Raw genomic sequence first — 57,671 nt, 5'->3', positions numbered from 1 at the left:
CTACATGACCAGCTTGTATTTGTTCCACTTTCATTACCTGCCAATGCTTCTATATTCTCCAAAGCCAAATCTGACAATTCTTCTTTATTTTGTGCATTATAAGCTGTAATACCGGCTACCACAGCTAAAGCAGCCGCAAAAGCAATTTTTAAAATCGTATTTTTCATAAAATAATTTGTTGTTTGTTATTCGTTTCTTTGGTTTACTTTTCTCTTACAAAGCTGCAAATCCCCGATTTGCGAATAAAGATAAAAACTATTGAGAAACGAAACAAACTTATCGGAAATATTTTTACGATGTCCTCTTTTAAAGGACAAGAAAGGAAGCGACCAGAATAGCAATACACTAATTTTAAGCACTTTACACCCATGCAAAGAAGTTGAAAAACCTTAGCGGTAGCGCAGGGCAGTCTTCCGAATAGAATTGGTCAACTCTACCGCATGGACTGACCAACACTAACGGTAACGTTTTGAGGGTATTTTAAATGGTTGGCAAAGCAGTTGGGTTCAGATAAAAAAAGCGTGCAGGCTTGGGGATTTCTCCGACAAGTCTGCACGCAACCAAATGTAATGAAACTAAGTCTAACTATCAGTCGATTTCTTCATCGGCTTCGTAACCGCCCATTTCGCGGATGGCGTTTTTCAGCATCACGTATTGCTGGAACAGGTGGTTTACGGGGATTTCGTTTTCGGTATAATCGTGCATCGGGCTCTTGAGGAAGAAGCTCAAGAAACGCTGGATGCCATAACGTCCGGCGCGAGCAGCCAAATCGCTCAACAAAACAAGGTCGAGACACAGCGGAGCTGCCAAAATAGAGTCGCGGCAAAGGAAGTTAATCTTAATCTGCATCGGGTATCCCATCCAGCCGAAGATGTCGATGTTATCCCACCCCTCTTTGTTATCGTTACGCGGCGGATAGTAGTTGATACGTACCTTGTGATAGTAATCAGTATAAAGGTCAGGCTGATTTTCGGGCACCAAAATAGACTCCAACGTAGAAAGTTTGCTTACCTCTTTGGTATGGAAGTTGGCAGGTTCGTCGAGCACCAAGCCGTCGCGGTTACCCAAGATATTGGTAGAGAACCATCCCGACAAACCTAAGCAGCGTGTCCCGATAATCGGTGCGAAACCCGATTTAACCAAAGTCTGTCCGGTTTTGAAGTCTTTGCCGGCAATCGGCATTTGGGTCTTTTCAGCCATTTCCCACATCGCCGGAATGTCAACTGTGGTATTAGGCGCACCCATAATGAAAGGAGCACCTTCGGCAAGTGCGGCATAAGCGTAACACATAGACGGAGCCACATGCTCGCGGTCGTCGTTCTTCATAGCCTGTTCAAGGGCAGCCAGCGTGCCGTGTACCTCTTCGCACACCGGAACATAAATTTCGGTAGAAGCCGCCCAAAGCACTACGATACGGCTGCATCCGTTTGCTTCCTTGAAGTTGCGGATGTCTTGGCGAAGCTGTTCCACCATCTCCCAGCGCGTAGCACAGTCTTTCACATTGTTTCCATCCAAACGTTTTGCATAGTTGTGGTCGAAAGCCGCTTTCATCGGAACAATCTTTTCCAGTTCGTCTTTAACCGGATTGATGTCTTTTTCTTTCAGCACCTCGCAGTTGATGGCAGATTCGTAAGCATTGGCAGGATATACATCCCATGCACCAAACACGATGTCGCTCAACTGAGCCATCGGAACGATGTCGCCATAATGCAAGTATTTCTTTTCAGCTCCCCTTCCTACGCGGATTTTATCGTATTGGGTCATCGAACCCACCGGTTTTGCCAGTCCTTTACGAACCATTAACACTCCAGTTATAAAGGTTGTGGCCACAGCGCCCAGCCCCACGCACAATACGCCCAGCTTTCCGTCAGCCGGTTTTACATTCATGTTTTTCATTTCTAAATTCCTTTTTTCCTTTTTATAAACAATATTTTTTGCTTTATAGACAAAACAAGTGCCCAAAGTTACGGTTTTGTTTAAATAAAACCACTTTTCGGGGAGCATTTTATTTGTATATCGGTAAATATGTGCCATAAAATCAGAGAAAAGGAACATTTGTTTAATTTCCAAGAAAAGAAGAACATAAGAAAAATATATGTATCTTTGCGCCCGAATCTTAGAACAGTAAGAAAGATGAATGATATTTGTTGCATAGGACATATCACTTTAGACAAAATCGTAACCCCGAAACAAACCACTTACCTGCCGGGAGGTACGTCTTATTATTTTTCACATGGTATGCGCCATCTGAAAGACACTCGAAACTACAAGCTCATCACAGCGCTTGCACCCAGCGAATACAAAGCAGTAGAAGACATGCGCAAAGAAGGCATCCGGGTAAAGGTATTGCCCAGCCGGAAAACCGTTTATTTTGAAAATACGTACGGAGAAAACCAAGATAACCGCACGCAGCGAGTGCTTGCCAAAGCCGATCCGTTTACGGTAGACGAGCTGAAAGACGAAAAAGCTCACATCTTTCATTTGGGCAGCCTGCTGTCGGACGATTTCTCGCTGGACGTAGTAAAGATGCTTTCCGACAAAGGAATCCTTGCCGTTGATGCACAAGGCTATCTTCGCGAGGTGAGAGGTGAAAAAGTTTACCCCATTGATTGGAAAGACAAAAAAGAAGCGCTGAAGTACATCGACATTTTGAAAGTAAACGAACACGAAGCCGAGGTATTGACGGGTTTCAAAGACCCGAAACAGGCTGCGCTGCAACTGGCTGCTTGGGGCGTAAAAGAAGTGTTGCTTACGTTAGGCAGCCTCGGTTCGCTGATTTACGCTGAAGGGAAGTTCCACAAGATTCCTGCCTACCCTCCCCATGAGGTAGTAGACGCAACGGGATGTGGCGACACGTATGTATTGGGATACTTATATATGCGTAACAAAGGGGCATCGTATGAAGAAGCCGGATGTTTCGCCGCTGCCATGTCAACCATCAAGCTCGAAAAGTCGGGACCGTTCTCCGGCACGGAAGAAGATGTCTGGAAAATAATCCACACAAGCAACCTGCATCCGCAAACTTTATAACGAAAATAAAGACAGAAAACAGATGTTATTCGGGAAAAAGGTATAACTTTGTCTGTATGAAACTCTAAAATTTGACGACTATGTACACAATACAGACAAACCCTTCGGGAACCCGAAGCATGGAAATCTCGGAAACACATCTGGAAACAATTGATAAATATGCGCTCTTTCAAGGATTAATAGACAGCAACGGAATCGTAGACGAGAGCGTACTCGACAAACTGAAGCTGAACGTCCGTTCGCTGATTGCTTCGATGGAAGAAAACAGCAAAGACTTGCTCGACCTCTGCATCGATGTGATTTATCATAATAACATGAAAGCCTTCGGGCTGCATCAGCTCATTTTGCTTTACATCAACTGGAAACGTGATAAAGAAACAGAATAACCTGACTGATTGGTTGCCTACAACCAAAAAAGAAGTAGAATTAAGAGGATGGGACGAACTGGATGTCGTTCTGTTCAGTGGCGATGCTTATGTAGACCATCCGTCGTTCGGGGCGGCTGTCATCGGGCGTATGCTGGAGGCGCAGGGGCTGAAAGTGGCGATTGTTCCCCAACCGAATTGGCGCGATGACTTGCGCGATTTCAAGAAATTGGGTCGCCCGCGCCTGTTTTTCGGTGTATCTGCCGGATGCATGGACAGCATGGTAAACAAATATACGGCAAACAAACGGCTCCGCAGCGAGGATGCTTATACTCCCGATGGGCGTCATGACATGCGTCCGGAGTATCCCACCATCGTTTATTCCCAGATATTAAAAAGACTTTTTCCCGATGTCCCCGTCATCATAGGGGGCATCGAGGCTTCTTTACGCCGGCTGACGCATTATGATTACTGGCAAGACAAGGTGCGTCCGTCTATTTTATTGGAATCGGGAGCCGATTTGCTGATTTACGGCATGGGCGAGAAACCGATTACGGAACTTTGCCGGCGCATGAAGATTTCGGCTGACATTCCTCACGACATCCCGCAGACTGCTTACCTGACCCGGCGCAATGAAACGATTTCCGCCACCGGGGGGTGGGAAGACTTGACGTTGTTCTCGCACGAGGAATGCCTGAAAGACAAGCGCAAGCAGGCGCAAAACTTCCGTCACATTGAAGAAGAATCAAACAAATATGCGGCGGCACGTATCCTGCAAACCGTTGAGGGACGTACCGTGGTGGTTAATCCGCCCTATCCGCCCATGACACAAGGCGAACTTGACCGTTCGTTCGACCTTCCTTATACGCGACTTCCTCATCCCAAATACAAAGGGAAACGGATTCCTGCCTACGAGATGATTAAATTCTCGGTCAACATTCACCGCGGATGTTTCGGAGGATGCGCGTTCTGCACCATTTCTGCCCATCAAGGCAAGTTCATCGTAAGCCGAAGCAAAGAGAGTATCTTGCGCGAGGTGAAGGCTATTACCGAAATGCCCGACTTCAAGGGATACCTAAGCGACCTCGGCGGGCCGTCTGCCAACATGTATCGCATGGGTGGAAAAGACGAAACGCTTTGCCGGCGGTGCAAGCGTCCGTCGTGCATTCATCCCAAAGTGTGTCCGAATCTGAATACCGACCATCGCCCGCTGTTGGATATTTATCGGGCGGTCGATGCCTTGCCGGGTATCAAGAAGAGCTTCATCGGGAGCGGAGTGCGTTACGACCTGTTGCTTCACGAGAGCAAAGACGAGGCGACGAACCGCGCCGCAGCCGAGTACACGCGAGAGCTTATCGTGCGCCACGTGAGCGGACGGCTGAAAGTGGCTCCCGAACACACCAGCGACCGCGTGCTTTACCTGATGCGCAAGCCTCCGTTCGAGCAGTTCTACCGGTTCAAACGCATCTTCGACACGCTGAACCGTGAACTGAACCTTCGCCAGCAGATTATCCCTTACTTTATCAGCAGCCACCCCGGATGTACCGAAGAGGACATGGCAGAACTGGCGGCTATCACTAAAAAGTTGGATTTCCATTTAGAGCAGGTTCAAGACTTCACTCCCACGCCGATGACCGTTGCCACCGAAGCTTGGTATACAGGTTTTCACCCTTACACCCTTGAACCGGTTTATTCTGCCAAGACCCAACGAGAGAAATTAGCCCAACGCATGTTTTTCTTCTGGTATAAACCCGAAGAACGGCGGAATATTATCAATGAGCTTAAACGCATGGGCAGAAACGACCTTATCGACAAACTTTACAAAAGATAACTGACCGGATTCAGAGCCTGCTATACAGCTGTTATGCAGGCTCTAAATCCGATTTTAAACTTTCCCCCTCAAGCCCGGATTCCCGGTCTGTACACCTCTAAAAACATTACGGTTAGAAATTTAATTTCTTGCGGAAGGATTCATCGTTTCTATTCGGAAGACTTACGGGGCTTTCGGGTAGAATTTTCCAGCTTTCAGACGAGGTATAAAACACGCCCTAATTCCCCTGTATGCTTGCCACGGAACTTCTCCCTTCCTTGCGTAAAAGAGGTCAAAATTCCGCCGCATTCTTACCTCCCTGCCTCAAGTTACGCCCGATGTTCTGTTTATATTTGTTAAATCATGCAGACACGTGCAGTATATTCGTTAAGAAACCATTTATTTAGCACAGAAATACTGAAAAACATTTAGAAACCAAAAAATTAATTGAATATGAAGAAAATGAAATGGGCGGCAATGTTTGCCGCAGCTGTGGCGATGTTGGGATTTACCTCTTGCTTGAATAGCGATGACGATAACTCTAACTATCCGGGATATGAGTATGTACAAATAACCAGCTCAATCGGTTATTATTCTTTCCGCAACGCCAGCGGATATACCCTTACCCCGACCAATCAGGGAGATTTATCGAAAGTCAATTTTGGAAGCGCACGGTATGCAGTGATGAGCTACCAGTATAATCCGGATTCGATAAATAATGTAACCCACACAGTAGACATCACTGTTACAGGATTAGCTCCGGTAGAAACGTACCGTAATCTTTACAACGAAAGTGAAGTAACCAGTTTCGCCAACGCTCCGTTCTATGCCGTAGGTGTAGACTCTTATGCAGCTCCTTACTTCGATAAGAACACGCTTTTCATTTTAGCCGCATACTATGCCAAACTTGATTCAGACGGCGACCTTGACGAAGCGAGCACCAACCATACATTCGGTCTTTACTATGATGCAAATGCTGAACCGGAAGCGATGTATTCAGACGACTTGGTAATGACGCTGTATCACCACGTAACCGATACAAACCTTAACAAAGAGCGTACGCAATTTACCAGCAAATATCTGCATTTCGACATCAGCAGCGCCGTTGCCGCTTACCAAAGCAAAAACGGTGAATTGCCCGACCAGATTGTAATCAAATACAAAACTCCGGATACTTCAATGGGAGGAACCGACTATGAAAAGCTGTTGGATTATGCCAATGCAAAGGATGCTACCAACCCGCTGCAAATACCTTACCAACGATATTTCGCTGAAGACAGCAACAGCAGTACGAATAACTAATGCTTAATTTATAATAAACAAAAAGGAGACATGCCGATAATGTCTCCTTTTTTTATACATTTGCGTTTCGTTCTAACCAAAGAATGAAGAAAAGATGAATTATAAAGAGTTATTCCATAAAATACTGGGTTTGCTTTCTGCTCCGGGAAAGGCGTGGGAGGAAATTTGTACTGAGAACGAAAGAAACAACATACTGACCGGATTTGTCTACCCTCTCATCGGAGTTTGCGGGCTGGCAGAATTTGCAGGAACATTCATCGAACGAGGCATCTCGCCCGATGTGTTCCAGTATGCCTTACAGAGTTGTTGCGCCGTAGCCGTGGCTTTATTCGGCGGTTTTTTCCTTGCCTCCTACCTGCTTGAACGGATGGGACAACGATGGTTCGGCTTGTCGTGCTCCCGCGAAAGGATGCAAGCCTTTACGGGTTACTCGATGGTAGTTATCTTCGTACTCGATACCATTTGCCCGTTTTTCCCGATAGCCATATTACGCTGGCTGTTACAGTTATATACGCTTTTCATTGTTTTTGAAGGCGCACGCCGCTATCTGGACGTCAAAGACACCAAACTCACGTCGTACACCCTCGTGGCTACCATACTCATCTTGCTGTCGCCGGCATTGATTGAATTTATATTTAATAAACTCTCTGTTATTTTGAACTGATGAAAACTACCGCTAACAATAATATCAATATAAAAAACAAACGAGCGTCTTTCGACTATGAATTTATTGATACATACACTGCCGGAATCGTACTCACCGGAACGGAAATCAAATCCATCCGTCAGGGTAAGGCGAGTTTGGTAGATACGTATTGTTTCTTCTCAAGAGGCGAACTGTGGGTGAAAAACATGCACATCGCCGAATATTTTTACGGTTCGTACAACAATCATGCTGCACGGCGTGACCGCAAGCTGCTGCTTACCAAAAAAGAACTGCGCAAACTGGAACGCACATCAGACGAACCGGGATTTACCATCGTACCCGTACGCATGTACATCAACGAAAAAGGATTGGCGAAAGTTGTTATCGCATTAGCGAAAGGTAAGAAGCAATACGATAAACGACAAACGCTGAAGGAAAAAGAAGATAAGCGCATGATGGACAGAATGTTTAAAAGATAATGCTGCAAACGGCATTAATGTGTTTTTCTTCCTTTAACTTTTCCTATACTCAACTCTTCGAACCATGACAATACAACAACTGACAGACCAACGCATCCTCATCCTTGACGGAGCGATGGGGACAATGATTCAACGGTATCGCCTTTCGGAAACAGACTTTCGCGGAGAACGTTTTAAAGACATCGCGGGGCAACTGAAAGGATGCAACGACTTACTCAACCTGACGCGCCCCGATGTTATCGAAGATATTCACCGGAAATATCTGGAAGCGGGCGCAGACATCATCGAAACCAATACATTCAACGCCACTTCCATCTCGATGGCGGATTACCACATACAGGAGTATTGCCGCGAAATCAACCTTGCGGGTGCTGAACTGGCACGACGCATGGCGGACAGATATGCCACACCGGAAAAACCGCGGTTTGTAGCCGGCTCGGTAGGACCGACCAACAAAACCTGTTCCATGAGTCCCGATGTAAACAATCCCGCTTTCCGTGCCCTCACGTTCGACGAATTGCAGGATGCTTATTGCGAACAGATGGAAGCGCTCTTACAGGGAGGCGTAGACGCACTGCTGATAGAAACGATTTTCGATACGCTAAATGCCAAAGCAGCTATCCGTGCCGCTGAACTTTCGATGGCGAAAACCGGACGCCGCGTGCCGCTGATGCTGTCGGTCACCGTATCGGACGTGGCAGGGAGAACCCTATCCGGACAGACGCTTGACGCATTCCTCGCTTCGGTTCAACATGCAGACATTTTCTCGATAGGGCTGAACTGCTCATTCGGAGCCAAACAATTAAAACCTTTCTTGGAACAGTTGGCTAAGCGTGCGCCCTACCGCATCAGTGCCTACCCGAATGCCGGACTTCCCAACAGCCTCGGCGAATATGACCAGACGCCGGAAGAGATGGCAGACGAGGTGAAAGAATACATTGATGAAGGGCTGGTAAACATCATAGGCGGATGTTGCGGAACTACCGAAGCATATATCGCCAAGTTCTGCGAGCTGGCGAAGGGAAAGAAACCGCACGTTCCGGCCGAATGTCCGCAGTATCTGTGGCTGTCGGGACTGGAGTTGTTAGAAGTATCGCCCGAAATAAACTTCGTAAACGTGGGCGAACGTTGTAACGTAGCGGGTTCGCGCAAGTTTCTGCGACTGATAAACGAGAAGAAGTACGAAGAAGCCTTGTCTATCGCCCGCAAACAGGTGGAGGACGGAGCGCAGATTATCGACGTAAACATGGACGACGGACTGCTGGACGCTGCCGAAGAGATGACAACTTTTCTTAATCTCGTTGCCTCGGAACCGGAGATAGCCCGCGTGCCGATCATGATTGACTCCTCGAAGTGGGACGTTATTCTTGCCGGATTAAAATGTACGCAGGGGAAAAGCATTGTCAATTCCATCTCGCTGAAAGAGGGGGAAGAGGCATTTATCAACCACGCCCGCACGGTAAAACAATACGGAGCGGCGGTTATCGTCATGGCATTCGACGAGAAGGGTCAGGCAGACACATTCGAACGGAAAATCGAAGTCTGCGAGCGTGCATACCGTATCCTGACCGAACGGGTGGGATTCAAGCCGCAAGACATCATATTCGACCCCAACGTACTTGCCGTTGCCACGGGTATGGAAGAACATAACAATTATGCCGTCGACTTTATAAAAGCTACCGGCTGGATTCGGCGCAACCTGCCGGGTGCCCATGTCAGCGGCGGGGTAAGCAACCTTTCTTTCTCGTTCCGGGGGAACAATTACATCCGTGAAGCGATGCACGCCGTATTCCTTTACCACGCCATCCGCGAAGGCATGGACATGGGCATCGTAAACCCCGGTACATCGGTGCTTTACACAGACATTCCCGCCGACATCTTGGAACGCATTGAGGATGTGATTCTAAACCGCCGGCCCGACGCAGCCGAGCGACTGATTGAGACTGCCGAAATGTTGAAAAGCCAAAACGAAGCCTCAACCGGAAAAACGTCCGACACCACACCTGCTGCCGGACAGACAGTGGAAGAGCGTTTGCAATACGCATTGGTCAAGGGTATAGGCGACCATCTGGAAGAAGATTTGCACGAAGCACTACAAACTTATCCCAACGCCGTAAGCATTATCGAAGGACCGCTGATGGCGGGCATGAATTACGTGGGCGAGCTGTTCGGGTCGGGAAAAATGTTCCTGCCGCAAGTGGTAAAAACCGCACGCACCATGAAGAAGGCGGTTGCCATCCTTCAGCCTTACATCGAAGCCGAAAAACAGGAGGGGACAAAAAGTGCCGGAAAGGTATTGGTGGCAACGGTGAAGGGCGACGTACACGACATCGGAAAGAACATTGTTTCGGTAGTCATGGCATGTAACGGTTACGAGATTATCGACCTCGGTGTGATGGTGCCCGCCGAAAAGATTGTAGAGACGGCTATCAAAGAGAAAGTAGACATTGTAGGACTGAGCGGACTGATTACGCCTTCGCTGGAAGAGATGGTTCACGTGGTAACGGAATTGCAACGCGCCGGGCTTGACATTCCGGTGATGATAGGCGGCGCCACTACCTCGAAGCTTCACACGGCATTGAAAATATCGCCCGTCTACCATGCGCCCGTGGTTTATATGAAAGATGCTTCGCAAAACGCTTTAGTGGCGGCAAAGCTGTTAAATCCCGACCAGCGCAATGCGTTTACCGAAGAGTTGGAAAAAGAATACCAAGAGCTGCGCGAAAAGAACCGTACGCGCACGGTGAAAACGGTTTCGCTGAAGGAAGCGCAAGAAAACAAACTCAATTTATGGGACTAAACGCAAGCGGTAGAACAGTTGGCTTCTACCCATAGAAACAGGCAACTCTATGGGAAGGAATTGACCGCTCTACCGCATGAAATTAAGAGGGCATAAAAAGAATCCCGAAGCGTGTTCGAATGTTGCTTGAACCGCTTCGGGATTTCTTTTATAATCAATCGGTCAGGAAGCTGTATACTCCCTCGCCGTTATTTCTTGGTCACCACTTCGAAGATTTCGGCTGTACCTTCAAGGCTCAGCGAAACAACCTTGTCGCTTGCTATTTCTACCTTTGCGAAGGCGGTGTTGAGCATGGTTTCCGAAACCACTTTGCCGTCTTTATCCAACTGTTTGCAGGTTATGGGAGCTGACAGTTTGTTCATCAACAGTACGTAACCTTTCACGCCTTGAGAAACTTCAAACGTCAGCGTACCTTTGCTCAGGTAAGAGGTTTCCAGATTCTGGTCGAATGCAAACACCGCTTTGGCGGGTTCCTCTGCCTTGACTGCGAATCCCAAATTATCGGGAGTAAGCGGATTTACCTCGAACGAACGTACGGAAGCGTAGTTCTTACGGTCGGAATCCAAACGGAGCAAGCGGATGTAACGCGCTTTCACAGCATCGCCCTTCCAGTTGATGTCGTACTGTTTGGTCAGTTCTTCGGTAAGCGGTTTCCATGTCTTTCCATCGGCCGAATACTGCACCACAGCGTGGTCGAAATAATCCACATCATCTACCGAGTTTCTACCCTGTATAATCGTAACCGCATTTACATCGCGTACGTCTCTCAAGTCTACGCCAATCCAGTCGTTCGGCTTCTGACCGATACCCGAAGTATAATGAGTATTCAGATCATTATCAAGCATCAGTTTGCTGAGCACGGTTGTCGAGTTGCTGAACGAGCCGATTCCCTTATACTGTTTCGGAGTTTCGCCCGTCAGTTTTTTGAGGAATCCGAACGCCATGTCATCCATGATGTTCAGGTAGAAAGGTTGCAGCTTCAGCGTACCCGACTTGTGTTCTTCGAATGCCTTGCGGTCATCGGCATCCATCAGGTTCTGAACGTATTTGTTCCAGAAACCGGCATCGTCGTTACCGGCACGGTAAATGCGTGCCAGCTCTATCGCCTGCTTGCCGCGCGTACCTAATTTGCCGAACTCTACCAGCCACGGACGTAACTCGCCTTTCAGCAAGTTATTGGAACATCCCTGCTCCATCTGTGCAGGCACTTTCTCGATGCGTTCAAATTCGTCTTCCAAAGCCTGAGCCGCTTGGTCTGACCAATCAGCCAACCGGAAAGTTTTCGTTTCCCACGATTCATCGCGGCGGTATCCCGTTTCCGTGTCACACGAGTGGATGGCAAAAGTCCGGTACGCTTCGCGTGCGTCGGGAGCCAGCTCGCCAAGTCCTCTTTCCCAGTTATCTATCGGGTTATAGGCAGCCACGTTCCACGTATAGTCTGCCACGCCATACAACGCAAGTTTCGATGCTTCACCATGCTCCATCGGGTTACTTACCACACCGCACGTTTCTTTGTCGGTAAGCGAAGTATCCAGTCCGTACACCGGTCCTTGAAGAAGGAAATTGCGTGCATAGTCGGTTACAGGATAGTTCCACCAATAGTAAGCCGGACGCTTGATACGTGAATCCACAAATTCCAATGTCTCCGGAGTCAGGTCGCTACAAACCACATCACCCGTCCAGAACACTTTGATTTCCGGATTCATCGTATTACCGTAAATGGCAAGACTGCCTTTCGGCGTGGGGTTTGCCCACAACTTAGAGTAGTCGGTAGGACAAACGGTAAGCGGACTAACGTCTCCTTTTTCTTTCACGAACTCATCGGTCAGGCGGTTCAGCAACTCGGTTTGCTTGTAAGGATTGGTTCCCTCGCCTGAAATGTCATCAAAGAAAATAGCAAAATGACGCACGCCCAAGTCGTACATCAGATTAAACTTATTGACCAGATTGTTATAGTCTTCTTCGTTCCACTTGATGTCCTGTCCCGGATGGATTGCCCAAACAAAATCCACATAATTACGGTTACAAGCCTCTATCAGCTCTTTGATGTTTTGAGCTTCTTTTTCAGGATAAGGCAGACGCCAGTTCGGACAACTGTGATACGGGTCATCTTTCGGTCCGTAAAGGTAAGTGTTCATTTTAAACTTGCCGTAGAAATCAATCAGCGACAGACGCACGGCGTGCGACCACGGCGTACCGTAAAATCCTTCTACCACTCCGCGGTTGGGCAAGTCGGGATAATCATTGATATCCATATACGGCAACTCACCGTCTTTCACTGCCGGGCTTTCCAACAACTGGCGAAGAGTTTGAATACCATAAAAAGCTCCCCGCTCGTCGTAACCAACGATGGTAACACCTTTTTTGTCGATACGCAGCATGTATGCGCCCGACACTTCTTTCACTCCAGCCTTTGCAGCAGCTTTGCCGCCGAAATCAACATTCAGCTTAACGCCTTTCTTGTCGAGGGTAGTAAAGCCAAAGGCATTGGCAAACTTATTCTGCTTGTCTTTCAAAGCAAACCCTTCAGAAACGTTCCATACATTGGCTCTGTCGACCGTCATCCGGTGCGGCATCGGATTGACAATGAGACCCTGATGGTCTAATTTCTTACCCGTGACCGGCAAAACGTTCTGCACTTCCGATCGCTGAGACGACAGGTCAAACTCCGCCTCTTGAGCTGCCAAAGTGCCACACGCCATCGCGCAAGCAACCGCAGCTATCATCGATTTGTTACGACTTAAATACATACTCCCAAAATTTAAATATACACTAAATTTATAATTTACTTAATCTTTTCCCGAATCTTGCTAAGATAGGCGTGCATCCCCTCAGCATCTTTCCGGCTGATAATATCCAGCAGTTCGTTAAGCTCTGTGCGGATGCCTTCTACCTGTTCGGGGGTATGCGGGTTAAACAATATCTCTTGCAACAAGTAATCGTCTTCACTCAACACGCCTTTGGCTATGTCCATGTGACGCTTGAAAGTAGTACCCGGAGCGTCCTGATGCTTCATTACGGCAGCGAAGACAAAGGTAGACACGAAAGGAATGGAAAGCGAGTATGCCACCGTTTCGTCGTGTTCCTTAAACGTGTATTCAAAGATATTTAATCCCAAACGCTGATAGAGGTCTTTGAAAAAGATTTTCCCTAAATGGTCGCCTTCTTTAATGATGATGGCGTTTTCGGTACTCAGCTTATCAAGATTGGCAAACGTAGGGCCGAACATCGGGTGGGTAGACACGTAACGGAAGCCGCACGTATCGTAAAATTCCTTTAATCCGGTTTTAACCGAAGCTATATCGCTGATGATACAGTCTTTCGGAAGAACCGGAAGTACCTGATGAAAAGCATCGAGCGTATATTTCACTGTGGCGGCGTTAATCACCAGTTCCGGTTTAAACTCAGCGATTTCTTCCAACGAAGTAAACCGATAGCAGTTATACATAAACCGCAAGCGTTGGGGATTTACATCGTAAACAGCCGTTTCGTGCTCGAAACTCAATATGTCGGTAAAGAAGGAACCCATTTTTCCGGCTCCCAATATCAATATTCGCATTTATTCTTGATTTATATATTTATGGTTTATTTGTTAATGATTTCCATTTGCTGACGAACACTTTCTTCGTGAATCAGTTCAAAGACTTGCTTTACAAAATTAGCATCCATGCCACACAACGAACCTTGCGCACCGCGCTTGTCTAATATTTCATTGTAACGTCCAGTTTGAAGGATGGTCATGTTATGTTCTTTCTTGAAAGTACCGATTTCGCGGCATACACGCATACGTTTTGCAAGCACTTCCATCAGGTCGTTATCACATTCGTCTATCTGCCGGCGCAGTTCGTTCAGGTTTTCGGTAGACTGGTGCTCGCTGCGGATAACCAACAGGTTTAAGATGTAATCTAATACGTCGGGAGTAACCTGCTGAGAAGCGTCACTCCATGCTCCGTCGGGGTTACAATGAGATTCTACAATCAATCCGTCAAATCCCAAGTCCATAGCCTGCTGGCAAAGCGGAGCAATCAGTTCACGTTTTCCTCCGATGTGGCTGGGGTCGCACAATATCGGCAGATTCGGGATGCGGCGGCGCAATTCTATCGGAATATGCCATTGCGGAAGGTTACGGTATATTTTCTTGTCGTAAGACGAGAATCCGCGATGAATGGCTCCAATACGTTTCAGTCCGGCATTATTGATACGTTCCAATGCTCCAATCCACAGTTCCAAATCAGGGTTCACGGGATTCTTTATCAATATAGGAATGTCTACGCCTTTCAGTGCATCGGCTATTTCCTGTACGGCAAAGGGGTTTGCAGTAGTACGCGCACCTATCCACAACAGGTCGATACCTGCTTTCAGACATTCGTACACGTGTTTGGCAGTGGCAACCTCTGTGGTAACATACATACCGGTTTCTTTCTTCACTTCTTTCAGCCAAGCCAATCCCTCTACGCCGATCCCTTCGAAACCTCCCGGTTTTGTACGGGGTTTCCAGATTCCGGCACGGAATATTTTGATACCTTTGTCTGCCAACTGCTTGGCGGTAGACATCACTTGTTCTTCAGTTTCGGCGCTGCAAGGTCCTGCTATTACCAACGGACGTTCTTTAGATACGCCTTCCAGTTCGATAGGTTGTAAATCAAGTTCCATATCTTTAAAGTTTTTAAGTATTCACATTCAGAGGACAAAACTTTCGTCAGTCCATAATCTTTTTAATACGGTTCAATGCCTCTGCCAGCTTATCTTCCTTTGCACAGAGCGAGATGCGGATGTAGCGTTTTCCGTTGCTGCCGAAAATAAATCCCGGCGTAATGAAAACGCGAGCCTCATGCAAAACTTTTTCTGTAAGTTCTTCTACATCGGCATAGCTGTCGGGAATGCGTCCCCACAAGAACATGCCCACCTGTTCGGGGTCGAACGTACAACCCAACGTGGTCATGATTTCTTCTGCCAGCCGGCGACGGCGACTGTACACTTCGTAGTTTGCTTCTTCATGCCACTCGGCACTGTTATGGTAGGCTTGGGCAGCAGCCAACTGCATGGGGCGGAATGTACCGGAGTCAATATTGCTCTTTATCTTCAATATCCATTGTACGAAGGTGGCATTGGTAGCCAGAAGCCCTACACGCCAACCGGGCATATTGTGGCTCTTACTCATTGAGTTAAACTCGATACAACATTCTTTTGCTCCCGGAACATTCAGAATACTAATCGGCTTGCGGTTCAGGATAAAGCTGTACGGATTATCGTTGACAATAACGATGCTATGACGGCGGGCAAAATCCACCAAACGCTCGTAAAGCTCCATCGTAGCATTGGCTCCCGTAGGCATATTCGGATAGTTGGTCCACATGATTTTCACGCGGCTCAAATCCATACGCTCCAGTTCCTCAAAGTCCGGTTGCCAGTGATTGTCTTCACGCAGGTTATAGTTCACTATCTCACTGCCTAAAATTTTGTTTAGCGAGGTATAGGTAGGATATCCCGGATTAGGAACCAATACTTGGTCGCCGGGATTTACCAGTGCCAGTGTCACGTGAAGTATTCCTTCCTTCGAACCGATAAGCGGTTGGATTTCCGTAGCCGGGTCAAGGTCTACATCGTACCAGCGTTTATACCAGTCTGCCATCGCTTTGCGCAGTTCGGGTATCCCCACCGTGGGCTGATACCCGTGGGCGTCGGGCTTACGGGCATTTTCACACAATACATCGATGGTTTCGGGCGAAGGCGGCAGGTCGGGACTTCCGATACCCAGACTGATCACGTCTTTACCTTCGGCATTCATCTTTGCCACTTCTTTCAGCTTGCGGCTGAAATAATATTCGCTTACGCTTGCCAAACGGTCGGCAGGCTGTATATTATATGGTTGATTCTCCTTCTGCATATTCTCCTAATATTTTAAGTGCTTTAGTCAATGGGGTTACGGCGTCGATAGACTGTTTATAGCGCAAATAGTCGTTAAACATCACATCGACGTAAAACATATATTCCCATTCGCGTCCGATGATGGGCAACGACTGGATTTTGGTCAGGTTTATTTTATAGAACGAAAAGATAGACAATACTTGCGACAAACTGCCTTCGCTGTGAGGTAATGAAAATACGATATTCGCCTTGTTTACCTTCGAACGGTCTTTCAGTTCGTCTGCCAGCCACGGGTCACAAATCACCAGAAAACGGGTAAAATTATGCTTGTTTGTCTCAATGCCTTCCTGCAAAATTTTCATGCCATACAGTTGGGCAGCATATTTCGAACAAATGGCAGCATGTCCTTTCAGTCCTTTCTCTTTTATATCACGTGCGCTTGCTGCAGTATCTTCGGTTTCTACCACCTTCAACTGCGGATGGTGTTGCAAGAAGTCACGACATTGCGCCAACGCCACCGGGTGGGAATTCACCTCGGTCAGTGTCCCCCACTCTTCACCGGGCAAACACATAATGCTGTGACTGATACGGAGTTTATGCTCTCCGATAATCGTTGCACCACTTTCGCGCAACAATTCATAATTATGGAGCAGGCTTCCTGCAATGGTATTTTCGATGGCTATCAAACCCAATACGTTACTGTCTTTGCGCATCTGTTCGAACACCTCCTCGAACGTATTACAACAAATCAGCTCTATTTCTTCGTCTTTGAAATATTTATGGGCTGCAATGTCGTGATACGAACCCGGAACGCCTTGTATCGCTACTCTCTTCATTTTCATAATGCTTTCTTAACGTTAAAAAAAAGTCCCGCTTTCTTACGGAAGCGGGACTTTGAAATCTATCTATCGTATTACAATTTTATTCAATTATACACGCACAAACTCCCGCTTCACTTCATTGCTAAAGTAAAAGTAATAAAAGGAAAAGAAGAAGTAAGTCGCAATTATTTTCATTGTTGTTATTTTGTTATGGTTTACGTTGCAAAAGTAATAATTTTCTTGAACAAACAAATATTTTGCAAACTTTTTCTCATATTTTTTTTCGACTCAAACAGACTTCTTCTTTTTTGTATTACCTTTATCCTTCGATTTACGTCCGTACAGACGTATGTTCCATCAATCCGGAAGTGAGAAATAAATCCGACAATTCAATAAACCAATAATTACTGATTTTACAATGAAGTATAATTTCGATGAAGTGATAAACCGAGCCGGAACAAGCGCAGAAAAAGTAGACGGCATGAAAGAGATTTGGGGACGGACGGACTTGATACCGCTCTGGGTGGCAGACATGGATTTTGCCACGCCGCCGTATGTCATCAACGCCATCCGCAAACGTTGCGAACATCCTATTTTAGGTTATACCGCCAAACCTGAAAGTTATTACCGGGCGATTACCGACTGGGTAAAGCGACGTTACGGCATGGAAATTGAAACGAAACACCTGAACTATGTGCCGGGTATCGTACCGGGGCTGGGCATGGCGCTGAACTGTTTCACCCGCCCGGAAGAGAAGGTCATGATTATGCCTCCGGTGTATCATCCTTTCGCGTGGTTAGTAAAACGGAACAACCGCCGTTTGGTGGAATGCCCGCTGCAACTTACCGACGGTCATTACCGTATGGACTTAGAGGCTTTCCGCCGCAACATCGAGGGGGTGCGTGTATTCATCCTCTGTAATCCGCATAATCCCGGAGGAGTGGTATGGACGGAAGAAGAACTGAACGCCGTAGCCGACATTTGTGCCGAGCATCACGTGATTGTGTTCTCCGACGAAATCCATGCCGACCTAACGCTTCCTCCTTACCGGCATCGTCCGTTCGCCATGATTTCGGAACGCGCCAGAAACAATTCGGTTACGTTCATGGCTCCCAGCAAGGCGTTCAACATGCCGGGGATGGCGGCTTCGCATACCATTATATATAACGACAGTCTGCGCCGGCAGTTCCGTACTTATTTGGATGCGGGCGAGCTGGATATGGGGCACGTATTGGCATATCCGGCAGTAGAAGCGGCTTACACACAGGGCGAAGAGTGGTTGGAGCAGTGTCTGGCATACATTCAGGGAAACATTGATTACATCGACAATTTCCTCAAGACGCATACGCCGAAGATAAAGGCTATGCGTCCGCAGGCTTCTTATTTAGTATGGTTAGACTGCCGCGAATTGGGATTGACGCACGACGAACTGAATGATTTCTTCGTTTCGAAGGCCGGATTGGCACTGAACGACGGGGAGATGTTCGGCAAGGAAGGGGCTGGCTTCATGCGGCTGAACGCAGGTTGCCCGCGCTCGGTGCTGGAGCAGGCGATGAAGCAACTCCGAACAGCTTACGAAGGCTTGGATTCTTGATCAGTACATACGCAGGCACGCCAGAAAGCGTGCCTGTATTGTTTCTGTTTATTTAAGTGCAAAAACGATTGGGATAGTATACTTACAACGTACCTCTTTCCCCTTGTCTTTACCCGGAGTCCATTTAGGCATTTCCCGAATAACCCGCATGGCTTCGTTGTCTAAAGTTTCATTCACGCTGCGAAGCACCTTTATGTTGCTCACCGCTCCGTCTTTCTCTATAACAAATTGCAGGACAACCCGTCCTTGCCATGCGTTTTTCATGGCTTCCTCCGGATAACTGACATTTTTCGATATGAATTCTAACAGAGCTTTATATCCGCCGGGAAATTCCGGCATTACTTCTGCCACCTCCAGTATGTCCTCTTCCGCTGAAGATGCTTCCGGTATAGCCTGCCCTTCCCCTACTTCAGCCACAGACACTGTCACGTTGGAAGATTCCGAAGGTACAGGTTGCTCTTTACCCGGCTCAGCCTCAACCGCAACTTTTTCCGGATTTTCCTGAACAGCCTCATCTGCCGGCTTGGTTTCGGAAGTACACGATACGTTTCCGGCTACCAGCAGGGCGAAAGTCGGGAGGGCGAACAGCACATACTTCAGATGCGCCGCGCCGTTGGTTTGCTTTTTGTTCATCATGATAATACGTTCTTTAAGGTGAGTGAAATTGAAATGATTCGACAATCCGATTTCAGGAAAACTGCATACCGCCTGTAACAGATGGTATTGATAATGGCGGGGAGCAACGCCCGACGCAATGACGCTGCGGTCGGCAAGGTACTCCAGATTGCGGCGCACCTCCTGCCTTACTAACCACGCGAAAGGATTCCACCAACAAATAGCGGTCAGCGCCTCCATCAGCAGGATATCTACCGAATGCCATTGGCGGACGTGTGCCAACTCGTGTGTCAGTACTTCTTTTACTTCATCGGGCTTCACCGAGTCTTTGCAGACGAATATCCATCCAAAGAAAGAAAACGCACCGGAAGGCTCTTGCAGGTAACGCACCCGCACCCCTTCCAGAACCCCTGAGGGGCTTATTCGGGCAAGCCGGAAAAGGCTGATTAACTGGATTAAAATTCTACCGCAAAGACACACCATTCCTACCCATAGGACGAGGAAACACAAGCGGTAGAATCCTACCGTTCTTCCCATAGAGTTCAGAGGAGTTACCAACACCTCCGGCAGAGCCAGTGTTTCGTAGTAATCTGCCACCCGGGTAACTGCCGTCTGCCCCTGCATCCAGTCGCTCATACCCACCCACGGGAGCAGGAAAGAAAGTACAGGTAACAAGAGCAACACTACCCTGCGCCACACCAAAAAGGTATCGCGGCAGCAGAACAATTTATAAAACGCATAAAACAGCGCTATGCCTGCATTTACTTGGAGCAGATAGATAAACTCAGTAGCCATATCGGGTGTAAATTAGTACGGTTATTTTTCTTTTCCTTTCTCTATCAGGTTGATGATTTCTTTCAAATCGTCGACCGATACTTTCTGTTCTTTGGCGAAAAAAGAAACCATTTCTTTATACGAATCGGCGAAATAATTCTGCACGAAAGTGCCTACCGATGTTTTTTTATACTCGCTCTGAAGAACCAGCGGGGTGTACTGGTATGTATTTCCATACCGCTTTGCTTCCACAAAGCCTTTCCGCTTCAGGTTGTTGACAATAGACGCTACCGTTGTATAAGGCGGACGGGGTTCGGCATATTGATTTACTATATCTTTTATAAAACATGCCCCTATCCGCCAGATGTAGCGCATTACTTCTTCTTCTTGTATTGTTAATCGTTCCATGCTATATATAAGTTAATTACGAACTTTTCGCAAATCTACGATTTTTTCGTAATAAAACAAATCTTTTTATGTGAAATAATATAATCATCTGCCTTTAACGCAAAAAAACACGGCTGATACAGGCAGTGCGGCTTTGTTTGTACCGCATCTGTCCGTATCAACCGTGTTACTATATAATTGAACGAGATGTCTTACCCGACGGAATTATTTATATTCATCCCAACCTTTGATGGCGATATCGTCAATCGTCATGGTGCAGAACGCATTGATAAACGCACTGGCAAGACGGGCGTTGGTTATCAAAGGAATATTCAAGTCGATGGCTGCACGGCGAATCTTGTAACCGTTATCCAGCTCTCCTGCCGACAAGTCGCGCGGGATGTTCACCACCATGTCTATCTCTTTGTTATGCAACATTTCCAACGCTTGCGGATGACCTTCTTCGCTGGGCCAGAACACGCGCGTATTTTCCACGCCGTTTTCGGTCAGGAATTTAGACGTACCGCCCGTAGCGAAAATGTTATACCCTTTAGCCTTCAATGCTTGAGCCGCTTGCAGCATATCCACTTTCTGCTTGGGCGCACCGGTAGACATGAGAATGTTTTTCTGCGGGATGCGGTAACCGACAGACAACATGGCTTTCAGAACAGCGCATGAGGTGTCTTCGCCGATACATCCTACCTCGCCTGTCGAAGCCATATCCACGCCCAAAACCGGGTCGGCTTTCTGCAAACGGTTGAATGAGAACTGGCTGGCTTTGATTCCCACGTAATCCAATTCGAACAAGTTCTTTTCGGGCTTCTCTACCGGAATACCCAGCATCACTTTCGTGGCAAGCTCGATGAAGTTTATCTTCAGCACTTTGCTTACGAACGGGAATGAACGGCTGGCACGCAAGTTACACTCAATAACCTTGATGTCGTTTTCACGGGCAAGGAACTGGATATTGAACGGTCCGGAGATGTTCAGTTCTTTGGCTATCTGACGGGAAATACGCTTGATGCGGCGCACCGTTTCAACATACAGCTTTTGGGGCGGGAACTGGATGGTTGCGTCTCCGGAATGTACGCCGGCAAACTCGATATGCTCGGAAATTGCGTATGCCACGATTTCGCCGTTTTGAGCCACTGCGTCCATTTCCACTTCCTTTGCATGTTCGATAAACTGGCTCACCACAACCGGGTGTTTCTTCGATACGTTGGCTGCCAACTGAAGGAAACGTTCCAGCTCTTCTTGGTTGGAGCATACATTCATAGCCGCTCCCGACAACACGTACGACGGACGAACCAGCACAGGGAATCCTACCTTTTCGATAAAGGCATTGATATCTTCCATCGAAGTCAACGCGCTCCATTCAGGCTGGTCGACACCGATACGGTCGAGCATTGCCGAGAACTTGTCACGGTCTTCCGCATTGTCGATGCTCTTGGCAGACGTACCGAGGATGTTTACTTTCTGAGCATCCAGACGAAGAGCAAGGTTGTTCGGAATCTGACCACCCGTAGAAACGATTACGCCATGCGGGTTCTCCAAGTCGAGGATATCCATCACACGCTCGAAAGTCAGCTCGTCGAAGTACAGACGGTCGCACATATCGTAGTCCGTAGAAACGGTTTCGGGGTTGTAGTTAATCATAACCGAGCGGTATCCTTCCTTACGGATGGTGTTCAGCGCCTGCACGCCGCACCAGTCGAATTCTACCGACGAACCGATGCGATAAGCTCCCGAACCCAGTACCACAATACTCTTATGATCGCCTAAATAATGAACATCGTTAGCCACGCCGCTGTAAGTAAGATACAGATAGTTTGTCTGTGCCGGATATTCCGCAGCCAGCGTATCAATCTGTTTCACCACCGGAACAATGCCTACGCTCTTGCGGTAACGACGCACCTCAAGAATGCCGTCTTCCATATCGCCTTGATAACCTATCGCACGGGCTACTTGGAAATCGGAGAATCCCTGACGTTTTGCTTTATACAGCAGGTCTTGCGGGAGCTGGGCAATTTGGTTGTGATTGTTTCCCCAATCGTTCAGCTCTTTTGAAGTCTGCATGATGTTTTCCAACTTATAGAGGAACCACTTGTCAATCTTGGTCAACTCGTGAATCTGGTCAACGGTATATCCCGCACGCATAGCCTTTGAGATTACAAAGATACGTTTGTCGGTCGGCTCGCGCAACGCCTTGTCGATGTCAGCGATAACCAGTTCTTTGTTCTCTACAAAGCCGTGCATTCCCTGACCAATCATGCGCAAACCTTTCTGAATGGCTTCTTCAAACGTGCGTCCGATAGCCATCACCTCGCCCACAGACTTCATACTTGAACCCAATTCGCGGTCTACGCCGTGGAATTTACCCAAGTCCCAACGCGGAATCTTACAAACCACGTAGTCTAATGCCGGTTCGAAGAATGCCGAAGTGGTCTTAGTAACCGAGTTCTTCAGGTCGAACAGTCCGTAACCCAAACCTAACTTCGCAGCCACGAATGCCAACGGATAACCCGTGGCTTTAGAAGCAAGCGCAGACGAACGAGACAGACGTGCGTTGACTTCGATTACGCGGTAATCTTCTGATTCGGGGTCGAAAGCATACTGCACGTTACATTCTCCTACGATACCGATGTGACGGATGATGCGGATGGCAAGCTCACGCAACTTATGGTATTCGCTGTTTGTCAACGTCTGGCTCGGAGCGATAACGATACTTTCACCCGTGTGGATTCCCAGCGGGTCGAAGTTCTCCATGTTGCAGACCGTGATACAGTTGTCGAAACGGTCGCGCACCACTTCGTATTCCACTTCCTTCCATCCTTTCAAGCTCTTTTCCACCAATACTTGCGGAGAAAACGAGAATGCTTTTTCGGCAAGTACGTTCAGCTCGTCTTCATTGTCGCAAAAACCACTACCGAGTCCGCCCAGCGCATAAGCCGCACGGATGATAACGGGATAGCCCAAATCACGGGCAGCCTGACGTGCCTGTTCGATGTTCTCGCAAGCCTCGCTCTTTATGGTTTTGACATTTATCTCATCGAGTTTCTTTACAAATAACTCACGGTCTTCGGTATCCATGATAGCCTGAACGGGCGTACCGAGTACCTGCACATCGTACTTCTCGAATACGCCTGCACGATACAGCTCCACACCGCAGTTAAGCGCTGTCTGTCCTCCGAACGACAACAACACGCCGTCGGGACGTTCTTTTGCAATCACCTTCTCTACGAAATACGGAGTAACGGGAAGGAAATAGATACGGTCGGCAACCCCTTCCGAAGTCTGCACCGTGGCGATATTAGGATTGATAAGAACGGTTTGAATACCTTCTTCTTTCAACGCCTTGAGCGCCTGCGAGCCGGAGTAATCAAACTCACCTGCCTCTCCGATTTTCAAGGCTCCGGAACCTAACAACAATACTTTCTTTATATTTTCTTTCATAATAGCTTTCGTTAAAGTATGAGAATTAATAAACTGTGGATAACGGTTAGAGAAGTTTCACGAACTCATCAAACAAAAACTCGGTATCCGTAGGACCGCTGGCTGCTTCGGGATGGAACTGCGCCGAGAACCACGGATTCTGTTTGTGACGGATTCCTTCGTTCGACCCGTCGTTCATATTGATGAAAAGCGGTTCCCAGTCTGCCCCCAGCGTATTGTTGTCTACGGCGTAACCGTGATTCTGACTGGTGATGAAACATTTTTCCGTACCCACCATACGCACCGGCTGATTGTGGCTGCGGTGACCGTACTTCAACTTATAAATCTTGGCTCCCCCTGCTTTCGACAAAAGCTGGTTTCCCATACAGATACCGAAGATAGGCAACTTTTCATTCTGCATAGCCTTACGGATATTCTGCACAGCCTCATCGCAGGTGTCCGGATCACCGGGACCGTTTGAGATGAACAGTCCGTCGAATTCCAGTCCGTTGAAATCATAGTTCCACGGAACACGGATAATCTCTACGTCGCGCTTCAGCAGACAGCGGATGATATTCGCTTTCACGCCACAGTCAACAAGCACCACTTTCTTCTTGCCTTCTCCTTCGTTATACCGAATCACCTCTTTACATGACACCTTATCGACATAATTCACACCCGCATAAGTAGCTTCGGGGATGTTATCCGGCTCATCGTCGAAAACAATTTTCCCCATCATTACGCCATGCTCGCGCAATACCTTTGTCAGCTCGCGCGTGTCTATACCCGTAATACCCGGTATCTGCTCTCTTTTCAACCAGTCGGCAAGACTTTCTACCGCGTTCCAGTGATTATACTTCTCGCTGTAATCGCTCACGATAATTGCCTCTGCATGAATTTTTTCACTCTCCATAAAAGTAGGCAGTCCGTTGGCCTCGATGGTAAACGGAGGTACACCATAGTTTCCTACAAGCGGATAAGTAAGCGTCATCAACTGTCCTGCATACGAGGGGTCTGTAAGGCTTTCGGGATATCCGGTCATGGCTGTATTAAACACAACCTCGCCCGCTACGGGCTTTTCGTAGCCGAACGACTTGCCGCTGAATCGGCTCCCGTCGTCAAGGATAAGGGTTACGTTTCTCATTAATTCGTTCTGTTAGTATGTTGTTGTTATCTTTTTATAAATATCATCGGAAGTCAAAACGTGTAGTTCTGTTCTATATAGTCGATAAATGCCTGATTAACCAACTTCACGCCGCCCGGAGTGGGATAATCACCGCTAAAGTACCAGTCGCCTTCGTGCGACGGACATGCTTCATGCAATCCATCCAGTGTTTGGTAGACTATCTCTACTTTCGCCTGTGTTCCGGCAGGGGTGAGCAGTTCTACCATCTTGGCAGAAACTTCTTCGTCGGTAAACGGTGCATAGATTTCTTTCACATAGTTTACCATCTGTTCTTTCGGCAAACCCAGTTGGGCTTTCGATTTGCGGTATGCCGACTCGATGGTATCACGCATCCCCCGCTCTTCCAGCAGGGCGATGGCTGCACGGAAAGCGATAAACTGCTCCATGCTTGCCATGTCTATTCCATAATAATCGGGGTAACGCACTTGCGGAGAAGAGGATACGATGACGATTTTCTTCGGATGCAAACGGTCGAGGATGCTGATGATACTTTGCTTCAGGGTAGTACCGCGCACGATGCTGTCGTCGATAATCACCAGATTGTCTTCGTAAGGAATCAGACTTCCGTACGTAATATCATATACATGGGCGGCAAGGTCGTTGCGGGTGTTTCCTTCGGCGATGAATGTACGCAGCTTAATGTCTTTTATAGCCACCTTCTCGCTGCGGATACGCTGCGAAAGAATTTGCTCCAGCTCTGTATGGCTGGGCTTATGCCCCAAAGCCTCGATGCGCTGTACTTTCAACTGGTTCAAATAGTTGTCAAAGCCCTCCAACATGCCGTAAAAGGCTACTTCCGCCGTATTGGGAATAAACGAGAACACGGTATGAACCACGTCATAATCAACAGCTTTCAGTATCGGCTCTACCAGCTTTTTCCCCAACAGCTTCCGTTCGCGGTAAATATCAATGTCGCTGCCCCGGCTGAAATAGATGCGCTCAAACGAGCAAGCCTTTTTCACCTTCGGCTCGTTTATCTGTGCAAGGTGCATCTCTCCTTTTTTATTAACAAGGATAGCCTGCCCCGGCTGTAACTCATGGATGCTGTCGACAGGAACATTCAGCGCCGTCTGGATAACCGGACGCTCCGATGCCAACACCATAATCTCATCGTCCATATACCAAAAGCCCGGACGGATGCCCCACGGGTCTCTCACGGCAAAGGTTTCTCCGCTGCCGGTCAGTCCGCAGATAACATATCCCCCGTCCCACTTCGGAGTAGAGGTTTTCAGTACATTGGTCAGGTCGATGCGGTCTTCTATCGCATGGGTAATAGCCATGCCTTCCAGTCCCTCCGCCTTACATTCATTATATAACCGTTCCACTTCGCGGTCGAGGCGATGCCCCACCTGCTCCAACATGATATACGTATCGGCATACTTGCGCGGATGCTGACCGAAAGCTGTAATGTCTGCAAAAATCTCGTCGACATTGGTCAGATTGAAATTGCCGCACAGCGCAAGGTTTTTCGCCCGCCAATTATTGCGGCGCAAAAACGGATGGACGTACGATATTCCGCTCTTTCCCGTAGTAGAATAGCGCAAATGCCCCATATAAAGTTCTCCCGCAAACGGAAGGCATGTCTTGGCATATTCGGCATCGCTCATCTGTTCGGGTGTCAGATCGCGGAATTGCGAATGCACGGTGCTGAAGATTTCGGTTATCGCCCCCGCGCCCAACGCACGCTCGCGGAACATATATTCCTCTCCCGGATTTGCCTGTAATTTCACGCAAGCCAGCCCTGCCGCTTCCTGTCCGCGGTTATGCTGTTTTTCCATCATCAGATACAGCTTGTTTAGTCCATACATCCACGTGCCGTACTTTTCCTGATAATACTCCAAAGGTTTCAGCAGACGTATCAGCACGACCCCGCATTCATGTTTCAGTGGTTCCATAATTTCGTCTTATCGTTTAGTTTGCCTCTTCATAAATAAAAAAAATACCTGAATTACTGAAAAGTAATTTCAGGTATTAATTCTTATCCAATTCCCTATATTTATAAAAAAAACTACACATTGCGTCTTCCTATAATTCGGGATGCAAAGATAATAGTTTTGGCAGACACAAGAAAATGTTTCTCAAAAATAATTTATCGCAGAATAAACGCTACCGCAAAGACGACTCATCCCTTGCGGTAGAAAGGGTGAGTTGTTCGAATAGAAACAGGCAACGCTACCGCTTGCGTTTTAATAAAAAAACTGCTGTCTTTTCTACTTGTTAATCAACGGGTTAATTTTGGGTAGAAATAGACAGCAGCCTCAGTGTATATACGGGGTATGTATTATGCTTTCTTGATGTAGTCTACAATCCAAGCACCTACTTCTTTTGTTCCGTATTTCGCTCCGCCTTCTACTTGGATTTCAGGAGTACGTACGCAAGCATCCAACGAGGCATCAACGGCACGACGAATCAGTGCACCTTCTTCTTTGCAGTCGAAATACTCGAACAGCATGGCTACGGAAAGGATTTGTGCCAGCGGATTGGCGATGTTCAGTCCCTTAGCCTGCGGCCATGAGCCGTGGATGGGCTCGAACACCGGCGTGCTTTCTCCGGTAGATGCCGAGGGAAGCAGTCCCATCGAACCGCTGATGCAAGAGCCTTCGTCGGTCAGGATGTCGCCGAAGGTATTTTCGGTTACCATGACATCGAAGAAGGTGGGTTCTTGAATCATGCGCATCGCAGCGTTATCGACGAACATGTAGTCGGTGGTGACTTCGGGATATTTGGGAGCCATCTCCTGTGCAATCTGACGCCACAACCGAGAAGAAGCCAATACGTTTGCCTTATCAACCACGGTGAGGTGTTTGCGGCGTTTCATGGCGTATTCGAATCCTACTTTCAGGATGCGTTCTATCTCCGGGCGGGTGTAATAATTCGTGTCGTACGCCTTATCGTTGTCTTGGTATTTCTCGCCGAAGTACATGCCTCCGGTCAGTTCGCGTATGCAGAGAAAATCGGCTCCCTCTACCAGTTCGGCACGAAGCGGAGACTTATGAAGCAGGCATTTAAAGGTTTGTACCGGACGGATGTTGGCAAACAATCCCAACTTTTTACGCATCGCCAGCAATCCCTGTTCGGGACGTACTTTCGCCGTAGGGTCATTATCGAACTTCGGGTCGCCTACCGCCGAAAACAGCACGGCATCAGCCTCCTTACAGATACGGTAAGTATCTTCAGGGAACGGGTCGCCCACCTCGTCGATGGCATGTGCGCCGCAAAGTGCGTATTTATAACTAACTGTATGGTTAAACTTCTCACAAACGGCAGTCATCACATCTACGCCCTGAACCGAAATTTCAGGTCCGATGCCATCGCCGGCTAATACTGCAATTTTAAAATCCATGTTTTTTCTTCGTTTTAGGTTCTTATCGAGTAGGCTTACTCTTCTATTATATTCAACATCTTAATGGTTGCCTTGATTGCCGCTTCGGTCTGGTCGGCATCCAGCCCACGGGTACGGAACTCACGGTTATCGTAATTCCACGTGATAACGGTTTGCACAAACGCATCGGTGCGTCCGCCGGGCGGAATCGTCACGGCATAATTGGTAAGCATGGGGAATTTGCGGTTGAGCGTTCCCTTATAAATCTTACGGAGCGCACGCACGAAAGCGTCGTACTGTCCGTCGCCGGAAGAACTTTCCTGATACACCTTTCCGTTGATTTCGATACTCAGGGTAGCCATCGGTTTCAGTCCTTGAGCCAGCGTAACGAAGTAGCTCAACAGCTTTACCTTGTTCTGCGCCCCATCGTGTTTCAACACATCGCTAATGATGTAGGGCAGGTCTTCTTGCGTCACCAATTCCTTGCGGTCGCCCAGTTCGATGATACGTTCGGTTACTTTCCGCATCGAATCCTCGTCAAGCTCCAGCCCCAGACTCTCCAAGTTCTTGCGGATGTTTGCTTTCCCCGAAGTCTTTCCCAACGCATACTCACGCACCCTGCCGAAACGTTCGGGCAGCAGGTCGTTACAATACAGGTTGTTTTTATTGTCGCCATCGGCATGTACTCCCGCCACCTGCGTAAACACGCTCTCGCCCACGATGGGCTTGTTGGCAGGAATCGTTACGCCGGAATACGACTCTACTACGCGGCTAACGTCGTTCAAGCGGCTCTCGTCGATATTCGTTATGGCATGGAAATGGTCTTTCAAGATAGCCTGTACGCTGGCGAGAGGGGCGTTACCGGCGCGTTCCCCCAATCCGTTGATGGTGGTATGCAGTCCCTTTACGCCGCTCAACACGGCAGCCAACACATTGCTTACTGCCAAATCATAATCATTATGGGCATGGAAATCGAAATGCAAATCAGGATAACGCTTTTTCATCTTGCGCATGAACTCAATGACTTGCAATGGGTTCAGTATGCCCAACGTATCGGGCAGCATGAAGCGCTTGATTCCCGTATCCCGCAGTCCGTCTACCAACCCGAACACATAATCGGGCGAATCCTTAATGCCGTTACTCCAATCCTCTAAATAGACATTTACGTCCATATCGCGCTCATGAGCATAGGCAACCACGCTGCGTATGTCTTCGATGTGTTCGTCCAGCGTCTTTTGCAGTTGGTACTTACAGTGCTTTTCCGAACCCTTCGTGAGCAAATTAATGACGCGGCATCCCGCATCGTGTATCCAATCGACCGACACCTTGCCGTCGACAAATCCCAACACTTCCACCCGAGGCAGCATGTTACGTCGTGCCGCCCAGTCGCATATCATCTTCACCGCACCAAACTCTCCTTCAGACACACGTGCTGAAGCCACTTCGATACGGTCGACTTTCAAATCTTCGAGCAACAAGCGGGCTATCATTAACTTTTCATGGGGCACGAACGAAACGCCGCTGGTCTGTTCACCGTCGCGCAACGTCGTGTCCATGATTTCTATTCTCGGATGATTCTCCATATAAGCAGTTTATTTACGTGCCTCTTCGAAGGCTTCTATTTTACTTTTATTCTCTACCAGAAAATCAATGTCGTCCAGTCCGTTCATCAAACAATGCTTCTTATAGGCATTGATTTCGAAGGTCTCCGATTTTCCGGTTGCCTTGTTCGTTATGGTCTGCTCAGGCAGATTTACTTCAACCTCTGTTTTAGGGTCGGAATAAATCGAATCGAACAATTCTTTCAGAAATCCTTCGCTCACTACTACCGGAAGCACAAAGTTATTCAACTCGTTATTTTTATGGATGTCGGCAAAAAAACTTGAAACCACCACGCGGAAACCGTAACCGGCAATCGCCCACGCTGCATGTTCGCGGCTGGAACCGCTACCGAAGTTTTTTCCTGCCACTAAAATTTCACCGCTGTAAGTAGGATTGTTCAATACAAAATCCTTATTCAACGAACCATCGGGATTATAACGCCAGTCGCGGAACAGATTATCGCCGAAAAACTTCTCATCGCGTGTAGTGGCTTTCAGGAAACGAGCCGGGATGATTTGGTCTGTATCTACATTCTCTAAAGGCAAAGGCACACAAGTGCTTGTTATGATATTAAATTTCTGTTTCATAATGTCATGATAAAATTACATTAATGTTCTGGGGTCGGTAATCACACCTGTTACAGCGGCAGCGGCAGCAGTCAGCGGACTTGCCAGCAGGGTACGAGAACCCGGTCCCTGACGTCCTTCGAAATTACGGTTACTCGTCGATACAGCGTATTTGCCTGCCGGAATCTTATCGTCGTTCATTGCCAGACAAGCCGAGCATCCGGGCTGACGGATTTCAAAACCGGCAGCTTCCAACACCTTGTCTAACCCTTCCTCGCGAATCTGTTCGTCGACCATCCATGAGCCGGGAACCAACCATGCGATGATGTTATCGGCTTTCTTCCGTCCTTTTACGATGGAAGCGAAAGCACGGAAGTCTTCGATACGTCCGTTGGTACATGCACCGAGGAATACGTAATCAACCTTCTTGCCCAACAACGATTCACCCGGCTCAAAGCCCATGTATTTCATTGATTTTTCAAACGAACCTTTTTCTACATCACTCATTCCTTCGGTAGTAGGGATATGCGCCGTAACTGCCATGCCCATACCCGGATTCGTGCCATACGTAATCATCGGCTGGATATCGGCTGCATCGTAACGCACTTCTTTATCGAATACGGCATCGTCATCGCTCTTCAATGTTTTCCAGTAAGCAAGCGCCTTGTCCCATTCTTCGCCTTTCGGAGCATATTCACGCCCCTTAATGTATTCGAAAGTCACCTCATCGGGAGCAATCATACCGCCACGCGCTCCCATTTCGATAGACAGGTTACACAGCGTAAGGCGTCCTTCCATCGTCAGGCTGCGGATTGCTTCTCCGGCATACTCTACGAAGTATCCCGTAGCACCACTGGTGGTCATCTTCGACATCATATACAAGGCCACGTCTTTAGCCGTTACCCCTTTCCCCAGCGTGCCGTCAATCGTGATACGCATCGTTTTCGGGCGAGACTGCAAGATACATTGCGAAGCCATTACCATCTCAACCTCGCTGGTTCCGATACCGAAAGCAATCGCTCCCATTGCCCCGTGAGTAGAGGTATGCGAGTCACCGCAAACAATGGTCATGCCCGGCAAAGTCAGCCCGCGTTCCGGACCTACTACGTGGATAATACCGTTTTTCTTGTTCATCATCCCGAAGTGTGTCAGGCCGAAATCGGCGGCATTTTTCGCCAAAGCGTCTACCTGCGCTTTCGATACGGGGTCTTCAATAGGTTTATCTTGGTCATGAGTAGGCGTATTGTGGTCGGGCATACAATAGATACGCTCCGGACGGAAACACTTCAACCCCCTCGCACGCAATCCGGCAAAAGCCTGCGGACTGGTTACTTCATGACAGTAAAGTCTGTCTATATATAATTGTGTAGGTCCTTCTTTCACCTCCTGCACTACATGTGCATCCCAAATCTTGTCAAATAATGTGTTAGCCATTTTTTCTCGTTTCGTTATTTTCTGAATTTGTTGATACAATCAATGTAAGCCTCTACCGAAGCGGCTATGATGTCGGTATTTGCACCGAAGCCGTAATACATCTGTCCGTCATACTCTACCTGCATGTGAACTTTACCTACATCGTCACTTCCTTTGCTGATAGCCTGAATGGTAAATTCTTTCAGCGTCATCTGGCGTTTTATAATCTGCTTCACCGCTTTGATGGCAGCGTCTACCGGACCGTTTCCTGTGGCTGCCGCTTCAAAATGTTCTCCAGAAATATTCAATCCCAAGCTGGCAACCGAACGAACTCCTACCCCACTCGTCACCTGAAGATACTCTAACTTAATATGATGGTTTACGTTACGGTCTGCTCCCGCCAGAACCAGAATATCATCGTCGGTAATATCTTTTTTCTTGTCGGCAAGTTTCAAGAAGTCTTCGTACACCTTATCCAGTTTCTCCTGAGTCATTTCAACCCCCAGCACATGCAGACGATGTTTCAATGCTGCACGTCCGCTACGTGCCGTCAGTACGATGGCGTTATCATCAATACCCACATCTTTCGGGTTGATAATTTCATAAGTCTGTACATTCTTCAACACACCGTCTTGGTGAATACCCGAAGAGTGGGCAAACGCATTGCGTCCTACGATTGCCTTATTGGGCTGAACCGGCATGTTCATCAGACTGGAAACCATTCGGCTGGTAGGATAAATCTTCTGGGTATTGATATTCGTATCAATATGAATGTCTTTATGACAACGTAATATCATTGCCACCTCTTCCAGCGAAGTATTTCCCGCACGCTCACCAATTCCGTTTATTGTAACTTCTACCTGACGCGCACCGTTCAACACTCCGTTGATGGTATTGGCCGTAGCCATACCCAAATCGTTATGACAGTGGGTAGAGATTATCGCTTTGTCAATGCCGTCTACATGCTCCATCAGATATTTTATCTTGGCACCGTATTCATCCGGCAAGCAATAGCCCGTAGTATCGGGAATATTCACCACGGTAGCTCCCGCCTTGATCACAGCTTCGACCACACGAGCCAGATATTCATTTTCAGTACGTCCAGCATCTTCGGCATAAAACTCTACATCGTCTACATATTTACGGGCATATTTTACAGCCGCCACCGCACGTTCGATGATTTCCTCGCGGGTGGAATTAAACTTGTATTTGATATGCGGGTCGGAAGTTCCGATACCTGTATGGATGCGTTTGTGTTTGGCATATTTCAAAGCATCGGCAGCTACATCGATATCTTTTTGAACGGCACGGGTCAATGCACAAATAGTAGGCCATGTTACTGCCTTTGATATTTCAATCACCGAATTAAAATCTCCCGGACTTGAAACCGGAAATCCTGCTTCAATAACGTCCACTCCCAACGCTTCCAGTTGTTTCGCTACCTGAATCTTTTCTACGGTATTCAACTGACAACCGGGAACCTGTTCCCCATCGCGAAGCGTAGTGTCGAAAATAAATAATCTGTCACTCATAGTCTGATTGCTTTTATCTTTTTATCATTTGTTACTTCAAAAAAAAGCCTTTCGCACAAGGAAGTGAGAAAGGCTTTATATCATTTTTGTTTTTACATCTAACAATTATATGCACACGACTCACTTCCCACCGGGGTTTCCAGTAGATTAATCAAACCGCATAGCAAAATATGTAAAAACAATCTATTCATCTCTTCTTTTTTATTTTAACGCTGCAAAGGTAAACATTCTTTCGATACAATCAAATAAAATGAAAGTTTTTTATCCGATTTAACTACAAATTCACATAACAACGCCGTTGATTGGAATTATTCGACATTTTATTCGCCTTCTATCCTTAATTCGTGCAAACAGGCTTCCACTTCACTGATACTTCCCATGTGTTTACCCATATCGTCTGACAATTTAACACATTCACGCCATTCTTGGTTCAGATTCATCTTACAGCGCGACAGTTTCATCACGATATTTGAAGGCTGATAACCGGTATCGTTCGTCAGGTTGGTACCGATACCAAATGAGCAGCGTATTTTTCCTTTACAATATTCATAGATGCTCAATGCTTTTTCAAAATCAAGCGCATTGCTGAAGATGATAGTCTTTGTGGTAGGGTCAATGCCCAGCTCTTTATAACGTGCTATCAGGCGTTCGATAAACTCAAATTCATCGCCGGAATCACAGCGGACACCGTCGAACAGCTTTGCCTGTTTCCTGCTAAAGTTACTCAAAAAAGAGTCTGAAGTATAAGTGTCCGACAGTGCCGTACCTAAATCACCATCGTAAACATTCACCCAGTTTTCCAAAGCCATATAATTGGCATGTTTATACCCGAATTGCGCTCCGTGGAACATAAACCACTCGTGCGGATGCGTCCCCATCGGTTTCATATCGTACTTCATGGCAAAGTAACAGTTTGAAGTCCCCGTACAGAAACGGGCGTGTTCCTTCAAATAGGCAACAACGATATCGTGTACCTCAAACGAAAAACGACGGCGTGTTCCAAATTCAGAAAAGAGCATTCCATGATTGTTCGACAAAGCAATCTTCCCTTCCAATTTTTCCAAGATACTGTTCTTATCCGGTATCCTATTCAGGAATTGATTCTTTATTTCGGATATGATAGCCAGCAAAGGAACTTCATAAAGGGTTACTTTATACAGATAGTCGGTTACCTCCATGTGCAGATGGCGGTTTTCGTCCAAATAGACCTCAATTTTCTGCGGATCGAAGCGGAACGAAGAAAGCCACTCCCAATACACACGAGGCAAAAAACGGCAATGGCTGCACATGTATTCCAATTCTTCCTCTGTCAACGCCACCAACTTCAGGTTCTGAATTTCATTTCTCAAAGCATTCAGAAAGCCTTCCGTATATTCGGTTTCATCGCGGTCTTTAAAAGAAAACGTTCCTACCGCATACGGAAACAATTTGATATAAGCATACGAAGTGGTAAACTTATATAAATCTGTATCTAAAATAGTTTTTATTACCATAAATATTTCTATTAGGAACTGATCTTTACCATTCGATGATTTTCACAACGGAATACCTCGCCGGGGTATTCTGAAAGCAGATTCAAATTATGGGTTGTCATGATGATGGCAGACCCTTGACTGCATATCTCACGCAGCAATTCCACAATCCGGCATCCGGTTTCTACGTCCAAATTGCCGGTCGGTTCGTCTGCCAGTATAATTTCAGGCTTGTTCAAAATAGCGCGCGCAATCACGATTCGTTGCTGTTCACCTCCCGAAAGTTCGTTGGGCATTTTATATCCTTTATTGCTCATGCCTACCTGTTCCAGCACCTCGTTGATTCTTTCATCGATTTCGGCGCGGTTTTTCCATCCGGTTGCTTTCAACACAAATGCAAGGTTCTCGTATACGGTTCGGTCAGTAAGCAACTGGAAGTCTTGGAAAACGATTCCCAGCTTACGGCGCAAAGGCGCTATGTTCTTATATTTAATGGTACGCATGTTATACCCCAAAACCCATGCTTCACCTTCGCATACGTCCAATTCGCCATAAATGGTTTTCAGGAAAGTGGATTTTCCGCTTCCCACTTTCCCGATTATGTAAACAAATTCGCCTTTGTGCAGTTCGAAATCTATATCGCACAGGATTCCCAAGCCCTGCTGATTAATCGACACATTTTTATAGGAGACTAACGGTTGTTCTTCCATGCGTTATCAGTGTTTTTTCCAGTTTTCGCTATGGCGTTCTTTCAGCTCGCGCGCCAAATCTTCAATGCGATACCCCTTCGATGTCAGCAGCACAATCAGATGGTAAAGTAAATCCGCTCCTTCGTAAATCAACCGTTCATCGGTTCCGTTACAAGCTTCTATGATGGTTTCTACGGCTTCTTCGCCAACCTTCTGTGCCATTTTGTTTACCCCCGACTTAAACAGGCTGGTGGTATACGACTTTTCGGGCATCTCGGCGTGGCGTTTGTCGATGAAGTCTTGCAGTTCTTTCAAGAACATGATGTCTTGCTCGTTTTTCTCTCCCCAACAAGTATCTGTTCCCGTATGACAGACCGGACCTTCGGGATGTACCTTTATCAACAAGGTATCCTTATCGCAGTCTGCCTGAATCGAAACCACGTGCAGGAAGTTCCCGCTTTCTTCGCCCTTCGTCCACAATCTGTTTTTTGTGCGGCTGAAGAAGGTTACCTTACCTGTTTCTACCGTCTTGTCATACGCTTCTTTGTTCATAAACCCCAGCATCAATACTTTCTGGGTATAATTATCTTGGATTATCGCCGGAACAAGTCCGTTCATTTTTTCAAAATCAAGTTCCATATTCTCTTTATATTGCTTTACATCATATTATCGTATATTAATTCCTTCGCTGCGCAGGTAAGCCTTTAATTCAGGGATGGGTATTTCCCCGAAATGGAAGACGCTGGCAGCCAGTGCAGCATCCGCCTTGCCCTCCAAGAATGCGTCGCGGAAATGTTCTTTCTTCCCGGCGCCGCCCGAAGCGATTACAGGGATGGTAAGGCTTTCACTCAATTCAGCCAAAGCAGCATTGGCATATCCGTTTTTCACGCCGTCATGATCCATGCTGGTAAACAGAATTTCTCCCGCTCCTCTGTCGTTTACTTCTTTTGCCCAATCCATCAGGTAACGGTCGGTTTCCAGACGTCCGCCGTTCAGATAGCATTTCCATCCTTGCGGAGTTTGGCGTGCATCAATAGCCACCACACAGACCTGCGAGCCGAAATGTTTGGCTATATCATTCACCAACTGCGGATTACGGATTGCCGCTGAATTGACCGAAACTTTATCTGCACCTGCATTCAGCAGGCGATCGACATCTGCCAGCTCGCCTATTCCTCCGCCTACCGTAAAAGGTATATTGATTTCGGCGGCAATACGGCGTACCAAGTCGGTAAACGTTTTGCGTCCTTCGTGGCTGGCGGTTATATCTAAATAAACCAGTTCATCGGCTCCTTGTTCGCTGTACATCTTGCCCAGCTCCACGGGGTCGCCTGCCTCGCGGAGATTGACAAAGTTTGTTCCTTTCACCGTCTGTCCGTCTTTTATATCCAGACAGGGGATAATTCGTTTCGCTAACATATATTTATATTAATGAGCTGAGTTCTTTCAACGTGATACGACCTTCGTAGAGGGCTTTGCCGAAAACCACAGCCGGGATTCCCGCCGCTTCCAAAGCCAATATATCATCCAGCCGGCTTACTCCGCCGCTGGCTATCAGGTGCAGCTCCGGATGCGCCTCCATGATTTGCTTATACAGGTTTACGGAAGGTCCTTCCAGCATACCGTCGCGACTGATGTCTGTACAGAGTACCTTCTTTACACCTTTATTTATATAGTCTGCCAAAAAAGGCATCAATTCTTGCGTACTTTCTTCCTTCCAGCCGTTCACGGCTATTTTGCCGTTCTTCGTATCGGCACCCAAGATGATTTTCTCGCTTCCGTACATGCCGAGCCATTTGTCGAACAGTTCCGGGTGTTTAACCGCCACACTGCCCAGCGTAACCATCTGCGCCCCGTTGTCGAAAGCAATTACCAAATCTTCATCGCTCTTGATGCCCCCGCCGAAATCAATTTTCAGCGAAGTCTGCCCGGCTATACGGTCAAGCACCCGATAGTTTACCACGTGCTGCGAAGCCGCACCATCCAAATCGACCACATGCAGGCGCTGGATGCCGTACGCTTCAAATTCTTTCGCCACCTCTACCGGATTTTCATTATATATTTGTTTGGTATCGTAATCGCCCTGCGACAGACGGACACATTTTCCATCAATCAGGTCGATAGCCGGAATCAGTTCTATCATAGTGTTATCGGTTTAGAGATTTAAAAAATTAGAAAGGATGCGTTCGCCTACCTTCCCGCTCTTTTCGGGATGAAACTGCGTGGCATAGAAATTATCTTTATGCAACGCTGCGCTGAAAGGCAGGATATAATCGGTTACGGCTGCCGTATGGACATTCACCGGAACGTAGTAACTGTGTACGAAATAAACGAACTCTTCTTTCCCGAACCCCCGAAACAGCGGGCTGCATGTCTGCCCTATCGTGTTCCATCCCATGTGAGGCACTTTATCCTCATGCTTCTTCGGGAGGAAACGGCACACATCGGTATCGAAAATACCCAGACAGTCGGTATCTCCCTCTTCCGAATGGCGGCACATGAGCTGCATCCCCAAACAGATGCCCAGTACGGGTTGTTTCAAGTCTTTTATAAAAAGGTCAAGTCCGTTTGCCCGCAAGTGGTTCATGGTGGTTTCCGCCTCGCCCACTCCGGGAAAAATAATCTTGTCAGCCTTCAGCAACAGTTCCTTGTCCGATGTAATGACAGGCTCCACTCCGAGCCGCCTCAACGCATAGTCAACCGAAAAAAGGTTGCCGGCGTTATATTTGATAATAGCTACTTGCATTCCGTCAATTCATTTTTTGCAAAAATAACGAATTATACGTTCACACCAAGAATCTGTAACAAAAAGTTTCCTTTCAGCCGTTCTTGGCTTCGTAATTCTTAAAATTCCCCGTTATCAGGTTTTCGCTTTCGGGGTTCAGCTCGATGGCTCGCTTCAGGTCGGCAGCGGCTTTTTCCTTATCGCCTTTCAGCAAATAAACACGTCCGCGCTCCTGATACAGGCGAGCGTTATCTTCCATCAGTTCCATCGCTTCGGTATACGTATCAATCGCCTTGTCAAAGTCTTTTTGCAAGAGGAATATCCCTGCCTTCAGCAAGTAACCTTCTTCGTGGAAAGGATTCAGCGATATTACGTGGTCGATGCCTTGCAATGCCGCCTCCACATTACCCAACGCCGCGTCTATTTTTCCGTTCAGCAACAGAGCTTCTTCACTGTCGGGGCTCAGTTGCAGCACTTTCTGTATGTCTTCTTTCGCATCTTTCGCCTGACGCATCTCCCACAAGATTTCGGCGCGCAGCAGGTAGGCGTTGATAAACCCGTCATCCTGCACGAGGGCTTTGGTCAGCAGCACAACTGCCTGCAAGTCGTTTTTCAATCCTTTAGCGGCACGTGCCGACTGGTAATACACGGTGGCGTTTTTGTCGTCTAAGGCAAGCGCTTTCTGGCAAACATCGTTCATGGTTGCATAGTCTTCCTGCATATAACATACGTTGGCAAGCGCCAGCCATGCACTCAGGTTCGTAGCGTCTTTTACAGTCAGCCGCTCCAACGTGTGGCGGGCGTCTTCCAAATGTCCCGTCTGCAAATAGGCGTTTGCCAGCAGCCCCAGAGTTTCCGGTTCGTCGTTCAGCGCAACGGCACTCTCGAAACATTTAATGGCGTAGGCAAGTTGCCCCATGTTCCGTGCGCGAATCCCATCGTATTTTAGTATTTCAAAATTTTTCTCGTCTTGTCCGGTCTGATTTCCATCTGTTTTGCTTCCCCCGAACAGGGATGATAATAAACCCATAATAATGAAGTATTTATAGTCTGTTCAAGCATTGCCCTCCACCCGTTTGCCATACCGTGAAACCGGCTGTGATTTTGCCTTGCAAAACACTACCGCAAGAAACCCTCATCCCATGCGGATAAGTTCCTCCTTTCTTCCCATAGCGTTGGTTAACGCTACGGGTAGAATTTTTCAGGTTTCAAAACCAAGCTAAGCAACATTAAAACAGGCTGTTAGTTCGTACTGCGTACAAATATACGATTTCGTGCGCACAAAGGCTTGCTCCTTGCAGCTTTTTTTGTTAAAAACATCAAAAATAAAGTATTATGTAATACAAGGTATTTAAATAAAGCATATATTTGTGCCATACAAACAATTATTGAAATACAAATGAATGTAGACAATGTAAAATCACAGATGCGTAAAGGGATGTTAGAATACTGCATTCTTTTACTGTTACACCGGGAGGCATCCTACGCTTCGGATATCATCATGAAGCTGAAAGAAGCCAAGCTGATTGTGGTAGAGGGTACGCTTTATCCGCTGCTCACCCGGTTAAAAAACGATGGACTCTTGTCGTACGAGTGGGTGGAATCGACACAGGGGCCTCCCCGCAAGTACTACCAACTGACGAAACAAGGCGAAGAATTTCTCTCCGAACTGGAAACTGCTTGGGATGACCTTTCGGATACTGTAAATCACTTAAGACAAAAACTTCTAACAGCTAACATATTATGAAAAAGACACTGACAATCAATTTGGGCGGAACCGTTTATAACATAGATGAGGATGCCTATGTTTTACTGGATAATTACCTGAATAACCTGCGCTATCATTTCCGCAAGCAGGAAGGGGCGGATGAAATTGTGCGCGACATAGAAACACGCATCGCCGAACTGTTTAACGAATGTATCCGCGACGGGAAGCAGGTGATAACGATAGAGATAGTGGAGAGCGTGATAGCCCGCATGGGTAAACCGGAAGATTTAAATGATGAGGCGGACGAGGAACAAGAGAAGAAGGATACCGACAAAAACATATCGCGCCGGCTGTTCCGTAATCCGGACGACCGCATACTGGGAGGTGTGATTTCGGGTATCTCGGCTTACTTCGGATGGGACCCCACGTGGGTGCGTATCATACTCATTGTGTTCGGATGCTTCGTTCACGGACTGATACTGGCTTACCTGATAGCTTGGATTGTCATCCCGATGGCGCAGACGGCTACCGAGAAGTTGCAGATGCGCGGCGAACCGATCAATGTAACCAACATCGGCAAGACGGTGACGAACGGATTTGAACGCGCCAACGAGTTTGCACATTCCGAAAAGCCACGCTCGTTTCTCCACCGCTTGGGCAATGCTTTTGTGGCGGTCATCGGATTCTTGCTGAAGCTGTTCCTGATACTCGTAGCCATTTGTTGCGCCCCGGCATTGTTGGTAGGGCTGATTGTTTTGTTCGCACTGCTTATGGCTGCTACAGGCATACTGGTAAGCATCCCGGCAGCTTTTTATAACACCCTGCCTTATATCGACTGGAATCTGATTGGCAACTCGCCGACTATCGCCATCACCATAGCTGTTTGCGGACTGCTGGCTATCGGTATCCCGGTGGTAGGACTGCTGCAACTCATCCTGCAAGGTTTCGGCAAGTGGAAACCCATGTCTACCTCAACAAAGATTATCCTTATCCTGCTTTGGTTTATAGCGATGGCGGTGGGAATAATATTCTTGCTTCAAGCTCCGTTTTTCGAATATTCTTATTTCCCCGCCCTATTCACTTGATGCTTTCAATTTAAAAGGTTATCTTTGCCAATACCAAACTAAAAACGAATATGACTAAGAAAATACTTTTGCTGGGTTCCGGCGAGTTAGGAAAGGAATTTACCATTGCCGCACAACGTTTGGGGCAATACATCGTAGCTTGTGATTCATACGCGGGCGCTCCTGCCATGCAGGTGGCAGACGCTTGCGAGGTGTTCAATATGTTAGACGGCGAAGCGCTCGACCGCGTTGTAGAAAAATACCATCCGGACATCATAGTCCCCGAAATCGAAGCCATACGCACCGAACGGCTTTACCATTTGGAAAAAGAGGGAATTCAGGTAGTGCCGAGTGCGCGTGCCGTTAATTTCACCATGAACCGCAAGGCTATCCGTGATTTGGCTGCCAAAGAGCTGGGACTGAAAACGGCAAAATATTTTTATGCCACTTCGTTGGAAGAGCTGAAAGAAGCGGCTGAAAAGATTGGCTATCCGTGTGTAATCAAGCCGCTGATGTCTTCATCGGGAAAAGGGCAGTCGGTAGCCAAAGGACCCGAAGACCTGCAATACTCATGGGATTACGGATGCAGCGGTAGCCGTGGCGACATCAAGGAACTGATTATCGAAGAGTTTATCCAGTTCGACAGTGAAATTACATTGCTTACTGTTACTCAGAAAAACGGGCCTACGCTGTTCTGCCCTCCTATCGGTCACGTTCAGAAGGGTGGCGATTACCGCGAAAGTTTCCAGCCTGCACACATTGCCCCCGAACATTTGGCGGAGGCACAGCGCATGGCTGCCAAAGTAACCGAGGCACTGACGGGATACGGGCTGTGGGGCGTAGAGTTTTTCCTGAGCCACGATAAGGGTGTTTACTTCTCTGAACTCTCTCCGCGTCCGCACGACACCGGCATGGTTACGCTTGCCAATACACAAAACTTAAATGAGTTTGAACTACATCTTTACGCCGTATTGGGCTTACCCATTCCGGGCATTACCCAAGAACACATCGGGGCAAGCGCTGTCATCCTGTCGCCGATAGCAAGCAAGGAAACGCCGCGCTACCGTGGCGAAGAGCTGGTTTGTTCGCAACCCAACACGTATTTGCGTATCTTCGGCAAACCGTTTACCAAACTGAACCGCCGCATGGGTGTGGTAGTTTGTTACGACAAGAACGATGGCGACCTCAACGCATTGCGCGAAAAATGTAAAAAGCTGGCTTCGAAGATAGAAGTCTATTAAACCCGGATATTGTCCTTCTTTTATTAAGACAGAAAGGCACGAGCGGCAGAAAAATGCAGTTCGTGCCTTGTTTTTTATCCTGCCGTCCGGTGTGCCGTTTTTATGTAAATTTGTTCTTTTAATACATTTATTAATCAAGCTATCAAACAATTCGCTACTTTTGTTGTTAGCAAAAAATAGAAACGAACCTTTCAAAAACAACAGAAAGGTAGCCCCTGCGTTTCGCGCAAATAAAAAACAATAAGTCTACCGGGGAAGGACTGAAACTAAAACAAACAAAAATGAAAAAGGTATTACTGACATTGATTATGGGAATGTTTGCGGTAGCAGGCTTCTCACAGCTGAGATGGGACGTGAAGTTCGGCATGAACTTTGGGAACATGACCAAGTTGGACAACTCAAAAGTATTGCCCGGATTTACAGCGGGTATAGGTATGGATTATGAGTTTAACGAACATTGGGCTTTTCAGCCGGGGCTGATGGTTACCTCTAAAGGTTTCAAATACAAATTTGAGGGAGAGAAGTTTACAGCCCGGCCGATTTACTTGGATATCCCTTTAACGGCTGCCTACAAATTCCCCATTACAGATGATGTGAAATTTGTTGTTAATGCCGGTCCTTATTTAGGTATCGGGGTAGGCGGCAAATCGAAACTGCACATTGACAATGCGAAAAGCAACAAAATGTTTGCCGACGACGGAATGAACTGGAAACGCTTCGACTTGGGTATCCAGTGGGGTGTAGGCGTAGAACTGGGCGAACACTACCTGATAAACATCACCGGACAAAACGGATTTATCACACCGTATCACTTTGACAACGATTACGATGGTGACAAACCCCGTAACATGAACTTTGCAATCGGTGTAGGATATAGATTCTGACCGTTGAGACGGCAAAAAAAGACACATTGAGTTTATGCAAAAACATAAGCGGTAAAGACAGGTAACTCTACCGTATGCGTTACCGAACACATGCGGATGCGTTAATGAAAACATCCGCATGTGTTTTTTACTTATAATCAGAAGGCTTTGGAGGGCATGATTCGTCTTCCGAAGCCTTTTTCATAGAAACGTAATAACGAATACACGGATTTGAAACACAAATTGATGACCTTTGGGCAGATTTAAATTCAACATGTATAGCTATGGAAGTTATTGCTGGAAAATACGTAGTAGAATGTTTGCCCGGAGGAGAGTATTACGCTTACCTGCTGGAGCATGAACAGTGTTTTGCTTACGGCGAAACGGTGGAAGATGCCATCGAAAACGTAGAGCTGATGGCAGAAGAATTTCTGTACGAAATCTCTTCGATGTACACGCTTGAAGACATGGCATAATGCGGTTTCTTAATCTGTAAAACTATGGAACAAAGACCTTATTACCGAACGGTGGTTTTATCGGACATCCATTTGGGAACAACCCACTCGAAAGTAAACGAAGCGAGCGACTTTTTAAGCAGCGTAGACTGTGAGCGTCTGATACTGAACGGCGACATCATCGACGGATGGAACTTACAGAAGTCGGGCGTAAAGAAGTGGAAGCCGGAGCATACGCGCTTCTTTAAAATCATTATGAACATGATGGAGAAACACGGAACAGAGGTTATCTACGTGCGGGGAAACCACGATGATTTTCTGGACAGTCTGGTTCCGCTGCGTTTCGGAAACATCCAGATAGTGAAAGACTACATGCTGGAGAGCAACGGACGTTATTACTTTGTAACCCACGGCGACGTGTTCGACCGCGTGACGACGGAAATGAAATGGCTTGCCAAGTTGGGCGACATCGGATATACGCTGCTGCTGTGGCTCAACGGACTGTATAACCGTTACCGGGTGAAACACGGAAAGCCTTACTACTCACTCTCGCAAGCCATCAAGCAGAAGGTGAAAACTGCCGTATCGTATATTTCCGACTTTGAGCGTGTGCTTGTGTCTTTCGCCCGCGCACGGGAATGCGACGGCGTTATCTGCGGACACATCCATCATCCGGAGAACAGCATGATAGACGGCATTCACTATCTGAATTCGGGCGACTGGGTAGAAACGCTTTCGGCACTGACCGAAGATAATGAGGGCAACTGGCAGGTGATGTATTACTCCGATTTTGCCCTGCGCGAATCCGGTTCCAACGTATTGGCTCTAAATATAGCATCATGAAAATATTATTCATCGTTCAGGGCGAAGGGCGGGGACATCTGACCCAAGCCATTTCGTTAGAAAAACTGTTACGCGACAACGGGCACGACGTGGTCGAGATTCTGGTGGGGAAAAGCGAAGCACGGCGGTTGCCGGGGTTCTTCGTGCGCAGCGTTCACGCACCCATCAAGCAGTTCACCAGTCCCAATTTCCTGCCCACGCAGGCAAACTGTCGCGCCAACCTGCCGCGCAGCGTGGTTTATAACCTGTTCAAGCTGCCCGAATACGCCGAAAGCGTTTACTTCATCCATCGGCGGATAAAAGAGAGCAAAGCTGACTTGGTAATTAATTTCTACGAACTGCTTACGGGGCTGACTTACTTCTTCTTCCGCCCGTCGGTTCCGCAGGTATGTATCGGACATCAGTACCTGTTCCTTCACCGCGATTTCGGGCTGCCCAAACAAAAACGTTGGAGCATGTTTCTGCTCAATCTTTTTACACGGCTTACTGCGCTGGGCGCGAAACGGAAACTAGCGTTGTCGTTCCATCCGATGGCAGACGACGGAACCATCCGCGTCATCCCTCCCCTGCTCCGGTCAGACGTATTTATACAAGAAGCCACCGAGGGAAACTATATCCACGGCTACCTGCTGAATGCGGGCTTTGCCCAAAGCGTGCGCCGCTGGCATAAGGAATACCCCGACGTTCCCCTCCACTTCTTTTGGGACAATTTTGAGGAAAACGATCCGGTAAAGAAGATAGACGATACGCTGTATTTCCACCAGTTAGACGATGTAGACTTCCTGCGCCGCATGGCGGGATGTAAAGCATACGCCAGCACCGCCGGTTTCGAATCTATCTGCGAAGCGATGTATTTAGGCAAACCTATCCTGATGGTTCCGGCACACATCGAACAAGAATGCAATGCGTTCGATGCCGTAAGAAACGGAGCGGGAGTAACCGATGAAGATTTCAACTTGGAACGCTTGCTTGCTTTCTCTGAAACTTACCGTCCCAACCCCGACTTCATGCGCTGGGCTAAATCGGCAGAACATGTAATCGTAGATGAGTTAGAATATTTCTTACCTCAAAGTCAGCCGCACCACATGTATATGGTAGAAGATTTCGTATAAACACACACCAACATATAACCAACCATTGTAACCGAGACTGTTTGATTCTGCTTATCTGCCGGCATCAGACAGTCTCTTAATTTATTACAAATTATTTGCATAATCCGATTTTTTTTACATAAATTGCCCTGCAAAACGAAACAACCTTTAAGTTATACACGATGATAACCGACACTCCCCCATCGGGCAGTTTATCCAACCGTTGCAGCGGTTGCCTACTTTCGTGCGCTTTCCGCCGGCATCTGCCGATAGCGTGACGGTATCCTCCTATTTCTAACACGAACAAATGATATTAATCACTTAATCAAAACACTATGAATAATCGAATTACTCAAATCTACAAACAGCGTTACCTATCAGAGTTTCAAAACATATTTATCATATTTTGGGTTATAGACTTAGTAGACGGAGTTGACTACGGATTCCAAAGCGACATGTTCTTCTATGCAATAATATTCACAACTGTAGTCAGTTTTTTACTATTAATAATCTATGCAACCCAAAAAGTACGAAACGACAAACTTTTCTACGGGAAAGTAACCCCGTGGGTAGAAGTAACAGAACCGACAGGCTACATCAAAACGAAAAAAACGTTGGCACGCTGGAAAGTAACCTACTATTTGTCGCTCTACGCCGTAATGCCTGCCATCCTTTTTTACCTATATTATCAAGGCAGCCCTTACGAGGAACTTTTACATGGAATCGTAACAACGATATTCATGATATGGCTGATCGCCGGATTTGTTCTTTTCTTCAATGGGGATGAAGATGCTTAAAACAATACACCATACGAATGAGAGCCTGTTAAACCCGAAACCTAATGATTTAGGCTTAACAGGCTCTTAAAAACAGAAAAAAGGGAGATTTTGAAATCCTTTTGTAACATAAAATGCTTTTCTTTGCAAAAAAGTACGAATTTGTTATGGTACAGAAGAAAAAACAAGAGACTTATTACCTTGAAAGGGATATCAGTTGGATGTATTTCAACCGACGTATTTTGCAGGAAGCCACACGCACTCACGTGCCTTTATTGGAGCGTATGTCTTTTTTAGGCATTTACTCGAATAACTTGGATGAATTTTTCAGAGTACGCATGGCTACCCAAAACCGCATAGCCGAATGTGGCGACCGTGCGGCCTCGCACGAAAGAGAACATGCGATGAAGCTCATCAAGCAAATCAACAAGCTGAACTCCGGCTACATGAAAGAGTATGAAGCCACGGTTCATCAGATTACGCAGGAATTACGGAAAGAAAACATTTACCAAATCACAGATAGCGAGATTACTCCCGAACAGTTGGAGTTTATCCGTTCGTACTACAAAAAGAACCTGAGCGGACTGATGATTCCGGTGTGGTTTTCGGCGGTCAAACTGCTCGACAGTGAAAACGATGAAAATATCTATCTGGCAGTAAAAGTTAGCCGGAAATCGCCTAAAGCTCAATCGGACTATGCGTTTATGGAACTTCCCGTCAACGTATGCGGACGCTTCGTGCGGCTTCCGGATTCGGATGGAAAGAGTTACCTGATGTACTTGGATGACGTAGTGCGCTGCTGCCTGCCGTTAGTATTCGAAGGCTTGGGCTACACCGAGTTTGAAGCCTACGCCTTTAAGTTTACACGCGATGCGGAAATGGAAATCGACAATGACCTGCGCACGGGTACGCTTCAGAAGATATCGAAAGGCGTAAAGAGCCGCAAACGGGGCGAACCGCTGCGTGTATTATACGACAGTGAGATGCCGAAAGACCTGCTGAGACGTGTATTGAAGAAATTAGATTTGGATACGCTGGACACGGTATTAGAAAGCGGACGTTATCAGAACCATAAAGACTTGATGCGTTTCCCCGACTGCGGACATACGGATTTGAAATATCCGGCGTGGACTCCTATCTTGAAGAAAGAGCTGGACGGCCCGGACAGTATCTTAGAAAAGATTCGCCAGCAAGACCGTTTCATCCACGTGCCTTACCATAATTTCGACTCTTTCATCCGGGTTCTTCAGGAGGCGGCTGTAAGCAAACAAGTGCAAAGCGTGAAGATAACGCTGTATCGGTTGGCTAAAGAATCGAAAGTAGTCAAGGCGTTGATAGCTGCGGCACGCAACGGAAAGAAAGTCACGGTTGTCATCGAACTGTTGGCACGCTTCGACGAGGCTTCCAACATCAACTGGTCTAAGAAGATGCAAGATGCAGGTATCAAAGTAATTTTCGGCGTAGAGGGATTGAAAGTCCACTCAAAGATTACCCACATCGGCATGAAAAAAGGTCCGGACATAGCCTGCATCAGTACCGGAAACTTCCACGAAGGAAATGCGCGCATGTACACCGACTGTGTATTGATGACCGCACTCCCCCAATTAGTAAGAGAAGTAGATTCGGTATTCGATTTCATCGAACGTCCTTACAGTCCGGTACGCTTTAAGAACCTGCTTGTTTCGCCCAACGAAATGAAGAAGAAGTTCATTGCGCTAATCAACGACGAAATAAAGAATAAAAAAGCAGGCAAACCGGCATATATCAAAATAAAAATCAACCACATCACCGACCCTATCATGGTAGAAAAGCTATATGAAGCATCGCGGGCGGGGGTAGACATTGATTTGTTGGTACGCGGCAACTGTTCGCTGGTAACGGGCATCGAAGGAGTGAGCGACCACATTCGCATCCGGGGAATCATAGACCGATACTTGGAACATTCGCGCATCTTCATCTTCGCGGCAGGAGGTGAAGAGAAAATATTTATCGGCTCGGCAGACTGGATGCCGCGGAACTTAGACCACCGCATCGAGGTGGTAACTCCGGTATTCGACCCGGCGATAAAGGGCGAAATGAAACGAATCGTAGAATACGGGCTGAACGATACACTTCAGGGACGCATCGTAGACGGCAAAGGAGAAAACCAATTCCAAGACATCGGCGAGAATCCCCCGTTCCGTTCACAAGAAGCATTATACGATTATTATTTAGCAGAAAACGCCGGTACAGGCGAATAATCATATAAAACTACAAAACATTATGGCAAAAGATAAAGAGGATTCAGCAACGTATGCAGCCATTGACATCGGTTCGAATGCTGTCCGGTTGCTGATAAAACGAATGTCAGAGAAAGACGGAGAAATCCGCTCTTCAAAAGAAATTTTATTACGTGTTCCGTTACGCTTGGGATTTGATGTTTTTGCGAAAGGCGAAATATCAGAAAAGAAAGAAAAAAACATGATTCGCCTGATGAAAGCGTATAGCAACCTGATGGAGATTTACGGCGTGAAATACTGCCGTGCATGTGCCACGTCTGCCATGCGTGATGCCCAAAACGGAAAAGACATTATAAAACGTATTGAGAAGAAAACAGGCATCCAAATAGAGATAATCGACGGACAAGAAGAAGCGAAGATTATCTATAACAACCATCTGGAGTGCATGGAAGACCGCAAGGGAAATTACATTTATGTAGATGTGGGCGGTGGCAGTACGGAAATCAACCTGCTGTCGCAAGGTGAACTGATGTGCAGCCGTTCTTACAACATCGGTACAGTACGTATTCTGAACAATGCGGTAAAAGAAAAAGAATGGGAAAGACTGAAGAAAGACATGGCAGAGTTGGCGCAGTCGTACCCGCAAACCAACATCATCGGTTCAGGAGGAAACATCAACAAGCTGTACCGCTTGGCAGAAAAAAAAGAAAAGAAACAACTGCGCATGTTGGTGACTACGCTCAGTGCCCTGCATGAAGACCTGAAATCATTGTCGGTAGAAGAACGTATGGAAAAATACAGCCTGAAACCCGACCGTGCAGACGTAATCGTTCCGGCAGGAGAAATCTTTCTGACCATAGCCAACATTATCGGGGCTACGTATATTTACGTCCCGGTAATCGGTTTGTCTGATGGCATCATCGACGACCTCTATGCGCGCAACAAAGCAACACTCACAGCAGAATAGTTTCTTACAATACCACGATAAAAAAAGACTGTCATCTCAGGATTTTGAAATGACAGTCTTTCTTTTGCTTAATCTTTAACTTATATTCATCGCAATAAAAAAAGCGCATAAATGCGCTTGTCGAGCCGAAAGCGGGACTCGAACCCGCGACTTACTCATTACGAATGAGTTACTCTACCAACTGAGTTATTTCGGCAATCTTTTCTTCTGAAAAGCGATGCAAAGATACGGCTTTATTTGAATATACAAAACGAATTTGAGTATTTTTTCTAAGAGCCTGTTTAAATTTTGCTCTGCCTCAGTTTGAGAATTGTTTTCGAGGATGTTTTTCGGCTTTTACGAGGAGGATAGCGGGCTATCTGACGAGTAAAAACGGGGAAACAGACCGGAAACAAACTCAAAAAGGGGCGGATAAAAATACTTAATCGGAAAATTTAAACAGGCTCTAAAAAATCAATAGAACTCAGGGATACAAATGAAGGCTGTCTGAAAATGAACATTCATTTCAAAACAGCCTTTGTTCTTTATTTTATCTCAATGATATATCCGCCACGGAACACCTCGCCGGGAGCAAGATGTTGTATCCAGTCTTTATCTTTGAACTCTCCCGTATATCCATGACGGTCGCAACGACCGTACCACGGTTCGATGCAAACAAACGGGGCATTTTTACCGGGAGGAGACCATAATCCGACTACCGGCGCATCGAAATACAGGCTCAAGCAAGGTTGCTTGTCGTTATCGTAAAGCGTCACTTCTTTTACCTGACTGTCTTCCAGTATCAGTGCATCGCGGTCGAATGTATGTATGTCAATAGGAAGCAGCCCGTCTGCATCAAGCATAAGCGGATAGGATTTCGACGTGTCTGCACAACCTTTTTCGGCGATAAGCAAATATCTTAAACTTTCTTTACAGTCGAAACCGAAAAAGCCTCTGCGATTTTCCGTGGGGTTGAAACCCGGATAATAAAACGCCGGATGCGCTCCTATCTGGAAATAAATATCTTCATCCGAGGGGTTGCTTACTTGCCACATTACCCGGATTCTGTTTCCTTCCAAGCGGTAACCTATTTCCAGACAGAACGGATAGGGATATTTCTCACGAGTTTCCTCGTTATCGGAAAGGCGGAAACGAATTTCATCGGCTGTTTCGGAAATCAACTCGAAATCCATGTCGCGGGCAAACCCATGCTGGGTAAGATTAAAAGAGCGGTTGTTTACAGAATAAGTATTCTGCCATACACTTCCCACGATGGGAAACAGTACCGGAGAATGGCGTTTCCAGAAAGCCGGATCAGCCTGCCAAAGATACTCTTTGCCGTTACAGACAATGCTGCACAGTTCGGCGCCATGCGGAGAAACCTGAATGGTAAGACGGGAATTGGATAATGTCTTCATAACGAATCTTTTTAAGTTGTGTTTTCTGATACAAATTTAATCTTTTTGCGCGAATATCCAAGCCGTTTTGTTTTCATAAACACATGCGGATGCGCTTATGAGAACATGCGGAAGCGTTGAGTAACACATGCGGATGCGTCGGACAACACATGCGGAAGCGTTCAGGCGGGGTAATCGGCGGGATGTAAACGGATAAAAAACAAGCCTTTAAACATTTCCCGAACCTGCGGGAAACATTTAAAGGCTTGTTTCATGCCCTGAGTGTGCAGGATTTTTATTTCAATCGTGCCAAAGTTTCTTTGATGCGGCGCATTGCCTCAACGATATTCTCGTCGGAAGTGGCATAACTCATACGGATGCACTCCGGTGCACCGAAGGACGTACCTCCAACACAAGCCACATGGCCTACTTCAAGCAAGTACATAGCCAAATCATCGGCATTGGCAATTACGCGGTCGCCATCTTTCTTTCCAAAGAATGAATCGCATTTCGGGAAGAGGTAGAAAGCTCCCTGCGGAACGTTTACTTCAAATCCCGGAATTTCCTTTGCCAGCTTCACAATCAAATCGCGGCGGCGTTCGAAAGCCTTGCGCATTTCTTCTACCGGAGCCTGTGTACCCGTATAGGCAGCTTCGGCTGCTTTTTGTGATACCGAGCAAGGGCCGGAGGTATATTGTCCCTGAAGTTTGTTTACTCCTTTCACAATCCATTCGGGAGCGGCGATGAATCCGATACGCCATCCGGTCATGGCGTATGCTTTTGACACACCGTTTACGATGACCACACGGTCTTTTATTTCAGCAAACTGCGCGATGCTCTGGTGTTTTCCGATGTAGTTGATGTGTTCATAAATTTCATCGGCTATCACAATGACACGTTCGTGTTTAGCCAACACGTCGGCAAGCCCTTTCAGTTCTTCCTGCGTATAAACCGAGCCGGTAGGGTTAGACGGAGAACACAATATCAGCGCACGGGTTTTCGGCGTAATGGCTGCTTCCAACTGTGCAGGAGTAATCTTGAAGTCTTGGTCGATACCTGCACGCACAATAACCGGAGTACCTTCTGCCAGTTTCACCATTTCAGGATAGCTTACCCAATAAGGAGCGGGAACGATAACTTCGTCGCCTTTATTGACAAGTGCCATTATCGTATTGCATACAGACTGTTTGGCACCGTTCGCACAACTGATTTGGGCAGCCGTATACTCCAAACCGTTTTCGTTTTTCAGCTTTGCAACGATAGCGTTACGCAAAGCAGGATATCCAGCCACGGGCGAATAACGCGAATAGTTCTCGTCGATAGCTTTTTTGGCAGCTTCTTTAATATGGTCGGGCGTATTGAAGTCCGGTTCGCCAACACTCAAATTAATGACGTCTACACCTTGTGCTTTTAATTCACTACTCTTTTGTGACATAGCCAATGTTGCCGAAGGCGACAGGCTATTTAAACGGTCTGAAAGTTGATTCATTGTTTTCGCTTGTTTAGGTTGTTAATTTCCTGCAAAAGAAATCATTTTCTGTCACATATAAAAACATTTTAAGAAAATTGTCATTTTCCTTCCAAGCACCTCCCGACAAGGCATAAAAAAACGGCTCTTATGCTACATCTCCAAGCAGATGACACATAAGAGCCGTCCGAATTAATATTCTTTATTTACGGTCGCCTAAAATACGCAGCAAGTAAATGAACAGGTTGATGAAATCGAGATACAGAGTCAAGGCTCCCATAAGGGCTATTTTCTGTGTCGTTTCGTTTACCTCTATGTCATCGCCACCAAGCAATTGCTTGATTTTCTGCGAATCGTAAGCTGTAAGTCCTACAAACAGCAACACGCCCACATAAGAGATAATCATATCCATCATAGAGTTCTGCAAAAAGAGATTCACCACCGAAGCGATGATAAGCCCGATGACTCCCATGATGCAAAGACTTCCGATGCGTGTCAGGTCTTTTTTCGTTACATAGCCAAACAGCGCCATCGCACCAAAGGTTCCCGCCGTAACAAAGAAGGTGGTAGCGATAGAGCTAAGCGTGTAAACCATGAACAGTATCGACATGGTTACGCCGTTTAACACCGAATAAGCGATGAAAAGCAGGGTAGCCGTAGTAAAGCTGATGCGGTTGATGCGTGCAGACATATACATCACAAGCCCTAATTCGGCTATAAGGATTCCCCAAAACATGATGCTGTTTTGAGCTATCATCGAAATAAGCGCGTACGATTTTGCCACATACATAGCCACAAATCCGGTAATAACCAGCGCGAGAGTCATCCAAAGATATACGCTACGAAACAAAGCAGTCTGTGCCGCTTTTGCCGCATAATTTCTTACTAAATTGTTTGTTTCCATAAAGCGATGTTTTATTTATTAAAATGTAATGTATGCCCCATACGGTCTTTCTTGGTATGCAGATAACGTTCGTTATAAGGATTAGGCGTTACTTCGATGGGAACATTCTCCACGATTTCCAAACCGTAAGCCTCCAGTCCCACGCGCTTCACCGGGTTATTGGTTAATAGGCGCATTTTATGAATGCCTATTTCGCGCAATATTTGAGCACCTACACCGTAATCTCGCTCGTCTGCCTGATGTCCCAAACAGATGTTGGCATCTACCGTGTCCATCCCTTCTTCCTGCAACTTATAGGCTTTCATTTTTTCCATCAGCCCGATGCCTCTTCCTTCTTGGTTCAGATATACTACCGCTCCCTTTCCTTCACGCTCTATCTGCTGCATGGCGCGGTGAAGCTGTTCGCCGCAATCGCAACGCATTGACCCGAAGATATCACCGGTTGCGCATGAAGAATGTACCCGTACCAATACAGGTTCATTTGCTTCGAACGTACCTTTTATCAGCGCCACGTGTTCCAAGCCATTGCTTTTCTGACGGAAAGGAATCAACCGGAAGTGACCGTAAGCAGTGGGCATGTCAACCTCTACCCCACGTTCAACCAGCGATTCTTGTTTCAACCGATACGCTATCAGGTCGGCAATCGAAATCAATTTAAGTCCGTATTCGTCTGCCAGCTTTCTCAATTCAGGCAAACGTGCCATCGTACCGTCTTCGTTCATCACTTCCATCAGAGCCGCAGCCGGATAAAGCCCAGCCAAACGAGCCATGTCTACGCAGGCTTCGGTATGTCCGGCGCGCCGAAGCACCCCTTTTTCCTGTGCATACAGCGGATTGATGTGTCCGGGACGTCCAAAGGTTTCAGGTGTCGAAGCCGGGTCAGCAAGCGCACGAATGGTTGCAGCACGGTCGGCAGCCGAAACTCCGGTAGTACAGCCTTCCAGTTTATCCACAGTAACCGTAAACGGAGTTCCCAGCACAGATGTATTATTAGATACCTGATGAGGCAGGTCGAGTTCTTCACAACGCGAAAGAGTGATAGGAGCGCAGAGTACCCCCCGGGCATGTTTCAGCATAAAGTTGACCTTTTCGGGAGTGATCAGTTCGGCTGCCACCACCAAGTCTCCTTCATTTTCGCGATCTTCATCGTCTACTATGATTACAAATTCTCCTTTACGAAAATCCTCGATAGCTTCTTCGATGGTATTCAGTTTGACTTTTTCCATAATTTCTGTTCTTCTATTTTATTATTGTTGTTTATCATTATCATATATGTCTCTTATTCTGTTCTGTACATCGCGACTGGTCTTCACGATAACTTTCAAGTCTTTATCCAACCTTACACGATAACGCCAGATATTAAGCCATATCAGCAACCCGGCAGGAATAACCAAGCCACACAAAGCGTTCAGCCAGCGATTGTCGAACAAGCTCTTATGAGCTTTAACCGACAAGAACGGATAATTGTTCAAGTAATTCAGCAGAATGGTGTCTTTCGTATTCGAAAGTTCTTCTACCAGCCCTTCCATCTGCTGACTTATCCCGGCAATAACATCGTCGTGTTCGTTATTTGTAAATACACGGAAATAATTGGGCGGCCCTAACAGCTTGTGTGTCCGGGCATAATCCTCACACTCTCCGATAAGCGTATCAAGCAGAAGCACGTCGTTCGCATAATCAGGAGTATGGATAATAACTTCTTTCTTAAACAAATGGCGCGACAAGCGAAGTCCCAACAGTTTACGGAAGAAGGCGGCATATACATCAATATTAAATACGACAGAATCTTTATTCGACTTGTAAGTAAGGAAAGCTCCCAAAGGTGCCAGCACAAGGGTACTCATCCATGTTCCCAACACCACATTCATCTCACCGCTCCGCCCTACACGAGTTGCTCCGGAGTCAATAATGTAATAAAGAACGAATATCAGGACAGATATTACAACCGGCATTCCCAATCCACCTTTACGGATAATTGCACCCAACGGAGCCCCAATAAAAAAGAAAATAATACATGCCAGCGAAAGCGTTATCTTTTTATGCCAATCAGATTTATGACGAAGAATATTGTTGTCGGCATCACGAGTCATGAACGTTTTCATATTCCATTCAGACAATAAAGAAGAAATACGCCGTTCCGTATCGGTCAGCACCTTCAGCTTCTCGGCAGAAGGCAATGAATTAAACACACTGTCTGTATTAATCATTGTCAGCTTCGCTTTTTCCGCCTTAATAGAATCCACACGGTTCATCACAGGCTGCCTGTAAGTGGTTTGCATCATATCTTTGTGCATGGCGCGTCCCACACTGTCTACATACGTACTCAGCGAGTCGATAGCTTGTGAAATTTCACGCATGTTTTTGATGTCTGAACGCTGGTTCAGGAAATTTCCGTCTACCGTTTCAAAGTTCGTATCAAAATCAATCAGCGTATGCTTTTCGCGGAACGACTCACGGCGGTAAGGAACATTTCGGGAGATAACCGACTGCGAACGCAAGTTTTCAAACTGCTCGCCGTTATACAGATGCAGATAAAGGTGCTTTTTATCGGCAGTCAGCTCCAAGCTGCCTTCTTCGCCCCAAATAATATGAGCGTTTTCAAATCCGTCCGAGAAGTTATATATCAAAATATCTTTCAGCATTCCCGTCTCACGGTCTTTATGCTTCACATAGATGTTATAACCTTCTATATCGCTGTAAAAAACCCCCTCCGGTATGTCAACTTCAGGAGAGGCCTGCTTGATAGAAACCAGCAGCGTCCATAAGTCTTTCTGGGCCTTCGGACCGATGATATTTTGGAAGTAGAAAGAGACAACACCTAAAAAGACACAAAACAACACGACAGGGCGCATGATGCGCAGCAAAGGAATACCCGCCGCTTTCATGGAAAGCAATTCGTAACGCTCTCCAAAATTACCAAACGTCATAAGTGCCGCCAGCAAGATAGCCAACGGCAGAGACAGCGGAATCAATGTCAGTGCCGAGAGGAAAAAGAACTGAGCAAGTACGTCCATCTCCAACCCTTTTCCTACCAGCTCGTCTACATATCTCCACAAAAACTGCATCATGAAGATAAACAAACAGATAAAAAAAGTCCCGGCAAAGAGCAATAAGAAACTCTTTAAGACAAATATATCAAGTTTTTTTATGCGTAGCATTCTTTTGTTTAATTATCAGGATGCAAAAGTAGCACAAAAAACGGAGAGGAAAGGCATGTTTTGTATATTTTTAGAGTTATAAACCAAACACGCGACGTAACATCTCGATTTGCGAATCCCACAAATTACGCACATCTTCCTCTTCATCTGCCTCTGCAAAGTCTGTCACTTCCAGCAAGTGGTCGGTAGTCAGTTCGTTATAATACATTTTTAATTCAAAATAAGTCCGGGGCTCATCATCCATCCAGTGGAAACGGATAAACGACTCATAACGCATATTGATGATTTCAGCATTGCGAACCTCACTTTTTCCCCATCGGAATGTATATATTTTCCCGCTTTTAGAAACTTCGTCGGCGAACCAACGCTGTAATCCGGCAGGAGTACTGATAGCCGACCATATAATTGTTCCCGAAGAAGGATTTAACGGATATTCGATTCGTATCTTACGTTTCATAATTGTTTTCCATTTGCATTATTAAGTAACGGCGGCAAATTAAAAGATTTTTTCGCTTACTCACTATATAAAAAACTATTTTTTTGCGTTGTTGCCTTTTTTTTCATACTTCTGCCTGCCAAGAGCCTGTTTTAATGCCCCGATAAGGTAATCTCCATTCCACAAGCAAATCAGTCTTCTCGTATAAAATTGTGAATTATATTCACAACGGACATAAACCGGGTCCGGTTTTGTCATCCAAACAATATCCGTATCACCCTGCCTTTCTTTTTCAGAAGACTGTTTTCCAAACGTGTTTCAAAGAAACATTTTCACACTTGCCTTACCGGTTTATCGGCTTAAATCAGCCACGCCGTCAAACAAAACTCAAAAAACTTTGCAAAAAAGCAACGAGGGTGTTGCGTAATTCAAAAAGTTGACTTACCTTTGCACCCGCAATCGTGAAACGATGGCGGGATAGCTCAGCTGGTTAGAGCGCATGATTCATAATCATGAGGTCACCGGTTCAATCCCGGTTCCCGCTACTAAGAAACGATTTTTGCCGTTGGGTGGCTTCCACGCCCGGCGGTTTTTAAAACGATGGCGGGATAGCTCAGCTGGTTAGAGCGCATGATTCATAATCATGAGGTCACCGGTTCAATCCCGGTTCCC

The 57,671-nt window shown here is 46.8% G+C and carries 48 protein-coding genes and 2 tRNA genes (1 of these 50 only partly in view); 19 read left to right on the top strand and 31 right to left on the bottom strand.

The features are described 5' to 3' along the window. Positions 1-167: the 5' portion of an NVEALA domain-containing protein gene (locus H9626_RS10010; protein ID WP_191710403.1), read on the bottom strand. 100 nt of this gene lie to the left of the window's left edge; only the first 167 of its 267 coding nucleotides appear in the window; its start codon is at positions 165-167; its stop codon lies beyond the left edge, outside the window. Between the two features lie 421 nt (positions 168-588). Continuing rightward, positions 589-1,896, bottom strand: coding sequence for an inositol-3-phosphate synthase (locus H9626_RS10005; protein ID WP_178256273.1), 1,308 nt, complete (start codon positions 1,894-1,896; stop codon positions 589-591). Positions 1,897-2,133: 237 nt separating this feature from the next. Here H9626_RS10005 and H9626_RS10000 point away from each other — a divergent pair, with 237 nt between their 5' ends. From H9626_RS10000 to metH, 7 genes are all read left to right on the top strand, one after another. Beyond that, positions 2,134-3,030: a PfkB family carbohydrate kinase gene (locus H9626_RS10000; RefSeq protein WP_178255675.1), complete on the top strand. Its 897-nt coding sequence runs from the start codon at positions 2,134-2,136 to the stop codon at positions 3,028-3,030. 80 nt (positions 3,031-3,110) lie between these two features. Then, the gene (locus H9626_RS09995; protein ID WP_178255676.1) at positions 3,111-3,416 is read left to right on the top strand and encodes a DUF8442 family protein; all 306 of its coding nucleotides are present in this window, start codon (positions 3,111-3,113) and stop codon (positions 3,414-3,416) included. Then, a complete protein-coding gene (locus tag H9626_RS09990; RefSeq protein WP_288731869.1) occupies positions 3,397-5,226 on the top strand; it encodes a YgiQ family radical SAM protein in 1,830 nt (609 codons plus the stop codon). Before H9626_RS09995 ends, H9626_RS09990 begins: the two co-directional genes overlap by 20 nt. A gap of 432 nt (positions 5,227-5,658) precedes the next feature. Continuing rightward, positions 5,659-6,507 carry a hypothetical protein gene (locus tag H9626_RS09985; protein ID WP_178255677.1) on the top strand — a complete coding sequence of 283 codons (849 nt, stop codon included), beginning with the start codon at positions 5,659-5,661 and terminating at the stop codon, positions 6,505-6,507. Positions 6,508-6,601: 94 nt separating this feature from the next. Further along, complete coding sequence (locus H9626_RS09980) at positions 6,602-7,171, top strand: Yip1 family protein (RefSeq protein ID WP_178255678.1); 570 nt, start codon at positions 6,602-6,604, stop codon at positions 7,169-7,171. Beyond that, the gene (gene smpB / locus H9626_RS09975; RefSeq protein ID WP_178255679.1) at positions 7,171-7,632 is read left to right on the top strand and encodes an SsrA-binding protein SmpB; all 462 of its coding nucleotides are present in this window, start codon (positions 7,171-7,173) and stop codon (positions 7,630-7,632) included. Before H9626_RS09980 ends, smpB begins: the two co-directional genes overlap by 1 nt. A gap of 64 nt (positions 7,633-7,696) precedes the next feature. After that, the gene (metH, locus tag H9626_RS09970; protein ID WP_191710402.1) at positions 7,697-10,432 is read left to right on the top strand and encodes a methionine synthase; all 2,736 of its coding nucleotides are present in this window, start codon (positions 7,697-7,699) and stop codon (positions 10,430-10,432) included. Between the two features lie 188 nt (positions 10,433-10,620). Here the strand turns inward: metH and H9626_RS09965 are convergent, their stop codons facing one another. From H9626_RS09965 to H9626_RS09945, 5 genes are read right to left on the bottom strand one after another with little or no spacing between them, the layout of a single operon-like run. After that, the gene (locus H9626_RS09965) at positions 10,621-13,182 is read right to left on the bottom strand and encodes a glycoside hydrolase family 84 protein (protein WP_225230954.1); all 2,562 of its coding nucleotides are present in this window, start codon (positions 13,180-13,182) and stop codon (positions 10,621-10,623) included. A 35-nt stretch (positions 13,183-13,217) separates the two neighbouring features. Next, positions 13,218-13,991, bottom strand: coding sequence for a prephenate dehydrogenase (locus tag H9626_RS09960; protein WP_191710401.1), 774 nt, complete (start codon positions 13,989-13,991; stop codon positions 13,218-13,220). 26 nt (positions 13,992-14,017) lie between these two features. Then, positions 14,018-15,085, bottom strand: coding sequence for a bifunctional 3-deoxy-7-phosphoheptulonate synthase/chorismate mutase type II (locus H9626_RS09955; RefSeq protein WP_178255682.1), 1,068 nt, complete (start codon positions 15,083-15,085; stop codon positions 14,018-14,020). Between the two features lie 46 nt (positions 15,086-15,131). Next, complete coding sequence (locus H9626_RS09950; RefSeq protein ID WP_191710400.1) at positions 15,132-16,319, bottom strand: pyridoxal phosphate-dependent aminotransferase; 1,188 nt, start codon at positions 16,317-16,319, stop codon at positions 15,132-15,134. Continuing rightward, on the bottom strand, positions 16,294-17,136 hold the full coding sequence (locus H9626_RS09945) for a prephenate dehydratase (protein ID WP_178255714.1): 843 nt from the start codon (positions 17,134-17,136) through the stop codon (positions 16,294-16,296). The genes H9626_RS09950 and H9626_RS09945 overlap by 26 nt, the downstream gene beginning before the upstream one ends. Before the next feature lie 403 nt (positions 17,137-17,539). On the opposite strand from H9626_RS09945, the gene H9626_RS09940 reads away from it, so the two are divergent. Then, entirely contained in the window at positions 17,540-18,715 is a 1,176-nt protein-coding gene (locus H9626_RS09940) for a MalY/PatB family protein (protein ID WP_191710399.1), read from the top strand. Between the two features lie 48 nt (positions 18,716-18,763). Here the strand turns inward: H9626_RS09940 and H9626_RS09935 are convergent, their stop codons facing one another. The 17 genes from H9626_RS09935 to H9626_RS09855 all read right to left on the bottom strand — a co-directional run bounded on the left by H9626_RS09935 (position 18,764) and on the right by H9626_RS09855 (position 39,460). Further along, positions 18,764-20,125, bottom strand: a complete 1,362-nt coding sequence (locus tag H9626_RS09935; RefSeq protein ID WP_191710398.1) for a M56 family metallopeptidase — start codon at positions 20,123-20,125, stop codon at positions 18,764-18,766. 21 nt (positions 20,126-20,146) lie between these two features. Further along, positions 20,147-20,512, bottom strand: coding sequence for a BlaI/MecI/CopY family transcriptional regulator (locus tag H9626_RS09930; RefSeq protein ID WP_178255686.1), 366 nt, complete (start codon positions 20,510-20,512; stop codon positions 20,147-20,149). 204 nt (positions 20,513-20,716) lie between these two features. Then, positions 20,717-23,944: a carbamoyl-phosphate synthase (glutamine-hydrolyzing) large subunit gene (carB, locus tag H9626_RS09925; protein WP_191710397.1), complete on the bottom strand. Its 3,228-nt coding sequence runs from the start codon at positions 23,942-23,944 to the stop codon at positions 20,717-20,719. A 46-nt stretch (positions 23,945-23,990) separates the two neighbouring features. Continuing rightward, on the bottom strand, positions 23,991-25,067 hold the full coding sequence (gene carA, locus H9626_RS09920) for a glutamine-hydrolyzing carbamoyl-phosphate synthase small subunit (protein ID WP_178255688.1): 1,077 nt from the start codon (positions 25,065-25,067) through the stop codon (positions 23,991-23,993). Positions 25,068-25,120: 53 nt separating this feature from the next. Further along, a complete protein-coding gene (locus tag H9626_RS09915; protein ID WP_191710396.1) occupies positions 25,121-27,004 on the bottom strand; it encodes an amidophosphoribosyltransferase in 1,884 nt (627 codons plus the stop codon). 386 nt (positions 27,005-27,390) lie between these two features. After that, positions 27,391-28,452, bottom strand: a complete 1,062-nt coding sequence (leuB, locus tag H9626_RS09910; protein WP_178255690.1) for a 3-isopropylmalate dehydrogenase — start codon at positions 28,450-28,452, stop codon at positions 27,391-27,393. A gap of 35 nt (positions 28,453-28,487) precedes the next feature. Then, the gene (locus tag H9626_RS09905; RefSeq protein WP_178255691.1) at positions 28,488-30,014 is read right to left on the bottom strand and encodes a hydroxymethylglutaryl-CoA lyase-like TIM-barrel protein; all 1,527 of its coding nucleotides are present in this window, start codon (positions 30,012-30,014) and stop codon (positions 28,488-28,490) included. A gap of 9 nt (positions 30,015-30,023) precedes the next feature. Then, positions 30,024-30,620, bottom strand: coding sequence for a 3-isopropylmalate dehydratase small subunit (gene leuD / locus H9626_RS09900; protein WP_191710395.1), 597 nt, complete (start codon positions 30,618-30,620; stop codon positions 30,024-30,026). 15 nt (positions 30,621-30,635) lie between these two features. After that, positions 30,636-32,033: a 3-isopropylmalate dehydratase large subunit gene (gene leuC, locus H9626_RS09895; RefSeq protein WP_178255693.1), complete on the bottom strand. Its 1,398-nt coding sequence runs from the start codon at positions 32,031-32,033 to the stop codon at positions 30,636-30,638. Positions 32,034-32,047: 14 nt separating this feature from the next. Beyond that, on the bottom strand, positions 32,048-33,544 hold the full coding sequence (locus H9626_RS09890) for a 2-isopropylmalate synthase (RefSeq protein ID WP_178255694.1): 1,497 nt from the start codon (positions 33,542-33,544) through the stop codon (positions 32,048-32,050). 320 nt (positions 33,545-33,864) lie between these two features. Further along, positions 33,865-35,037, bottom strand: coding sequence for a nicotinate phosphoribosyltransferase (gene pncB, locus H9626_RS09885; RefSeq protein ID WP_191710394.1), 1,173 nt, complete (start codon positions 35,035-35,037; stop codon positions 33,865-33,867). Between the two features lie 11 nt (positions 35,038-35,048). Next, positions 35,049-35,726 carry a cell division ATP-binding protein FtsE gene (locus H9626_RS09880; protein ID WP_178255696.1) on the bottom strand — a complete coding sequence of 226 codons (678 nt, stop codon included), beginning with the start codon at positions 35,724-35,726 and terminating at the stop codon, positions 35,049-35,051. Positions 35,727-35,732: 6 nt separating this feature from the next. Next, positions 35,733-36,344 (bottom strand): bifunctional phosphoribosyl-AMP cyclohydrolase/phosphoribosyl-ATP diphosphatase HisIE, encoded by a 612-nt coding sequence (gene hisIE, locus H9626_RS09875; protein ID WP_178255697.1) that lies wholly within the window; start codon positions 36,342-36,344, stop codon positions 35,733-35,735. 27 nt (positions 36,345-36,371) lie between these two features. Next, a complete protein-coding gene (gene hisF / locus H9626_RS09870) occupies positions 36,372-37,124 on the bottom strand; it encodes an imidazole glycerol phosphate synthase subunit HisF (protein ID WP_191710393.1) in 753 nt (250 codons plus the stop codon). 4 nt (positions 37,125-37,128) lie between these two features. Then, a complete protein-coding gene (gene hisA / locus H9626_RS09865) occupies positions 37,129-37,848 on the bottom strand; it encodes a 1-(5-phosphoribosyl)-5-[(5-phosphoribosylamino)methylideneamino]imidazole-4-carboxamide isomerase (protein WP_178255699.1) in 720 nt (239 codons plus the stop codon). A 12-nt stretch (positions 37,849-37,860) separates the two neighbouring features. After that, entirely contained in the window at positions 37,861-38,451 is a 591-nt protein-coding gene (hisH, locus tag H9626_RS09860) for an imidazole glycerol phosphate synthase subunit HisH (protein WP_178255700.1), read from the bottom strand. Between the two features lie 73 nt (positions 38,452-38,524). Further along, the gene (locus H9626_RS09855; protein WP_178255701.1) at positions 38,525-39,460 is read right to left on the bottom strand and encodes a tetratricopeptide repeat protein; all 936 of its coding nucleotides are present in this window, start codon (positions 39,458-39,460) and stop codon (positions 38,525-38,527) included. Between the two features lie 369 nt (positions 39,461-39,829). Here H9626_RS09855 and H9626_RS09850 point away from each other — a divergent pair, with 369 nt between their 5' ends. The 10 genes from H9626_RS09850 to H9626_RS09800 all read left to right on the top strand — a co-directional run bounded on the left by H9626_RS09850 (position 39,830) and on the right by H9626_RS09800 (position 49,657). After that, positions 39,830-40,177: a PadR family transcriptional regulator gene (locus tag H9626_RS09850; protein ID WP_178255702.1), complete on the top strand. Its 348-nt coding sequence runs from the start codon at positions 39,830-39,832 to the stop codon at positions 40,175-40,177. Further along, on the top strand, positions 40,174-41,223 hold the full coding sequence (locus tag H9626_RS09845; RefSeq protein ID WP_191710392.1) for a PspC domain-containing protein: 1,050 nt from the start codon (positions 40,174-40,176) through the stop codon (positions 41,221-41,223). The genes H9626_RS09850 and H9626_RS09845 overlap by 4 nt, the downstream gene beginning before the upstream one ends. Positions 41,224-41,273: 50 nt before the next feature. Continuing rightward, positions 41,274-42,443: a formate-dependent phosphoribosylglycinamide formyltransferase gene (purT, locus tag H9626_RS09840; protein WP_178255704.1), complete on the top strand. Its 1,170-nt coding sequence runs from the start codon at positions 41,274-41,276 to the stop codon at positions 42,441-42,443. A 281-nt stretch (positions 42,444-42,724) separates the two neighbouring features. Next, positions 42,725-43,327, top strand: a complete 603-nt coding sequence (locus tag H9626_RS09835) for a porin family protein (protein WP_178255705.1) — start codon at positions 42,725-42,727, stop codon at positions 43,325-43,327. A gap of 263 nt (positions 43,328-43,590) precedes the next feature. After that, the gene (locus H9626_RS09830) at positions 43,591-43,782 is read left to right on the top strand and encodes a type II toxin-antitoxin system HicB family antitoxin (RefSeq protein ID WP_178255706.1); all 192 of its coding nucleotides are present in this window, start codon (positions 43,591-43,593) and stop codon (positions 43,780-43,782) included. 24 nt (positions 43,783-43,806) lie between these two features. Then, on the top strand, positions 43,807-44,604 hold the full coding sequence (locus H9626_RS09825; RefSeq protein ID WP_191710391.1) for a UDP-2,3-diacylglucosamine diphosphatase: 798 nt from the start codon (positions 43,807-43,809) through the stop codon (positions 44,602-44,604). Beyond that, complete coding sequence (locus H9626_RS09820) at positions 44,601-45,716, top strand: glycosyltransferase family protein (protein WP_191710390.1); 1,116 nt, start codon at positions 44,601-44,603, stop codon at positions 45,714-45,716. Before H9626_RS09825 ends, H9626_RS09820 begins: the two co-directional genes overlap by 4 nt. Before the next feature lie 314 nt (positions 45,717-46,030). Continuing rightward, entirely contained in the window at positions 46,031-46,492 is a 462-nt protein-coding gene (locus tag H9626_RS09810; protein WP_191710388.1) for a hypothetical protein, read from the top strand. A 146-nt stretch (positions 46,493-46,638) separates the two neighbouring features. After that, entirely contained in the window at positions 46,639-48,711 is a 2,073-nt protein-coding gene (locus tag H9626_RS09805; protein ID WP_191710387.1) for an RNA degradosome polyphosphate kinase, read from the top strand. Positions 48,712-48,733: 22 nt separating this feature from the next. Beyond that, positions 48,734-49,657, top strand: coding sequence for a Ppx/GppA phosphatase family protein (locus H9626_RS09800; protein ID WP_178255711.1), 924 nt, complete (start codon positions 48,734-48,736; stop codon positions 49,655-49,657). Positions 49,658-49,780: 123 nt separating this feature from the next. Here H9626_RS09800 and H9626_RS09795 read toward each other — a convergent pair. From H9626_RS09795 to H9626_RS09765, 7 genes are all read right to left on the bottom strand, one after another. Further along, positions 49,781-49,853: transfer RNA gene (locus H9626_RS09795), tRNA-Thr, on the bottom strand. Positions 49,854-50,181: 328 nt separating this feature from the next. Next, a complete protein-coding gene (locus tag H9626_RS09790) occupies positions 50,182-51,054 on the bottom strand; it encodes an aldose 1-epimerase family protein (RefSeq protein WP_191710386.1) in 873 nt (290 codons plus the stop codon). A gap of 274 nt (positions 51,055-51,328) precedes the next feature. Beyond that, positions 51,329-52,522, bottom strand: coding sequence for a pyridoxal phosphate-dependent aminotransferase (locus tag H9626_RS09785; protein ID WP_178257421.1), 1,194 nt, complete (start codon positions 52,520-52,522; stop codon positions 51,329-51,331). Positions 52,523-52,703: 181 nt separating this feature from the next. Next, positions 52,704-53,405 carry a Bax inhibitor-1/YccA family protein gene (locus H9626_RS09780; RefSeq protein ID WP_178257422.1) on the bottom strand — a complete coding sequence of 234 codons (702 nt, stop codon included), beginning with the start codon at positions 53,403-53,405 and terminating at the stop codon, positions 52,704-52,706. An 11-nt stretch (positions 53,406-53,416) separates the two neighbouring features. Beyond that, positions 53,417-54,631, bottom strand: coding sequence for a bifunctional 3,4-dihydroxy-2-butanone-4-phosphate synthase/GTP cyclohydrolase II (locus tag H9626_RS09775; RefSeq protein WP_178257423.1), 1,215 nt, complete (start codon positions 54,629-54,631; stop codon positions 53,417-53,419). A gap of 21 nt (positions 54,632-54,652) precedes the next feature. Continuing rightward, the gene (locus H9626_RS09770; RefSeq protein ID WP_191710385.1) at positions 54,653-56,563 is read right to left on the bottom strand and encodes an LptF/LptG family permease; all 1,911 of its coding nucleotides are present in this window, start codon (positions 56,561-56,563) and stop codon (positions 54,653-54,655) included. A 76-nt stretch (positions 56,564-56,639) separates the two neighbouring features. Further along, positions 56,640-57,023, bottom strand: a complete 384-nt coding sequence (locus H9626_RS09765) for an START-like domain-containing protein (protein ID WP_178257425.1) — start codon at positions 57,021-57,023, stop codon at positions 56,640-56,642. Positions 57,024-57,470: 447 nt separating this feature from the next. On the opposite strand from H9626_RS09765, the gene H9626_RS09760 reads away from it, so the two are divergent. Then, positions 57,471-57,544: transfer RNA gene (locus H9626_RS09760), tRNA-Met, on the top strand. Positions 57,545-57,671 lie beyond the last annotated feature (127 nt).

Source organism: Phocaeicola faecium, from assembly GCF_014837055.1.
Lineage (GTDB): Bacteria > Bacteroidota > Bacteroidia > Bacteroidales > Bacteroidaceae > Phocaeicola > Phocaeicola gallinarum.
This window is presented reverse-complemented; position numbering and strand designations above follow the sequence as displayed.

Bases quoted from the DNA above. Each gene is read 5' to 3' on its own strand.
- H9626_RS09905 (WP_178255691.1), bottom strand. From the start codon at position 30,014: ATGGAGAATCATCCGAGAATAGAAATCATGGACACGACGTTGCGCGAC.
- H9626_RS09780 (WP_178257422.1), bottom strand. From the start codon at position 53,405: ATGGAAACAAACAATTTAGTAAGAAATTATGCGGCAAAAGCGGCACAG.
- H9626_RS09775 (WP_178257423.1), bottom strand. From the start codon at position 54,631: ATGGAAAAAGTCAAACTGAATACCATCGAAGAAGCTATCGAGGATTTT.
- H9626_RS09945 (WP_178255714.1), bottom strand. From the start codon at position 17,136: ATGAAGAGAGTAGCGATACAAGGCGTTCCGGGTTCGTATCACGACATT.
- hisA (WP_178255699.1), bottom strand. From the start codon at position 37,848: ATGATAGAACTGATTCCGGCTATCGACCTGATTGATGGAAAATGTGTC.
- H9626_RS09820 (WP_191710390.1), top strand. From the start codon at position 44,601: ATGAAAATATTATTCATCGTTCAGGGCGAAGGGCGGGGACATCTGACC.
- carA (WP_178255688.1), bottom strand. From the start codon at position 25,067: ATGAGAAACGTAACCCTTATCCTTGACGACGGGAGCCGATTCAGCGGC.
- H9626_RS09785 (WP_178257421.1), bottom strand. From the start codon at position 52,522: ATGAATCAACTTTCAGACCGTTTAAATAGCCTGTCGCCTTCGGCAACA.
- hisF (WP_191710393.1), bottom strand. From the start codon at position 37,124: ATGTTAGCGAAACGAATTATCCCCTGTCTGGATATAAAAGACGGACAG.
- H9626_RS10005 (WP_178256273.1), bottom strand. From the start codon at position 1,896: ATGAAAAACATGAATGTAAAACCGGCTGACGGAAAGCTGGGCGTATTG.
- H9626_RS09825 (WP_191710391.1), top strand. From the start codon at position 43,807: ATGGAACAAAGACCTTATTACCGAACGGTGGTTTTATCGGACATCCAT.
- smpB (WP_178255679.1), top strand. From the start codon at position 7,171: ATGAAAACTACCGCTAACAATAATATCAATATAAAAAACAAACGAGCG.
- H9626_RS09805 (WP_191710387.1), top strand. From the start codon at position 46,639: ATGGTACAGAAGAAAAAACAAGAGACTTATTACCTTGAAAGGGATATC.
- H9626_RS09855 (WP_178255701.1), bottom strand. From the start codon at position 39,460: ATGGGTTTATTATCATCCCTGTTCGGGGGAAGCAAAACAGATGGAAAT.
- purT (WP_178255704.1), top strand. From the start codon at position 41,274: ATGACTAAGAAAATACTTTTGCTGGGTTCCGGCGAGTTAGGAAAGGAA.
- pncB (WP_191710394.1), bottom strand. From the start codon at position 35,037: ATGGTAATAAAAACTATTTTAGATACAGATTTATATAAGTTTACCACT.
- leuD (WP_191710395.1), bottom strand. From the start codon at position 30,620: ATGAAACAGAAATTTAATATCATAACAAGCACTTGTGTGCCTTTGCCT.
- H9626_RS09995 (WP_178255676.1), top strand. From the start codon at position 3,111: ATGTACACAATACAGACAAACCCTTCGGGAACCCGAAGCATGGAAATC.
- H9626_RS09935 (WP_191710398.1), bottom strand. From the start codon at position 20,125: ATGGCTACTGAGTTTATCTATCTGCTCCAAGTAAATGCAGGCATAGCG.
- H9626_RS09940 (WP_191710399.1), top strand. From the start codon at position 17,540: ATGAAGTATAATTTCGATGAAGTGATAAACCGAGCCGGAACAAGCGCA.
- H9626_RS09915 (WP_191710396.1), bottom strand. From the start codon at position 27,004: ATGGAACCACTGAAACATGAATGCGGGGTCGTGCTGATACGTCTGCTG.
- carB (WP_191710397.1), bottom strand. From the start codon at position 23,944: ATGAAAGAAAATATAAAGAAAGTATTGTTGTTAGGTTCCGGAGCCTTG.
- H9626_RS09790 (WP_191710386.1), bottom strand. From the start codon at position 51,054: ATGAAGACATTATCCAATTCCCGTCTTACCATTCAGGTTTCTCCGCAT.
- hisIE (WP_178255697.1), bottom strand. From the start codon at position 36,344: ATGGAACTTGATTTTGAAAAAATGAACGGACTTGTTCCGGCGATAATC.
- H9626_RS09950 (WP_191710400.1), bottom strand. From the start codon at position 16,319: ATGCAGAAGGAGAATCAACCATATAATATACAGCCTGCCGACCGTTTG.
- leuB (WP_178255690.1), bottom strand. From the start codon at position 28,452: ATGGATTTTAAAATTGCAGTATTAGCCGGCGATGGCATCGGACCTGAA.
- H9626_RS09880 (WP_178255696.1), bottom strand. From the start codon at position 35,726: ATGGAAGAACAACCGTTAGTCTCCTATAAAAATGTGTCGATTAATCAG.
- H9626_RS09955 (WP_178255682.1), bottom strand. From the start codon at position 15,085: ATGGAACTTGATTTACAACCTATCGAACTGGAAGGCGTATCTAAAGAA.
- H9626_RS09845 (WP_191710392.1), top strand. From the start codon at position 40,174: ATGAAAAAGACACTGACAATCAATTTGGGCGGAACCGTTTATAACATA.
- H9626_RS09835 (WP_178255705.1), top strand. From the start codon at position 42,725: ATGAAAAAGGTATTACTGACATTGATTATGGGAATGTTTGCGGTAGCA.
- H9626_RS09985 (WP_178255677.1), top strand. From the start codon at position 5,659: ATGAAGAAAATGAAATGGGCGGCAATGTTTGCCGCAGCTGTGGCGATG.
- H9626_RS09980 (WP_178255678.1), top strand. From the start codon at position 6,602: ATGAATTATAAAGAGTTATTCCATAAAATACTGGGTTTGCTTTCTGCT.
- leuC (WP_178255693.1), bottom strand. From the start codon at position 32,033: ATGGCTAACACATTATTTGACAAGATTTGGGATGCACATGTAGTGCAG.
- metH (WP_191710402.1), top strand. From the start codon at position 7,697: ATGACAATACAACAACTGACAGACCAACGCATCCTCATCCTTGACGGA.
- H9626_RS09830 (WP_178255706.1), top strand. From the start codon at position 43,591: ATGGAAGTTATTGCTGGAAAATACGTAGTAGAATGTTTGCCCGGAGGA.
- H9626_RS09930 (WP_178255686.1), bottom strand. From the start codon at position 20,512: ATGGAACGATTAACAATACAAGAAGAAGAAGTAATGCGCTACATCTGG.
- hisH (WP_178255700.1), bottom strand. From the start codon at position 38,451: ATGCAAGTAGCTATTATCAAATATAACGCCGGCAACCTTTTTTCGGTT.
- H9626_RS10000 (WP_178255675.1), top strand. From the start codon at position 2,134: ATGAATGATATTTGTTGCATAGGACATATCACTTTAGACAAAATCGTA.
- H9626_RS09770 (WP_191710385.1), bottom strand. From the start codon at position 56,563: ATGCTACGCATAAAAAAACTTGATATATTTGTCTTAAAGAGTTTCTTA.
- H9626_RS09850 (WP_178255702.1), top strand. From the start codon at position 39,830: ATGAATGTAGACAATGTAAAATCACAGATGCGTAAAGGGATGTTAGAA.
- H9626_RS09800 (WP_178255711.1), top strand. From the start codon at position 48,734: ATGGCAAAAGATAAAGAGGATTCAGCAACGTATGCAGCCATTGACATC.
- H9626_RS09965 (WP_225230954.1), bottom strand. From the start codon at position 13,182: ATGTATTTAAGTCGTAACAAATCGATGATAGCTGCGGTTGCTTGCGCG.
- H9626_RS09960 (WP_191710401.1), bottom strand. From the start codon at position 13,991: ATGCGAATATTGATATTGGGAGCCGGAAAAATGGGTTCCTTCTTTACC.
- H9626_RS09810 (WP_191710388.1), top strand. From the start codon at position 46,031: ATGAATAATCGAATTACTCAAATCTACAAACAGCGTTACCTATCAGAG.
- H9626_RS09890 (WP_178255694.1), bottom strand. From the start codon at position 33,544: ATGAGTGACAGATTATTTATTTTCGACACTACGCTTCGCGATGGGGAA.